Here is a 57,671-nt window from a genome sequence, read left to right as displayed (position 1 = left end):
ATATCACAAAGACTTTTCCTCCGGCCACAACAGGGGAGGAACTGCTGATTGCATCAATGTCCTCACTTACCCACTCAGTCCGGTTGGTCTTTGGCCCGCTTTCGGAGTAGCCAAGGTGGTCAACCTTTCCGTGGAACTGGTACCAGGAATCCTCAGGAATGGACTCGTTTTCCTGCTCTTCAACGTAGTATGAATACGGCATCACAAGCGGGTACTGGTCGGTCCCTCCGTCAGCAGTGTAAGATACATCCCCGATTCCATCCCCGTCAGAGTTATTTCCGGTGTAGTCATCGTAATAATTACCCATGTACCCTGTCAGTTTTTCTCCTTCCCACAGGTATTCTACGGGCTCCGGGCTCTGGAAGAACGAACCTGACCCGCCTGAAATATGGTCGCTTGAACCGCCCATTTTCCTGCCATTGTTGTTGATGAAGGTGTTCTGATAGATCCGGTTGTCTCCCGTGCTGTCAAGCACGGCTGCAAAGTCCCAGCAGTTGGAAATATTATTCTGCCGGAGAATGTTTCCGGTCCCTGTGAACATCACGCCTTCAGCGCAGTTATCTATAAGGTTGTCCTCTATCAGTGCGTTCTTTGCATTGACGGTAATCGCAAAGCACATCTCTTCGGTTCCTGTAATTTCAAAGCCGTTGATCTCGACATCGTCAGCACTTATGGTTATTCCTGAAGAGCCTGTGAAACCCGAAGCATTCAGGACAGGGTCCCTGATGCCTTTTAGGGTCAGATTCTTATCGATGGTCAGGACTTCGTGGTACTCCCCTGGATAGACCTTGATGATGTCTCCTGAATCGGCCGAATTAATAGCTGCCTGGATAGACCCTCCGCTTTTAACCGGCCAGATGGTTGGGACTTTGACTGCGTAAATGTAATCTTCTACAACTTTGGTGTCCTCTCCATGGTTGTTTTCAACGGTAAGGGTTACGGTGTAGCTGCCTGCGGCAGTATAGGTGTGGACAGGATTTACCTCAGTTGAAGTATTTCCGTCCCCGAAGTCCCAGAAGAATTTGTTTGCGTTAAAAGACCTGTCTTTGAAAGAAACAGTCAATGGGAAGGAACCTGTCTGTTTGTCCGAACTGAAGTTTGCCTCCGGAGGAAGAGCTTCTCCCTGTCCGATGCAGTATAGGTATCCGTTATCGGTTCCATAGTAAACTTTATCGTCGGAAAGGGCTGCACCCTGCAGGGTGTATGCGGAATCCTCAGGGGGATTGTAGTGCCAGGCAAGGGTTCCGTCAGGGTTCAGGCAGTAAATCGAGCCGTCAACTATGGCTTCTGTGAAATAGATGTACGGGTTGCCATCTTCGACCGAAATAACAGGTGAGGACTTTACTCCCCCGCTGACCGGAGTCTCCCAGATTACAGTTCCATCGGAATCGTTCAGGCAGAACAGGGCTCCTGATTCTCCGTGTTCTCCATGTCCCACATAGACTCTTCCATCATACACAACAGGGGTCGATGTCGAAAATCCAATTGAGGCTGCCCAGCCGCTGTCAAGGAACTGGCCTGTATCAGGATTGAACCCTACTTTGAAGCAGTAACCTGTTTCCTGCCCTCTTTCGGAAGAAGTATACAGGGCACCATCGGCATAGGTTACGGATCCTCGGAACATCCCTGGATCGGTAAGTGCAAAGGAAACATCGGAACTCTTACTGAAGTCAACCTCGTCTACAAAAGTTCCTGTATCTTTGTTCAGGCAGACCATTTTACCTTCAAAGACCGGGTAGACCAGATAGTCTCCAACAACTACTGAACCGCTCCAGAGAAAACCTGACGTGTTAGCGTTTTCGTGCTGCCAGACAAGGTTTCCGCTGTCGTCGTAACAGTAGTAATATTTTGTCCCGGTTCCTCCTTCAAGCCCGTCTCCGATGTAGAGTTTGTGGTCAGAATAAGTGATTGGACACTCCAGGTTGCCGTCGGTTATGTGTGCTTTCCAGAGCTCGTTTCCGTTTTCCGGGTCAAAAGCATAGAGGTCTCCTTCCATGGTAGGGACAAAAAGTGTCCCGTTCCCGAGAGCGGGGGTCGAGGTCTGTGTCAGGTCTCCGCCAAGTTCCTTTGACCAGATAAGGTCTCCGGTCTCTTTGTTAAAGGCCCAGACCGAAGCGTTTCCGGCAGTTACGAAAACCGTATTTCCGGAAATCACTGATGGAACGTTGATGCCTCCGCTCCCGCAGGGTTCCTGTTCAGGAGAAGTCAGTTTCTGCCAGAGGAGTTCCGGGTCCTGGGTTGGGACAGAACTGAATGTGTATCCAGTGTGGGAGCTGTCTTTCTGGAACTGAGACCATCCGGATTCGGTAACCGTTTCGCTTACCGTAATATAGTTGGTTTTTGTTTCGGTGTCGGAACCCTCATCACCTGTGACTGTAAGGCTGACGGTGTAAGTTCCTGTGCTGTTATAGACATGGATCGGGTTCTGCTCGTTAGAGTCCACGGTTCCGTCGGAATCAAAGTCCCAGGCCCAGGAAGTTATTCCATCGCCTGAGGATAGGTCCGTGAACTGGACTGTCAGTGGTGCTGTACCGCTTGTCACATTCGCTGTGAAATTGGCAACTGGAGCTCCGGAAAGTGGTTCGCTTACGACGATGTACTCTGTCTTTACTTCAGAATCGCTTCCATCTGCATTTGCAACCGTAAGGTTGACGGTATAGTTACCGGCTGATGCATATACATGTGAGGGGTTCTGCTCGGTATCAGTCGAATTGTCTCCAAAGTCCCATAGCCAGGATGTAGGTGTATTTGTGGACTGGTCAGTAAAATTAACCGTGAGAGGAGCATTGCCAGAAGTCGGTGTTGCTGAAAAGCCTGCAACTGGAGCTGAAGGCGTTTCGTGCGTTTCTGAACTCCCGTAGTTTTCATTTGTAGATATTAGCGGCGCGTAGTCAGTGCCGAAACTGGAGGGTACAGTATAAGAGATGTCACCGATTCCGTTTCCGTCACCATCAGATCCTGTGTAGGCAGTGCCCCAGAAATTGCCCAGGTATCCGGTGTGGGTTGTACCGTTGTAAGTGTATTCCATTGGTTCAGTTGAATTCCAATAGGTTATAGCTGGAGGTGTACCGGACATACCACCAGAAGTGTTCGCGAAATTGTTCAGGAATATTTTATTGCCATCACCCGCATTTTCGAAACGTATTGGAATTCCACTTGAAACTATATTATTTTGCATTATAATATTATTCTTAGCAGTTGTTTGATAAATTGTTATTACTTTATTAGTGTCGTTCAAAAACGTGTTGTTGACAACTGTACAGTTGGTGGATTCTCTTAACATAAGAGCACTGCCTTTAGTATTGTTTTTGAAAGTATTGTCTGCAACAGTTGTCATTGGTGCACTTCGGATGTATAGAGCCGCATTTGATCCCGCATTTGAACTCTCAAATTCATTGTTAATAACTTTGGCAGAATTTACTCCATTAATGTACATTATAATACTACTAGTTGAATCTTCAAAACTATTATTTTCAACAGTAGAATTAATACCGCTGTCTGTAACTGAAATACGACCTCCTTGCATGTTTTTGAACACACAATCCCTGACGATACAGTTTGGATAGGTTATATAAACTGATGTACTCTCAGATATATTAATTGTAAAACCATCGGCAATACATCCTAGTGCCTTTAACTTCAACGGGTTACCGGCGGATATCTCGAATAGTACAACATCTGCACCTTCTCCCTTCCATGTAACGTTCTCCACATCAATATCCATGGTGCCTAATACACCAGAATAGGTATAGGTTCCAGCGTGGAAGAAAAGTGTGTCACCCGGTTGGGCCTGCGTCTTCATTATGGTATATACAGTTCCTACAGGGTCTGTCGGGTATATATCAAAAGTCTTTGCTGATACCGGCGCAACTGCCAGCATCAGCAATAATATTATGCAAATAATAGGAACAGTCGTCAATTTTTTCATATATTTATTTCTCCTTTCTTGTCATGGGGTTCAACTTGCCTGCACAGAACTGTTCGGTCTCCTGAAGATTCAAAGGAATGTTTAATCAGGCAGAAAATTGTTTTTGGTTCAGGGATTTTCAGACCTTTGAAGCAAGTAGAACGCTACTGGATTTTGTGTATCTGTTTTATTCTCACGGATTCTGGTTTTAAGGATCAACCGATTTTTAAGCACCTGCCTTTGGAAGTTTCCGGTGATCGAACGGAAGAAACAGCATTTCAACACAAAGAAAACGCTGAAAATATGAAAAACGCGGATCTTTTTTTGAAAAAAATCGTGACCTTTCAGGTAAACAGGTTTAACATTTGTCAAGATTTTTGCTGAAAGGCATACCTGGATTTCCAGTTTTTTGGAAAAATTTCATGAAAGAACCGCGTAAAGAAAAATGAACACTATCGTTTTCTAGTCATTTTAAAAGCCTCCTATATTTTCATAGGGTTGTCGGTTAGTCTAATTTTGAGTTTTGGGATCAGCTCGAATTATAAATGAAAAAAAGATTCATTGGTCATCGGTTAAGGGATTTTCTTGCCTGAAAGCTATCTATTTCGTACCAGAAGCCGGCCTTAAATTTTAGCCTCTTTACATGAAATCGATACCACGTTCCAGTCCACAAAACATCTATTTTTTGGTAACAGTTGCGGAAATGGAGACAATTTATCACGATTCTTCACTTAACCGAAGACGCATGAAATAAGATTATGTTATGGTGTTGCCACCAGTTTAACATAATCCGTTTTAATAACTGAACTGTCTATATCCGTTGAACTCTTCTGGACAACCAGCAAAGTTACATTGTTCGAATTATCAATGTAATTATCAATGTTTTCTGTTACTTCCCCAGTCAAAAAAGCATCGCTGCCAACATCATTATCAGCCAATTGTTCATATTCCGAAGCTGTATTGTTCCAGATATACAAATGGGCACCGTTATTGTCTCCCTGGGCAATACCATTCCATGTTACATTGATTGAAGTAATCCATGGCTTCTCATTGTCATCAATTTTGAACACAAACCTCTGTGCAGCATATTCTCCATCATCAGCATAATATTCTGCGTAGTTTGTGTCATCATCGGTCTTGATGGCTGTATAATCAGTATTACTAAATTCTATCGCCGGATCCGTAGCAGTGCTGGGAGGTTTGTCATCTACTTGGTACTTGTAAGCCCACATATCCGCACTTCCGTTAAAGTCGTAGCGAGTATAGTTGGCACAGCCGCAGAGGTATCCACCGTCGTTACCGTAGAAGACCCAGCCGCCTGAAATTATGGCTCCGGCCAGACAGTAGCAATTAGTGCCCGGGGAAGTTTCACTCCAGACTGTAACCCCACTGCTGTTCACGCAGTAGATACCGCCGCTCCCGGAGTTCGTGGTGACGTAGATGTACTCATTGCCAGGGCCATAGAAGGTCGATATTGCGGGAGAGCTCTGTACCGGACCTACGGAATTGTTCCAGATTTCAGTTCCATCGGATGCGTTCAGGCACCAGAGTTTACCCGTAGAGAAGCCGTTGTTGTGACCCACGTAAACCCTGCCGTTGTAGTATGCAGGAGTGGAGGTACTGTATCCGATGGATTCGCTCCATTTGTTAGCCGTATCGAACTGGCCCGTGTTTGCATTAAAGCCCAGTGAATAGCAGTATCCTGCCAGGGAGGTGAAATAGATCCTGCCGGTCTCTTCACTGTAACAGATTGAGGAGCGGATCTCGTTTACGTTAAAGCCAAAGACCGTTGAGGCGTCGATTTCCTGAACAGTCTCTACTTCGTAGTTTGTGAAGTTCGTATAGTTTACCGAAACAAGGTGGCCGGCATCGTCACCATAGACTGCATAGTCCCCGATGATTGCCGCACCTGCCCAGTAGTATCCTTTTGCGGATGAACAGTCCCTTTCCCATTCCTTTACCATGTTGGTGGGGTCAGTTACGTTGTAACAGTAGTACTTTCCTCCGTCGCTCAGGTTCACAGGATCCACAGAACTCATGTTTACCGAACCGAAGAGAATGTGCTTGTTTCCGTTACTATCTTCTGCATAGGTAATCGGCGTAGAAAACTGGATGGAGGTTGAGGCAATTACAGACCCGCTATCAGAAATAGATCCAGTAGATGCATCGACAGCAATAAGGTCAGGGTCAGGATCACTACCATATCCGGTATTCACCACAAAGATATGCCCATTACCTGCAGCCGGTGCAGCATTCTGAAAACCTGGATTTCCGATGTCAACCGACCAGCCTCCGACCGAAGTCCCGTCTTTATAGTATTTGGCAAGATTACCGTCTGACGCAACCGCATATACATAGTCTCCGTACACAATTGGACTCGCATCAATTCCTACCCATCCGCTGCAGATATCATGTTGCCAGGACATAGTCGAGTTCGGGGTGGCTATTGGAGCACTGTCTCCTGTAATTCCACTATTTACTTTGTCTTTCTGGAACTGTGCCCAGTCGGAACCCAGTGCCGGCTGAGCGGCCGCTACCAGGAGCAAGATTAAACAAATTACAGATATTCCTAATGTAAATTTCTTCATATTTTCATTTCTCCTATCTGTTTCATATGGGTCTTGTCGTCCTGCGCGGAAATGTCCGGACTCCCGAATATTTGAAAAGCGGTTTGACCGGACAGGAAGTTGTTTTTGGTTTAAGGGTTTTCGGACCTTTGAAGAGCAGGAAGCGACTGGATTTTGTTTTTCTGTTTTTTATTCTCACGGATTTTTGAGCTTCCGGGATCAGCCGGTTTTGAAGTATTTGGCTTTAATATTCCGGGGATCAAACAGAAGATAACAGCATTCAAAATCCGGAAAAAATACTTATTTGAAAACACAGCCCGAATTAAAAATCTAGCACACTCTTTAGGTAAAATTTTGATGAATAACATAAAAATTTTGCTGAAGGACATGCCTGACTTTTCGGAATCCAGAAAAAAATCCAGACTAAAGCTGTGTAAAGAAAAATAAGTGCTTTCAATTTCTGATCCTTTTGAAGGCCTCCGATGTTTTTATGGGGGTTTTGTCGGTTGGTCTGAGCGGAAGAATCTGTCTGCATTTCGAATTCCGTATTGCAGAAAGATCAGGTTTCGGACCTTTTTGAAGTGTCAGAGCAACTGGAGTTTTTAAAGTTTATCCGGAACATATGCTGCGGAAATTTTGATATTTCCTGAAATAATTGATTGAACTAATTGTATCTGATTGAACTGATTGATTCTTTTTGACTTCTACAAATAAAAATCTTTGGCTAATTATTCTTAGCTTATTGACTAACGATTCCCTTGTTACCTATTTTAATATAAATCCTTGACTTTTTTGTCCTGAAGTTTATTTCAAAAAAAGAAAGGAGGAAAACAGCTCTATTCGGCTTTCTTTTTTTCTTTTTCTTATATCATTGCAAACATCCGCACTACATCATCAAAGTCTATCCTTTCATTCCCGTTGAAGTCGAAGTACTCCACCGGCATGTTTTCCTCTATCCAGTCCATGTTGTGGAAGTAAGCCACTATATCCACAAAACTGAACTCCCCGTTTCCGGTGAGGTCTTCATAGAGCCCGTCTCCGTCAAGGTCCTTAGGAGCATATTCCTGATCAGGCAGGAGAGACAGAAGGGCCACTTCAATTTTTCCGGTTAAAAACTCTGGCTCTATAGAGTCTCCGGAATCGTCCTCCAGACGTTCAACCCCTATAGAAAGATTCGCTGAACCAGATTCCTTTCCAGAAACAGTGAGAGTGGCAAGCACAACATCTGCTGCCCCTTCCTTAATGGAATCTTCCAGGTCAACAGTCTTCAGGTAGATAGAAGTCCCGGGCAAGGAAGAGTTCTGAGTAATCAGAGCCCAGGAAGGGTACTCTATGTCGACTATCTCGGCAACAGCCGGATCGTCGAGAGCAACGGTCAGGTTATAGCCTGAGAACCCTGCAGGGAAATTACTGGCAACGATATTTACTTCAGTAGATTCGTTTTCTGAAACTGAGGAACTTTCCGGATCGAAATAGAGAGTAATGGTTGCCACGGAATCCTCGGAAACTTCTATGTAATCCGTTTTTAACTCGAAGTCCGTGCCAGCGGAATTTTCCACAGTCAGATTTACGGTGTAATTTCCGGCTGATGTGTACGTATGTGAAGGGTTCTGCTCAGTTGAGTTTTCTCCATCTCCTAAGTCCCAGAGCCACGAAGTAGGGGAACCTGCGGACTGATCGGTGAAGTTGACTGTCAATGGTGCATTGCCTGATGTTATGTCTGCAGAGAAGTTGGCAACAGGTGAAGAGAGTGAGTCCTTGAAGGCATAGACTTTCTTATTGCTCCCTATACTGAAAAGCATACCGTCCGAAAGTGCGGGAGTACCGCCGCCATAAGGAGAATTCCAGACGACATCCCCCGTAAAGGCGTCCAGAGCATAACCTCCCACATAAGCGAGCCCATCGGCGACAGCTACCGACCAGGTCCAGTCTCCGATTGAGGGGATTGACCAGACAGGTTCGCCTGTAGTCGCATTAAAACAGTAGGTTTCCTTGTCACTAAAGCCACTGCATCCTCCGCTAACATAAACATTTCCATATGCAAGAGCCGGGGTCGAGTCCGTCCTCTGGACGGTCTGCTGCCAGATTATGCTCCCGTCCGTAGCGTTCAGGGCAAAGAGGTCACCGTCTCCAGAGAAGTTGTAGGTTGTCAGGTAGAGGACTCCGTCTTTATAGGCAGGGGACCCGCAGAAGCTGCGTTCGACATTAATGTTCCAGAGCTGTTCCCCGGTTGTCGCGTCCACGCAGTAAGCATACCCCTGCGTGTAAGTCCAGCCTGTCAGGTAGAACTTCCCGTCTGCATAGGCAGGTACGGACTGAGCGTCTCCTACCACTACAAAACTCCAGAGCAGGTATCCGGTGTCCTCGTCAAGGCAGTAATAATGGTGCCCGTCCCAGTCACTGAAGATAACCATCCCGTCCGCGATAGCAGGCCCGCCATTAACCGCACCCAGTGTTCCCACAGTATCATTGAAGCACCAGATTTTTTCTCCTGTTTCGGCGTTGTAACAGCCAAGTTCAGGGCCGGTTGCTGTAAAGACCATGCCGTCATCATAAGCAGGGGAAGCCCATGAACCGTATACGGTTTCCGGGATACTGGCATTCCAGGTTATGTCTCCGGTAGACTCGTTCAGGGCTACTAACTGAACGATGCCTGTCGTTTCTTCTTCCATTCCTGCTCCGCCGCAGATCACAAAGACCTTCCCTTCGGCAACTACAGGCGAGGAACTGCCGATAGCATCAGTAACATCCTCACTTATCCACTCTGTACGGTTGGCCTTGGGCCCGTTTTCGGAGTAACCGAGATGGCCAACCTTTCCGTGGAACTGGTACCAGGAGTCCTCAGGAGAGGCGGGTCTTTCCGGAGCAACCGTGATCATGTCCGGAATTTCCAGGACATCACTGCCGTTTCCATTGCTTGCGGTCAATTTGACGGTGTAGTTTCCTTCCGTGTAGTAGGTATAAAGCGGGTTCTGCTCGGTTGAGTCCACGTTTCCGTCGTTGTCAAAGTCCCAGGCCCAGTCAATGGTGTTTTCTGAACTGTCAGTGAATTTGACCGTGAAAGGTACTGCTCCGTCTCTGGAGCTGGCCGAAAAGCCTGCGGTCGGGAACGCGGGTTCGGCTTCTTCGCTTACGATGTAATCCGTCTTTACTTTGCTGTCGCTTCCGCCTGTTCCGGTAACGGTCAGGGTTACGGTGTAGTTGCCGATTTCACTGTAAGTAAAGGTGGGGTTCTGCTCTGTGGAATCCACAGTCCCGTCGGAATCAAAGTCCCAGCTCCAGCTGTCTATCCCTTCGCCTGTGGAAAGGTCAGTGAACCGGACTTCCAGGGGTACAGGTCCGGAAAGGGGTTCTGCGCTGAAGTCAGCGATGGGAGGCTCTGCCGGTTCTCTTACGGTGATATAGTCAGCCTTTGTTTTGCTGTCCGAACCCAGTTGGCCAGTGACCGACAGGCTGACGGTGTAAGCCCCTGTGCTGTTGTAAGTGTGGCTCGGGTTCTGCTCGGTTGAGTCCACGTTTCCGTCCCCGTCAAAGTCCCAGGCCCAGCTTGAAATCCCACTGCCTGTGGACTGGTCCGTGAACCGGACTTCCAGGGGTACATTTCCGGAAAGTGGGGCTGCATTGAAGTTGGCGACAGGGGTTTCCAGGATCTCGTAGTTCTCTTTTGGAGATATTAGTGGGGAATAGTCAGTGCCTAAACCGCCGGGTACTTCGTAAGGCGTATCCCCTATCCCGTTGCCGTCAGCGTCGGTGCCTGTGTAAGCAGCACCCCAGTAGTTGCCTGGGTAACCGGTGTAGGTCGCACCGTTGTAGGTGTACTCTATTGGCTCGGTGGAGTTCCAGTAGCTTACGGATGGTAATGGCCCGGCCCATTCGTTTGACACAATACTTTCACTGAAATTATTGAGCTGCCATACTATAGCTTCCCCGGGGTCATATATGAGAATATTTCCAGTTGACACCATGTCATTTCCAGAGACTAATGAGTTATCTGCGTAAACCAGATAAAAGGCATATGGATTATTCATGAAAAGGTTGTTTGAAACCGTTACGTTTTGAGCTTGAACACAAAGGGGGCCATAAGCATACTGATTATTTTTTATAACATTATTCTCGATGATCGAATTGGTGGCTAGAATACTGATCGCAAAATTTTCGGTCCCGGAGTTGTCAAATGTGCAGTTGCTTATAATAAGGCCACTACAATCTTCGGAGTTAGAGGATATAACTGCACAATCGCGAATATCGCGTAAAATTAAGTTTCTTAATGTACAGTCAGGAGAACGCACACTGATACCAAACACACCACTAGTAGATGTTATATCGCCTAGTAAGGTCATATTCTCAACTATGCATCCGGGTGCTGGTCCACCATTGCTACCTATAGTAATGAAATCATTGTCTCTAAGGAGGACTACTCCTTCTTTGCTCTCTCCTGTGAATGTGATATTTGACTTGTAAAGATAAAGGGTGCTTGTAAGCGTATAGTTTCCATTATGCACAAAAATTGTGTCACCTTCACCCGCATTTGCCGCTGCATTCTGCAATTCAGAAACCGTGCTTACATTCCAGGTCGTCGCCGATGCCGGTGCAACCGCCAGCATCATTGTGCTCAACAGTGCAACCATACAAACATAATGTATTTTTTTCATACCTTACTTCCTCACTTTTATTTCTTCTAACATCATATAATTTGGTACGAGTCCCAGCATATTGGTTGCTGGTATAGCCAAAATTTCAAGTATATGTAAACGTTATCAACTGATTTCAGTTAGAGATTATTAATTCAAAAACAGAATCAAGAAAAATGTTTAAATTATTATGTCGACATGCCGAATAAGGGTTGGATTTTGTTTTTTCTGTTTTTTATGCTCACGGATTTTTGAGCTTCCAGGATCAGCCGGTTTTGAAGTATTTGGCTTTAAAATTCCGTGGATCAAACAGAAGATAACAGCATTCAAAATCCGGAAAAAGTACTGATTTGAAAACACAGCCCCAATTAAAAATCTAGCATACTCTTTAGGTAAAATTTTTATGTTACTCATCAAAATTTTTGCTGAAGGGCATACCTAACTTTCCGGAATTCTGGAAAAATTCAGGCTAGAGCTGTGTAAAGAAAAATAAGTGCTTTCAATTTCTTATCTTTTTGAAGACCTCCTGTATTTTCATAGGGTTGCCGGTTGGTCTGAGCGGAAGAATCTGTCTGCATTTCGAATTCGATACTACAGTCAGATCAGGTTTCGGACCTTTTTGAAGTGTCAGGACAACTGGAGTTTTAAAGTTTATCTAGAACATATGCCTGCGGAAATTTTGATATTTCCTGACCTAATTGATTGAACTAATTGTATCTGATTGAACTAATTGATTATTTTAACTTCTACAGATAAAAATCTTTGGCTAATTATTCTTAGTTTATTGACTAACAATTCCCTTGTTACCTATTTTAATATATATCTTTGACTTTTTTGTCCTGAAGTTTATTTCAAAAAAAGAAAGGAGGAAAACAGCTCTATTCGGCTTTCTTTTTTCTTCCTTTTCTTATATCATTGCAAACATCCGCACTACATCATCAAAATCGATCCTTCCGTTTCCATTGAAGTCGAAGTACTCCACTGGCATGTTTTCCTCTATCCAGTCCATGTTGTGGAAGTAAGCTACTATATCTACGAAACTGAACTCCCCGTTTCCGGTGAGGTCTTCATAGAAGCCTTCTCCGTCGAGATCTCTAGGGGTATATTCCTGATCAGGCTGGGGCGACAGAAGGGTCACTTCAATTTTTCCGGTTAAAAACTCCAGTATAAAATTATATAAAAAAGAACGGGAAAGAAAAATCGTTTAAGAGTTTCTGTCTTTTTTTCCTTAGAAAAAGTTTGCCGATATGCCTGGAATCTTAATACGCATACCGGCATTAATTCTTCTTTTTGGCTCTCAAGCTCTTTTAAACCTCATCTGGCTCTGGACATATCAGTTTTCAACGTCTGTTTTATTTTTCTGGTTTTCTTCAGATTCTGGAACGTACCAGTCTGTGTCTTCATTAGTTTCATCAGTGTTCCTTCTGCCCCTCTCTGGAGGATGTATTGGTTACCTGCTGAGGAGTTTCGGTTACGTTTATGCTGGTATTGTTAGAATAGTTTCCTTCTTCTTCGTACCATCTTACAGGCAGAGAGTAGTTAAGGTCACTTCTGTATGTTTCGGGGATAAAGATGCGGGTTCCCCTGTTCTGAAGAGCTGTAACAAAGCCAGGGTCGATAGAATCAAGTTTTGTTTTACATGCCGAAGCATCTTCGTATTCCTTTATGCGGTAGTGTGCAAAACGCTTGTTATAAAGGACAGACGGTTCATTGGGGTTGATTGCAAGAGCGCTGTTATAAGAATTGATTGACTCATTAACCTCTCCCATTACATTGTATAGATACCCCCTATTGTACCACGCCGTTATACAGTCTGGTTTTAGCGTCACCACTTTATCAAAGCTTTCAACGGCAGCAATGTTGCTGCTTATCGCGAAGTTAGCGCATCCTTTGAAGTACCAGGCGGTGGCATTATTTGGGGCATACTCAATGGCTTTGTCATAGCTGGCAATTGCTTCCTGATATTTCTCCATTTTAGCGTAAGCAAAACCCTTGTTATTTATCGCATCGATATTTTTCGGGTCAAGCGCAAGAATCTGATCATAACAGGCGATTGCGGCTTCGAAATCTCCCATCGCTTCAAGTGCCTTACCCTGGCGGTACATTATCTCTCTGTTCTCAGGTGTAATCCGGAGAATCTCTCCATAGGTTGAAGCAGCTTCTTCATACCTGCCGAGTTCTTCAAACAAAGAAGCTTTCTCAGTCATTGCCTTTGAATTGGAAGGTTCAAGCTGCAAGATTCTGTCGTAGTCTTCCAGGGCTTCTTCTTGCCTTCCGGATTTTGTCAGGGAAAAAGCCCGGCCATCCAGGGCCTCTATGTTTTCCGATTCAAGTTCGAGCAGAGGGTTGAAACATTCAACTGCTTCTTCGTACCTGCCAAGATTTACAAGGGCCTGCGATTTTCCCTGCAGGGCTTCAGGGTCACTGGCATTGGCAGCAAGTAACTGGTCATAGTAAGCAATAGCTTCTTCCGATCTTCCAAGGGTGTTCGAGATAGAAGCCATCCCGTACAAGGCATCGCTCGACTGCGGGTTAATCTCAAGAGCTTTTTTGTAACACTCCAGAGCTTCCTCACTTCTTCCGAGTTTGTCAAGGGCAGAGCCCTTCTCATACCAGGCTTCGGTGCGTAAGGGGTTAATCGAAAGAGCCGTATCGTAAGCATCCAGGGCATCCTCATGCATGTTAAGTTTGCTGTATGCTGAAGCTTTGCCGTACCAGGCTGCATCGTAACTGAATTCCGGGCTCAGGTCATCAAAGTTCTCTGAAATGTCCGAGCTCTCCTCAGTAAGTGTATATTTGTAGTTCAGAAGGTAAGACCAGAAGCCTCCTGAAATTGCACTTTTAGGACTGACCTCCGTTTTTTTCCCTTCCGATGAATTGGGAGTCAACCCCCCATACAGCTCTTCCGTATTCTTGTTTAATCTGAATCGAGCAACAGAATACCCTGGATTTATCTGGAGAGCCTTACTGTAACAGTCTGAAGCTTCCTGGTGCCTTTCGAGCTGGTCAAGGAGAAGACCCTTGTTGTACCAGATTTCAGCACTATCAGGGGCAGCGGCAAGAACTTTTTCGTAGCATACAAGAGCCTCTTCATAGTCTCCTGTTTTTGCCAGGGCAAAAGCTTTGCCATACCATGCAAGGGTGTAATTATCATCAAGGTTTACAGCTTTATCAAAACTTTTTGCGGCATCTTTGTACTGCCCAAATTTTGAAGAATCGTATCCTTTCCTGTACCAGACTTTTGCATATTCTGAGTTCAGTTTCAGGGCTTTATCATAACAGCCAGCAGCTTCTTCATACCTGTCAAGTCTGTCCAAGTCCAGGGCTTTCATGTACCAGACCACTGCGTGTCCTGATTCTGTCTCCAGTACACTATCATAACATTCAAGAGCAGACTCGTAGTTTTCGAGTTTATCAAAAGCCAGTCCTTTGTCGTACCAGATTTTAACTGCAGAAGATTTAAACTCGGGCACTTCAGAATACCCGGGAAGTGCAGAATCATAGGCATTAAACTTTTCGAGAAGAGCTTCTCCAATCTCTTCCACTTCAATTCCTGCATCTGGATTAAGGGCTCTGTCATAGCAGGCTATTGCAGCGTCGTAATCTCCCATAGCATTAAGCACGGAACCTTTACTATACCATGCATCAGCGTCATCAGGACTGTAAGTAAGAATCTCTTCATAGCACTGCAGAGCCTCTTCATTTCTACCAAGCTGCTCGAGACAGAAACCTTTTTTCTGCAGGGTATTGAGGTTTTCAGGCTCTGAAAGGAGGACAAATTCGTAGCAGGTCAGAGCTTCCTGATACAGCCCCATTCCCTCAAGGTCTACGCCTTTATTATACCAGGCCTCAGTAAGGTCAGGATTGAGGGAAATTGCCTCGTCGTAGCACTGTATTGCAGCTTCATAATCTCCGGACATATCATACATTATACCTTTCTGAGTCCAGAGTTCAAAGTCATCAGGAGTAATATTAAGTGCTCCGTTAAAACACCTCATTGCTTCATCGTAATTTTCAAGCCCGGTGTAAGCTTTCCCTTTCATTTGCAGAGTTTTGGACACGTTAGAGCCCAGGCCAATTGAACTATCATAGGAAGCTAATGCCTCCTGCTCCATGCCCAGTTTCTCAGAAGCAAGGGCTTTCTGGAACCAGACTCTGGAAAGATAGCTATCCATAGAGAAACTTTTCTCGTAGCAGTTGATAGCCTCTACATAATTTTGTGTCTGAATATATTCATCGCCTTTTTGATACCAGCTCCAGGAAGAAGTTGGAAAGCTTTCAAGAGCTTTATCATAGCAATCAATAGCTTCTTCATATCTTTTCAGTGATGTCAGAGCACAGCCCTTTCCATAGCATGCCATTGAAGAATTCGAATCCATCTCAAGTGCGTCATCAAAGCATTCTATGGAAAGCTCATACTTTTTAAGAGAATAGAGATCGTTGCCTTTCTTTATCAGGCCTTCTACAGAAACAGGGCTCTGCGCAAGTACCTCTTCAAGCGAGGGAGGAGCAACAGGCTCGCCGTCTCCTACAGTATCCTTCTGGTCCTCCACTGCTCCTGCTACATGTAAAAAACCTGTACTGGCATATAAACTACAGGTCAGAAGAATGAAAGAACAAACAATCAAGTAAATTTTTTTAATTGGGCTCATTAAATTCCCCGATTTATTCTAATGAGTTCCTGTGGTATATTTTCATAAGCAGTCCCATCAGTATCCTTTTAAGTCGCTCTGGTATTTTTGAATGTTATAAACAAGAACATCGAGATTAATATAACTATTTAAATCCTCTAACTGCCTAAATTCTCTTTGCTCCACACCAAGATATTTTATCCAGTTTAAACCGGATTTCTTTCCTATAATTCTACAGTAGATTCTTAGTTAATTTGAAGAGGATACGTTTTTTTCATGCTCTCCGATTGGCCTCTCAGCTAACCGATAACCGGTTATCTTCCCACTGTCTCGGTTTCTCTAATAAAGACTCTGATTGTGTTTTTTGTGATATTAGTCTGCTGGCTTTTTTCGGCCTATCAGCACAATATCGTTTTAGGGTCCTTAAAAATTGGTCAGATTTTTAAGGATTAATGAGCTTTATTTCTGAGATTAATTATTGTTTTATTGTTTCCCAGAGAAAAATACATGTGCAAAATAATTTTTTTTGTATTTGAGGTTTTGCCATTTTTCACATAATCCCTTTATTTCCGCTAATATTTAACAGCATAGCTTATTTTGTGAAAAATTTATCTAATAACGACTTAAAATCTATTTAATTCGTTATTCTTATCTATAATTAAAATTGGAGCAATAAATAATTCATTAATCAGGAAATAAACTTCATTTGAACTTTCTAAACATAATAATTATTTATGTTTTTATGTAATTTATGGAAATAAGTTGCAATAAATTTTAATTTTTAAATTGAATGTAATATTATATCAATTTTTGAGCTTAATTCGTATTCAAAGACATTTTGAAGTATTATTTCGGAGGCTTTAAAGATAATTTTTTGTCAAAATATGTAATTTTAACCGATTTTTTTTATTTTAAAACATTTTTATCAATTTTGGCAGAACCTCATTTAAATAAATCTTTTATCTCAATTTATGTTTTAAATGCTGCTTAGTCCTTTTCTAATGTGAAATTTTGTATGAAAGAAAAATGGGCTCAAATGCCATAATTACAAGAAAAAAGTTGTGGGAAATTTGAGAAAAGTTTTTCTCAATTCCCCTTTTTGTTTTTTCATTCTCTTTTGTTCTCCTTAATCATATCATTGCAAACATATCCACTACATCATCAAAGTCTATCCTTCCGTTTCCGTTGAAGTCGAAGTACTCCACCGGCATGTTTTCCTCTATCCAGTCCATGTTGTGGAAGTATGCCACTATATCCACGAAACTGAACTCTCCATTTCCGGTGAGGTCTTCATAGAGTCCGTCTCCGTCAAGGTCCTTAGGAGCATATTCCTGATCAGGTAGGGGAGACAGAAGGGTCACCTCAATTTTTCCTGTCAAAAGAGCTGGTTCGATAGAGTCTCCCGAATCTTCCTCCAGACGTTTAACCCCTATCGAAAGGTTTGCAGATCCTTTCTCCTTTCCAGAAACAGTGAGAGTAGCAAGCACAACATCTGCTGCCCCTTCCTTAACGGAATCTTCCAGGTCAACAGTCTTCATGTAGATAGAAGTCCCTGGCAGGGTAGAGTTCTCAGTAATCAGAGCCCAGGAAGGGTATTCTATATTGACTATCTCGGCAACAGCCGGGTCGTCAATAGCAACGGTCAGGTTGTATCCCGAGAAACCTGCAGGGAAATTACTGGCAACGATATTTATTTCAGTAGATTCGTTTTCTGAAACTGAGGAACTTTCAGGGTCGAAATAGAGAGTAACGGTTGACCCGGAAGTTTCGGAAACTTCTATGTAATTCGTTTTTAACTCAAAGTCCATCCCAGCAGCATTTTCCACAGTCAGGTTTACGGTGTAATTTCCGGCTGAAACGTATGTGTGAGAGGGGTTCTGCTCAGTTGAGTTTGCCCCATCCCCGAAGTCCCATGCCCAGGCAGTAGGTGAACCTGTGGACTGGTCTGTGAAATTCACAATGAGAGGAGCAGTCCCGCCAGTTACATCAGCAATGAAAGCAGCAACTGGTTCAGGTTCTACAGGTGTAGAAGATACAGTGATGTAATCGGTCTTTAGATCGGAATCACTTCCTTCTGCATTTGTAACCGTAAGGTTGACAGTGTAGTTACCTGCCGATGCATACGTATTCGAGGGGTTCTGCTCAGTTGAGTCCACAGTTCCGTCATTATCAAAGTCCCATGAATAGGACGAAACAGTGCCTGTTGACTCGTCCGTGAAGTTGACTGTCAATGGTGCATTGCCTGATGTTATGTCTGCAGAGAAGTTGGCAACAGGTGAAGTGAGGGAGTCCTTGAAGGCATAGACTTTCTGGTCTCCTCCTATACTGAAAAGCATACCATCCGAAATTGCCGGGGTCGATCCCGCATGAGGGGTGTGCCAGGCTACTTCTCCCGTAAAGGCGTCCAGTGCATAAATATTGGCATAGCCGAAGTACCCGTCTCCTGCGGTTCCCACATAAACGAGCCCGTCTGCAACAGCTACTGAACAGGTCCAGTCTCCGATCCCTCCGTTATCACCTGTTTTTGAAGGGGTTGACCAGACAGGTGTGCCTGTAGTTGCATTGAAACAGTATGTCTGCACATTGGAAAAACCAGCGCATCCTCCGCAAACATAGACATTTCCGTAGGCAAAAGCAGGAGTTGAATCCGTCCTCTGGATGGTCTGCTGCCAGATTATGCTCCCGTCAGCGGCGTCCAGGGCAAGAAGGTCTCCGTCTCCGTAGAAGTTGTAGGTTGTCAGGTAGAGAACCCCGTCTTTATAAGCAGGGGACCCGCAGAAGTTCTGTTCGATATTATTAATGTGCCAGACCTGCTCCCCTGTTACTGCGTCCACGCAGTAAGCATGGCCTGCATAAGATGACCCATAGCCCCAGCTTGTCAGGTAGAACTTTCCGTCCGCGTAGGCGGGTACGGACTGGCCGTCTCCTACAACTTCAAAACTCCAGAGCAGGTACCCTGTGTCCTCGTCAAGACAGTAGTAATGGCTTCCGTCCCAATCGCTAAATATTACCATACCATCCGCAATAGCAGGTCCGCTGTTAACCGCACCCTGACTTCCCACAGTATCATTGAAACACCAGATTTTTTCTCCTGTTTCGGCGTCGTAACATCCAAGTTCGGGGCCTGTGGCCGTAAAGACCATGCCGTTATCATAAGCAGGGGAAGCCCAGGAACCGTATACGGCTTTCGGAATGCTGACGTTCCAGATTATGTCTCCGTTAAATTCGTCCAGGGCTACTAGCTGGGGAATATCATCCGTGCTCTCTTCCATTCCTCCGGCCCCGCATATCACAAAGACTTTTCCTCCGGCCACAACAGGGGAGGAACTGCTGATTGCATCAATGTCCTCACTTACCCACTCAGTCCGGTTGGTCTTTGGCCCGCTTTCGGAGTAGCCAAGGTGGTCAACCTTTCCGTGGAACTGGTACCAGGAATCCTCAGGAACGGACTCGTTTTCCTGCTCTTCAACGTAGTATGAATACGGCATCACAAGCGGGTACTGGTCGGTCCCTCCGTCAGCAGTGTAAGATACATCCCCGATTCCATCCCCGTCAGAGTTATTTCCGGTGTAGTCATCGTAATAATTACCCATGTACCCTGTCAGTTTTTCTCCTTCCCACAGGTATTCTACGGGCTCCGGGCTCTGGAAGAACGAACCTGACCCGCCTGAAATATGGTCGCTTGAACCGCCCATTTTCCTGCCATTGTTGTTGATGAAGGTGTTCTGATAGATCCGGTTGTCTCCCGTGCTGTCAAGCACGGCTGCAAAGTCCCAGCAGTTGGAAATATTATTCTGCCGGAGAGTGTTTCCGGTCCCTGTGAACATCACGCCTTCAGCGCAGTTATCTATAAGGTTGTCCTCTATCAGTGCGTTCTTTGCATTGACGGTAATCGCAAAGCACATCTCTTCGGTTCCTGTAATTTCAAAGCCGTTGATCTCGACATCGTCAGCACTTATGGTTATTCCTGAAGAGCCTGTGAAACCCGAAGCATTCAGGACAGGGTCCCTGATGCCTTTTAGGGTCAGAGCCTTGTCGATGGTCAGGACTTCGTGGTATTCCCCGGGATAGACCTTGATAATGTCTCCGGAATCCGCTGAATTAATAGCTGCCTGGATGGACTCCCCGCTTTTGACAGGCCAGGTAGTAGGGGTTTTGACCGCGTAAATGTAGTTTTCGACAACTTTGGTATCCTCTCCGTGGTTATTTGCAACGGTAAGGGTTACGGTGTAGCTGCCCGCGGAAGTATACGTGTGGACAGGGTTTACCTCAGTTGAAGTGTTTCCGTCCCCGAAGTCCCAGAGGAATTTGTTTGCATTAAAGGACCTGTCTTTGAAGGAAACAGTCAATGGGAAGGAACCTGTCTGTTTGTCCGAACTGAAGTCTACCTCTGGAGGAAGAGCTTCTCCCTGTCCGATGCAGTATAGGTATCCGTTATCGGTTCCGTAGTAGACTTTGCCGCCGGAAAGAGCTGCACCCTGCAGGGTATATGCATCGTCATCAGCAGGGTTGTAGTGCCAGGCAAGAGACCCGTCAGGGTTCAGACAGTAGATAGAGCCGTCCACGATGGCTTCGGTGAAGTAGATGTAAGGTTTGTTGTTTTCAACCGAAACGACAGGAGAGGATTTTACTCCGCCGCTGACCGGGGTCTCCCAGATGACCGATCCGTCGGAATCGTTCAGGCAGAACATTGACCCGGTCTCGCCGTGTTCTCCATGTCCCACATAGACCCTTCCGTTATACACTACGGGAGTCGAGGTTGAAAACCCTATTGAAGCTGTCCAGCCGGTATCCAGGAACTGGCCTGTATCAGGGTTGAACCCTACTTTGAAGCAGTATCCTGTTTCCTGGCCTCTTTCCGAGGATGTATACAATGCACCATCAGCATAGGTTACCGAACTTCTGAACATCCCGGGGTCGGAAAGTGCAAAAGAGACATCCGAACTCTTACTGAAATCAACCTCATCTACAAAGGTTCCGGTATCTTTTTCGAGACAAACCATCTTGCCTTCGAAGACAGGGTAGACCAGGTAATTTCCGACAACTACCGAGCCGCTCCATATAAAGCCGGAACTGTTTGTGTTTTCGTGTTTCCAGACAAGGTTCCCGCTGTCGTCATAACAGTAATAATATTTTGTCCCGGTTCCTCCTTCAAGCCCGTCTCCGATGTAGAGCTTATGGTCAGAATAGGTGATGGGACACTCCAGGTTGCCGTCGGTTACGTGTATGTTCCAGAGCTCGTTTCCGGTTTCCGGGTCAAAAGCATAGAGGTCTCCTTCCATGGTAGGGACAAAAAGTGTTCCGTTCCCGAGGGTAGGAGTGGAAGTCTGTGTCAGGTCCCCGCCAAGTTCCTTTGACCAGAGAAGGTTTCCTGTATCTTTATCAAAGGCCCAGACAGAGGCGTTTCCGGCAGTTACGAAAACCGTGTTTCCGGAAATCACTGGCGGGACATTGATGCCTCCGCTCCCGCAGGGTTCCTGTTCAGGAGAAGTCAGGTTCTGCCAGAGGAGTTTCGGGTTCCTTGTTGGGGCATAGCTGAAGCCGTAGCCGGTATTGGAGCTGTCTTTCTGGAACTCCGGCCATTCGGATTCGAGATTTTCTGTGTCTATTACCTTGATATAGTCTGTCTGTGTTTTTGTATCACTCCCGGCTGAATTGGCAACCGTAAGGTTGACAGAGTAGGTACCTGCAGTTTCGTAGGTATGTGAGGGGTTCTGCTCAGTTGAGTCCACAGTTCCGTCGTTGTCAAAATCCCATGAATAGGAAGAGACATCATCAGTAGAAGTATCTGTAAAGTTGACCTTAAGAGGCGCATTTCCATAAGTCGGTGCTGCTGTGAAATCAGCGATTGGAACGGAAGAACCCGATGCTGCTGTAATTGTTATATTCTCCCCGCTGACTGTGACTTTACCCATAAGGGGTGCAGTGTCACTCCCCAAGCCAATTGTATAAGGAATGTCACCAATGCCATCTATATCAGCATCTGCGCCTGTGTAGTTGTCGTAGTAATTTCCAAGGGCTGACGTGTAAGACTTGCCCTTGTAGTTGTAATTTACAGTATCGCTGACATACTGGACTGAGCCGGCCGGTGAACCGTCGTCGATGTTAATGGTGTTGTTAATGAAGTTGTTGTGGTAGATCTTATTACCGGTGCCGGTTTCTCCATTTACCACTTCAACAGTAATTCCCACAGAATTGGAGTCAAAGGTGTTCCCGGTAATAATATTGCGATCGTTTTTATAATCTATCAAGAAACCTCCTCCATTTTCGGTGCAGTTTGAAATAATATTATCACTGAATGTTAGGTCATCGCCTCCCTCAATTTCAATTGCATAGTGTGCAGTAACGTTTGTAAAGGTGTTGCCTGTGATCTTACCGCTATCAATCCAAAGTATATTCCAATAAACCTTATCCATCCGATTTCCGGAAAAGTCCAGCTGCTTAACGGTTATAATAGTGTTTCTTTGGTTAGAGGCAGATGCAAAAACGTTATTCGAAACTTCAAGGTTCTTCAGGTAATCTAGATCTGTATATTGATTCATGACACAGTTTCTGATTACAAGATTGCTGTCATAAGAATCCGTCCCATAGATAATAATATCCGTTGAAAAAGTGATATTCTCAACCCGGATATCGGAAGCACCTGCATAATCATAGTAGTTAAGGCGTACTCTTTTACCCCCAAGAATAGTTACCTCATCTGCACCTGCACCTATTAATGATACAGGTTTGTCGTATATATTCCAACTGCCACCCATATTATAAGTTCCAGGGTTGAAGTATATGACATCTCCAGCCTGTGCTTCATCCTCAATGATGGAGATGACATCATCCCCTGGGTTGACTTCAATAGTTTGTGCCGACGCGGACCCGGCAAAGACTAACAACAGGATCAGAAATATACTTAACAAGAAGCCGTGTTTGGCAATATTTTGTATCCTGTTTTGTATCTCATTTTTTGTCATATTTTTTGTCATATTTTCGACTCCACTATTTTTTAATGTTGTTTAATCAGGGAGCAGGGGCCTATTTACTGCCTCCATACCTCCCGGTTCAGTCCACCGAGCCGGTAACCTCCAGACATTTACGCAGCAATGATATTAGCTATAGAAACAGGTCTATCCGTACCCGGTGTTGCTGATGAGTACCTCCAGCAATTATAGGCAAGCATGACTTCATTCATGGAAATATACCTGCCACTTATGGAGTTGACATCATTACAGTGATTCCAGTACTTCCACACGGCTAGAATTAAGAACTAAAAATACACCCTCAAGTAAAGATACTTCAATACTCATCAAAATTTTTTGCTGAAAAGCAAAACTGATTTTCAGGTCGTTTAAAACAAATTTAGGGCAAGAGCCGTGTATAGAAAATAAGTCTTTTAGTTTCTTTTTTTGAGACCCTCCTATGTTTTTTTGGGGTTGGTGGTTGTTCTGGGCGGAAGAATCGGGCCGCATTTTGTGTCTGGTGGGGCGGCGAGATCAGGTTTCGGACCCTTTTGAAGCGTCAGACCAACCGGATTACTAAGGAACTATCTGAAACAATATTTGCAGTTTACCGAAATTTCAGTATAGTGTTGTATCTATAAATATATATTATGATTAATAAACAATTTTTAACATACTTGGATGCCTTCTGTATATATTCCTGATTTCTCTGGTGATTTTTTAACTTTTTTAGACTTAAATATAAATGTTGTCATAAAAATCATGTTGTATGAGATATTTGTATCTTAGCTGGATACAAATTTGCAATCTATGGTATACTTTTTTTCTGAAAGTTAGAAGTTTATCAGGAATATCTGATTAAACTATTTATATATGATTAAACAGATTAATTATTTGTTACTTCTACAAATAAAAATGTTTGGCTAATTGTTCTTAGCCGGTTGGCTAACAACTTCCATCTTTGCCTCAAAAAATGAATGTGAAACTTTTCCAAATAAACATTTTCAGAGTCGATTCCATACTTTTCTTTTTTATAAGTCTCTTAGAACCTTTAGTCTGAGGTTACTTTTTCAAATGAGTAATCATATCAAAAAAGAACTTTTAATCATAAAAATACTTTAAATAAGCAATTAGTTATCAAGTCTTACCATCAAAATAATATTGTGGCTCTATTATGTGCAAAACTTTCTGAAGAATATATCTCAACCTTTAATTGTTAATTGAAACAAAACTAATAGTAAGCTCACATACTTTCATTGGTAGTAGAAGAATAATATGATTGTCAGAAATTCATCATCAGACCCTGAAAATATGGCAATACATACACAAATTACGATAGAGCACAGTATTTGCAGAAACTTTTCAGATTAGTTGAGGTTTTGCCATTTTTCACATAATCCCTTTATTTCCGCTAATACTTGACAGCGTAGCTTATTTCGTGAAAAATTTACCTCATAACAACTTAAAATCTATTTAATTCGTTATTTTTATCTATAATTAATATTGGAGTAAGAAATAATTCATTAATTTGGAAATAAACTTCTTTTGAACTTTCAAAACATAATAAATATTTATGTTTTTATGTGATTTATTGAAATAAGTTGCAATAAATTCTAATTTTTAAAGTAAATGTAATACTATATCAGTTTTTGAGCTTAATTCGTATTCAAAGGCATTTTGAAGTATTATTTTAGAGGCTTTAAAGGTAATTTTTTGTCAAAATACGTGATTTTGACCTATTTTTTTTATTTTAAAGCATTTTTATCAATTTTGGCAGAACCTCAGTTTACAAAAAAGTTAAAGAGGGGGCATGCCCCTCTGAATTACTGTATCAGTTCAATTATGTGGTCTGCTTCATCAATAATGTACTCCGCTTCTTCGTGAGAAAGATTGCCCCGATATTCCTGCCTCTGGACAATATTCTTAAAGCACTGGAGCTTAAAAATGGCTATCTGATCCCGGCCATTTTCCAGTGAGTAAATTACACTGTCAAGGCTTGCTATGAGAATACATTTTGTTAGAGGAGGAGCGGCAAGACTATCAATGTGTTCTTGGAGGTCTTCAATAGATGTTAATGCATCTTCGACTTCCACTCCGATATCAACAATGTATGATGCATTTGCTGTGTCTACAACGATTTCCCAGTTCTCTGTGATTTCATAAGGAGAATACAGGAATGTCACCTGATCTTCATCCTCAATTACGTTCTGGCTGAGGCCCAGTGGGGCAAGCTCATCATTTATGTAGATGAACCATGATGTGCTTGCTACAGGATCGTCTTCGACTCCGTTAATATCGGTAAGGTAAAAAGAGCCGTAGTCCTCATAGTACTCATCAGATGCATTATATGTGAATCCACTGGTTTCATCATTTGAAGCCGCTTCGAGTGCACCATGGTCTGTCTGAACCTCTACCTGATAACTGCCGGAAAGATTGTTTGACGGAATGAAGGTAAACGTACCGTCTTCCAACGTGACAGTTCCATTAAAGATTTCAGCAGGTTGTGCTGCTACTGTACCAATCATTATTGCACTGAGGAATGCAATTATGACTACACCTGTTATTTTATTCTTCATGTATAATCACCTCTTCCAAAATATATGTGTGGAATAAGTTAAGATGTTTTGAATGTTTTATCCCCATACTCCAGCCCACACATATTTACATATTTGAACTTTAATACTAATAGCTCTTTTAATTTAGATAATAAGTGTAAACTCTAAGGGTAAGATCAAAAACGGAATTGGAAACACAGTATTACTCTTTTGAATAACATATATCACCCGAAAAAAATGGACTATATACTTTAGAAGAGTATAAAAAATATGGCCTTCTAATATTGGTCTTTCCGCAAATGTCCTCAAGTGAATAACAATTTACTTACTATCTTTTTTGGATAATTGCTCAATAAGCCGCAATTTTTATCTTAACCGGATAGTCGAAAAATGGGAGCTGAAAGCTTTCAATAAAGGCGCGAAGTCGAAAAATGTGGGACGTTTCAAAAACATAGGGTATGAATCAGTAAGACTTCCCCGGGGAGGAGAAGGTCATAGTTGGAATAGCTATTCTACAGATCCTGGATCCTATAAAGAAAAAAAGAGAGGAATAAACGAATGAAAAGTAAACATTTTCCACTGTTAATAAGTGTAATGATAATGCTTGTGACATTTGCATCGTTAGCAGCCGCAAGTAACTGGGCACAGTTCCAGAAAGATGAAAAGCATACAGGTGTAACAACCGATTACGGACCTGATGACGCTACTATTTCTATAAACTGGAGCATCCCTGTCGGTAATGGAATGATTGATACAGTTCCTGTTATGCTGGGTGACTACATATATGTGGAAGGAATGACTGATCTCTCCAAATATAACAAATATAGTGGTGTTCTTGAAGACACTCTTACAGTGGCAGAAAGCGGGGGGTTCCCGTTCCAGAATGCATGCCCTGCTTCAGATGGTGATAACATTATCTATGTTGTTGACACCGCTTACGGTGGTAGTAAACAACCAAAGATTACAGCTGTTTACGGCAACAATATGACTGCAAAGTGGACTACAAGCTTTGCTCCGGCAACACATCAATGTTCTTGCCCTGTCACATATTACAATGATGGCGGTGTGGGTAAGCTTTTTGTAGGAACTGTCAACATGAGCACGACCGATCCGGTCAACCTGAGCGATGATGGTACATACTATGCCCTCTACGCAGAAAATGGTACTGAGATATGGAATCGACCAACCACTACCAATAAAGGCTACTACTGGGCAGGCGCCGCAGTTGTGGGAAACTTTATAGTGTATCCTGACGATGCGGGGACATTGACATCTGTCTATATCTGCAACGGAACAAGAGCTAATGAGACAGACCTGTCTTCACAGGAGATACGGTCATCTGCTACCTACAATACGGATGATCACCTTATATACGTAGCTGGCAAGGACAAATATGTGCGTTCTGTTGAGATAAATCCGGCCACCGGTGTATTCGGAGCATCCCAAAGCTATCATATGGATGAGGGTAGCACTTCAACTCCCGCCTACAATGCGGTTGATCACAGGATTTATGTGGCATCGGGTGCTTACAACGCTGGCCATGTGTACTGTCTGAACGCCACCTCGTTTGAGGATGATGAGGACGAAATCTGGGTTGTAAGTCTCGGACACAAGATCCAGTCTTCTCCCGCGGTAGCCTATAACAGTACTAACAACCCGCTGATATTTGTAACAGGTAATGATGCCGATGGGAATGTATACCGCATAGAAGACTGCGGCAGCAGCTGTGATGTTGAGTCTGTATCTCCCCCAAATAATACGTATAGTCTTCCGGGAGTTGCAGTATCCGGCGACTATGCATACTTCGGAAATGACAATGGCTACCTTTACCAGGTTAAGTAAAGAGGTTTATGCAAAGGTGCAAACTTTTGCATACTATTTTTTTATTGAACTCATTTCACACAGAACTGCGTTTTGTCCTGAAATAATTTCGCTTTGAAACTTTTTGCTTTTTGTCCATCTTTTCACAACCCAAACAATCTCACCCCCTATTCTGAATTTTGCCTCGAATGGTAGTCTATTCCAGAATGTATCTTGTGGCGATTCTAACTGTTCAAGTTTCAAAGCTCCATGAGGTCTATACCATCGTATGAATTATTCGAACGATTCAAACTCTCCTCTTAAACCTTTGATACGTATCGAACCATTTCTCTATTTTTCCGTTTGTCTGAGGAGGAATTACCCCCTGCAAGTATTGGTTTAATTCCAAGTTCTTCGATACGGTTTTTAACCTGACTTTGACAGTTAAACAAAAAACACACATGAAATTCTTGGAATAACATGCCCAAAAAAGAAAATAAGTTGGATAATAAACCTATGTGGGTACAAATTGTCGATGCTTAATGACACTGGCTTTCAGTTCAACTGCATAAGTCCCCAGGTACACAATAGTTCTGATATACACAATAATTGAACTGTTCTCGGTAAGTTCCCTCCTTTCCTCGGTAAAAAATCCTGAATTTTAATTCAAAAAAGAAAGGAGGAAAACAGCCTTATTTGGCTGCCTCCGCCCAGAAGGTTATTGTCCCTTTTTTGTTTCCTGAACCGGCATAATCAGCCGGAACCTGCAGAGCTACTGAAGTGTTTTCCTGACTGTTCCCTCCTACTACTTTCCAGTAATTATTCCATAGCTGAGAGTCCAGCAGCAATCCCTGGCTGAAAAGCTCATCTCCGGCAGAGGAGTCACAGACTACGGCTGTAACATTTACGTCGCAGCTTCCTCTGTTTTTGAGAGTTAGGTACTGGAGCTCACTGGTTTTTCCAGGGTACAGTTCCCCAAATTCAAGGGCTGAAGGGGAGACCTCAAGGGAAATCACCGGGACAATGGTGACATTCAGGGACACACTTGATGACCCGTTCTGGCTCCCTGAAGAAGCTTCCTCAACCGTGATATACTCAGTCTTCACCTCGGAATCGCTTCCCTCCGCGTTTGTAACTGTGAGGTTCACGGTGTAATTACCTGCAGCAGTGTAAGTATGGACCGGGTTTTGCTCGGTGGAATCCACGTTTCCGTCGCTGTCAAAATCCCAGGCCCAGCTTTCAGCACCATTGGACTGGTCGGTGAAATTAACAGTCAGGGGAGCTTCACCAGAAATTGGATTGGCTGTGAAATCAGCGACGGACTGACTTGAAGAGTATGCATAGACCTTGCCGTCTTTACCGACTGAGTATACAACTCCATCGACGATTGCAGGTGTACTGCCACCCCCTTCGTCCTGCCAGATTAGCTCTCCGGTGGAGGCATCAAGGCAGACGATCCCGGAACCTCCAGTCCCTACGTAAACCTTGCCGTCGGCAACCGCAGGCGAGCAGGTCCAAAACCCGATATTGTCTTCGGGATCTGTCTCCCAGACCGGCTCTCCAGTTGTGGCATTGAAGCAATATGTGATATAACGAGAATAGCCACTGCTTACATATATATTCCCATAAGCATAGGCCGGGGTCGAATCTGTACCTGTGATAGAGGTGTTGGACCACAATACTGAACCGTCAGTGATACTCAGTGCATAAAGCTGTGCACTTTCTCCTTCCGGGTTATAGGTCGTAAAGTAGACAGCATCATCGGATATCATCGGAGATCCGCAGGGGTTGCTGCTTATATTGGCATGTTTCCAGATCGCCTCTCCGGTACTCGCATTGAGGCAGTAGACCAAATTTTCACCGTCACCACTGAAGCCATGCCAATAGAGAACATAAATTTTGCCGTCTTTATACGCGGGACATGACTGTGCATAAGATGAAACAGGTGCACTGAAATTCCATAATTCTTCTCCGGTGGACTCCTCGAAGCAGAAATACTGGTTACCGTTCCAGTTAGATGAGAATACCTTCCCGTCTGCAACCATCGTGCCCCCGTTTACCGAGTTGTAGGTGGTACCTTCGGGGTAGTTGTTCAGGCCACACCACACTTTCCCGTCGTCATAAACAGGTGAAGACCAGGAACCATAAAAACCACCGCCATCCGCTTTCCCGTGGTCGGCAAGGATGGCACCTGTCTGCTGGCTGAGACTGCGGATAACAGATATTCCGGTATCGTTGTCATTGCAGTTTACAAAGATCCTGCCCCCTGCTACTGCAACCGAAGAACTTCTGACAGCACCGATGTCGTCACTTACCCAGAGTCTGGTGGCTGTTGACGGGGCAGATCCTTCGGAAAAGCCACTGTGCTGTGCATCTTTCTGGAACTGCGGCCAGGAATCGTTTGTAGCCCATTCGGGAACATTCCAGGGCTCGACTACTATAATACCGGATTTTTTAACAGTATTATTTTCGTACTGGCTCGAAACGGTGAAGGTTACGCTGTACGTGCCCTCTTCGGCATACTGATGGGTAGGATTCTGAAGGTTTGAGGTCGTATTGTCCCCAAAGTCCCAGGACCAGGTGGTCGCAGAGTTGATGTTATCAGAGGTATCGGTGAATTCAACTGAAACGGGACTTTGAGTGCCGGAAACACTATATGAAAAGTCCGCTACCGGAGTTATCTGATCCGTGACATTGACAAGTCCTGTTCTTGTGGAGGTGTTGGACTCGCCAGAACCCGTAACAGTGAGGCTTACCGTATATAAGCCGTTCTTTTCGTAGATATGATAGGGGTTCGTCTCATTCGAAGTGGTATTGTCCCCGAAGTCCCAGAGCCACTCGTTTATACCATAGCCTGTGGATTCATCAGTGAACGATACGTTGAGCGGGGCCTTTCCGAAGGTGTTTTCAGCGGAAAAGTCTGCAACAACAGGACCGAAATCGCTTCTTTTGAGGGCGAAAGTACAACCCGCTACTCCTTTCCACTCATTGTTTCCAAAAAATAGATATCCCTGCTTAATTACAGCCCCACCAAGAACATATTGCTGCATACTCTCAGGAGGAGTCCAGTGCCAGACCTCCATGGCATCGGTGTTACTTGCATTGTCCCTCAGACAGTACACCGTTCCGTTTTTGACATTTGTTGTAAAGTAGATGTAAATGTCCCCTGTTGAATTCTCATAGTAGGTGGACACTGTGGGCGAAGACTGGATGATGCCGTTTGCAGTGTACTTCCATATTTCCGACAGGTCTGATGCATTCAGGCAGAAAAGACAGGGCTCCCCACCAGATTTGAACATCTTGCCGACTCCAACATAGAGCCGTCCATTATATATGGCTGGAGTCGAAGTGCTTGGCCCTATACTATGTGAAGCCTTATCGGTCCTGACAAATTTCCCTGTGCTTTTATCAAACCCTATCACACAGCAAGATCCGGAAGTCGTCGTGAAGTAACAGCGACTGCTGTTTTCATCATATGACACCGACGACTGGATCTGGCTTCCGCTATTCGGTATCGAGAAGACAGCGGAGACGTTAATCTCATCCACAAGCTCACCCGTATTCTTGTTGAGGGATGTCAGGTTCATATCCTCCCCTCCGAATACAAGGTAATCGCCGATTACTGCAGCTCCTGCCCAGTAATACCCGCCTCCTTCATAACTCCAGCACTGGGTTCCGTTGTCATAGTAACAATAATAAGCGGATGGGTTCCCATAACATGTTCCAAAATAGATCCGGTGGTCTTCGTATACCACGGGGGTGTTTAACTGTGAATAAGAACCCCCAAGTCCTGTTATATTCCATAAAAGCTCCCCGTTTCTAATATCATATGCAGAGAGTTTTCCCCTGGAACTTTCAGGGTAGAATATCTTCCCGTTACCGTAGCACGCAGGCCCAAGATTCTCTCCGGATGTAACGGTGTTCCAGATATATTCTCCCGTCGTGCGGTTATGGACACTTATATTGTGGCTACACACGGATACTAAAAGATCATCTAAGACAAGGGGGTCCGTATTCATGTACCCCGTGTGCGCAGACCATACCAGGTCAGGGTCATCAATAGGACCCGCCTGCGATGTAACCCCGGTGTGATAGAGGTTGTTCTTGAACATCGCCGTATCAGATGAATCAGGCACAGGTGCGACTGCAACAGGTGTTTCACCACTTTCTCCACCGGAAGATCCGTCGGCCATCACAGTGATATAACCGGTTTTAATCTCCGAATCGCTGCTGTTGAAGCTGGTCACCGTCAGGTTTACCGAATATTCCCCGGCGGTTGTATAGGTGTGGACAGGGTTCTGTTCCGTGGAGTCTAAGATTCCGTCGCCATCTAAGTCCCAGGCCCAGCTTTCAGCCCCTGTGGACTCGTCGGTGAAATTTACAGTCAGTGGGACGGTACCGGAAATAACTTCTGCACTGAAATTAGCAACCGGGGTGACTTCCCCTCCTGATGAGCCTCCGTCTAATAGCCAGTCGGAAGTCGTTGCAGATGCCGGGGTTATTGCCATCATCAGAAGAAGTATTGTGCAAAGAACGGGTATTTTACTTTTCATTTTTTTCATTATTTATTTCTCCTGCGCTTTACATAGGGTTCGGGCCGTCCTGCTGGGTAATTTTCGATCACCTGGGAGGTTGAAAGAAGTGTTTTGGATCGGAGAACAGGGTTTGTTTTTGGTGCAAGAATTTTCGGACCTTTGAAGAGAGCAGAACGGGGCTAAAATTTGTTTTTTCTGTTTTTTTATTTTCGCGGATTTCGGGATCAGCCGGTTTTGAAGGATGTGAATTTAAAATTCCGGGGATCAAACAGACGATGACAGCATTTAAAAATCCGGAAAAATGCTGAATGAAAAACACGGTTCGAATTGAAAATTGAAAATGAGCTTTAAGTAAAAGGTAATTCTATACCTCGTCTAGATTTTTGCTGAAGGGATACCTGACTTTTAGTTCATATAACAAAAATTTCAGGAATCAAGCCGTGTAAAAAAATAAGTGCTTTTTCTATCTAATTTTTTGAAGACCTCCTATGTTTTTATGGGGTTGCCGGTTGGTCTGAGCGGAAGAGTCTGTCTGCATTTCAAGTTTAGTAAAAAAGGCAGATCAGGCTTCGGACCTTTTGAAACGTCAGACCAACCGGATTTTTTGAAGGTTTATTGGAAGTATGTTTAAAAATATTTAAATGGGAGAAAACAGCCTTATTCGGCTGCTTCCGCCCAGAAGGTTATACTCCCTTTTTTGTTTCCGGAACCGGCATAATCAGCCGGAACCTGCAGAGCTACTGAAGTGTTTTCCTGACTGTTCTTTCCTACTACTTTCCAGTAATTATTCCATAGCTGAGAGTCCAGTAGCAGTCCCTGGCTGAAAAGCTCATCTTCAGCAGAGCAGTCGCAGACTACGGCTGTAACATTTATGTCACAGCTCCCTCTGTTTTTGAGAGTTAGATACTGGAGCTCACTGGTTTTTCCAGGGTACAGTTCCCCGAAATCCAGGGCTGAAGGAGAGACCTCAAGGGAAATCACTGGAACAATGGTTACATTCAGGGACACACTTGATGACCCGTTCTGGCTCCCTGAAGAAGCTTCCTCAACCGTGATATACTCAGTCTTCACTTCGGAATTGCTTCCCTCTGCGTTTGTAACTGTGAGGTTCACGGTGTAGCTGCCTGCATCGTTATAAGTGTAGCTCGGGTTCTGCTCTGTGGAATCCACATTTCCGTCGTTGTCAAAGTCCCATGCCCAGGCAGTAGGTGAACCTGTGGATTGGTCCGTGAAATTAACGGTTAGAGGAGCAGTACCACTCGTTACATCCGCAGTGAAAGCAGCAACTGGTTCAGGTTCTACAGGTGTTGAGGCCTCAGAAACAGTGATATAATCAGCTTTTACTTCAGAGTCGCTTCCCTCTGCGTTTGTAACCGTGAGGCTAACGGTGTAATTACCTGCGGCAGTGTAAGTATGGACCGGGTTCTGCTCTGTGGAATCCACATTTCCGTCGTTGTCAAAGTCCCATTCCCATGAAGTAGGTGAACCTGTGGACTGGTCCGTGAAATTAACGGTTAGAGGAGCAGTGCCACTAGTCACATTTGCAATGAAAGCAGCAACTGGTTCAGGCTCTCCAGGTGTTGAGGACTCAGAAACATTGATATAGTCCATCTTTACTTCAGAGTCGCTTCCCTCTGCACTGGTCACGGTGAGGTTGACAGTGTAACTGCCTGCATTGTCATAAGTATGGACCGGGTTCTGCTCTGTGGAATCCACGTTTCCGTCGTTGTCAAAGTCCCATTCCCAGGCTGTGATGCCTTCTCCAGTTGATTCGTCGGTGAAGCCGACAGTCAGGGGTGCTTCTCCTGAACTTACATTGGAGCTGAATTTTGCTTCAGGGAGAAGTACTTCTGCTTCCTTGAAAGCGTAAAGTTTTCCGCTTCCTGTACTGAATACCATATCGTCTGCAACTGCCGGTGAGCCTCCACAGCCTTTATAACTCCAGATCACTGCTCCTGTTTCTGCATCAAAAGCATAGAGTGTTGAAGAGCCAGTAAAGAGTCCTTCAGCTGCCCCTCCTGTAAAGACTTTTCCATCCGCAACAGCAGGTGAACATACCCAGTCTCCTATATTCTCAGAAGAATCAGTTACCCATATTGTTTTCCCGTCAGAGGCATTCAGGCAATAGGTATTGAGGTCACTGTATCCTGCCGTACCCGCCGACAAATAGACTTTTCCATTTACCACAGCTGGTGTTGAATCCGTAGGGGGTATATCGGGTCTTCCCCATATTTCATGTCCGTCGGTCAGGTCAAGCTTGTAGAACCCATCCTCTGTCCCGAAACTGTAAATAGAAAGGTAGAGCCCTTCCTCGGTAACTGTTATGGACCCGCACGGGTTGCTTGATAACTCTTCATTTTCCCATATCAGTTCTCCAGTGGTTGCATTTACGCAGTAGACTGCATTTACGGTAGTCCATCCTGAAAGATATACCCTGTCATCTTTGTAAGCAGGAGTAGACTGTGCATAGAGCCCATCTATCTTGAAAGTCCACAGAAGTTCTCCCGTGTTTTCATCAAGACAGTAATAATTTCCTCCGTCCCAGTCGCTGGCAAATACCTTTCCATCTCCTATTGAAGGGCCGCCGTTACATGATGCAAGTTCACTCGGGTTCTGGAATGTCCAGATGATATCTCCGGTGGAAGCATTTACACAGTAAGTGTTTTTCCCTGCAGATGCGAAAACCTTTCCATCATCGTAAGCAGGACATGACCATGAACCCCATTCTGGCGCCATTACGGTTACATTCCAGATTTCTTCTCCTGTTTCCTCGTCAAAGGCAACAAGCTGGCCTTCTGAAGTCAGAGGGTTACCATATTCGTCGACAGGGCCGTTGCAGAGTCCGAAGACCATTCCTTCGGCAATAACCACGCTTGAACTCGGAACAAGGGAATACGTATTATTAAGAGGCTCGGCAATCCAGGCAAGGTTAGCGCTGTCAGGAGCATCAGAGCTACTATATCCGCTGTGCTGTGCGTCTTTGTGGAACTGGTACCAGGCATCCTCGGAAACTACAGTTTCTTTAACTGTGATCATTTCCAGAATTTCCAGGACATCACTACCGTTTTCGTTGCTGACAGTCAGTTTAACGGTATAGATGCCTGCATCGGAATAAGTGTAACTCGGGTTCTGCTCTGTAGAGTCCACATTTCCGTCATTGTCAAAGTCCCATGCCCAGGCAGTAGGCGAGCCGGTAGACTCATCAGTGAACTGGACAGTCAGGGGGGAATCTCCGGAAGTAGGAGTTGCAGTGAATTTGGCGACAGGCAGAGTTGAAGAACCCTGAACCTTAATACTTGATGCTTCAGTGGCGGCGTTTATGTTACTGCCTGAATCGTCATCCAGGCGGTTGAAAGTAAGAGATATTTCACTTTCCCCCGGAGTTTCAGCCACAAAAGTGACATTTGCCAGGAGAACGTTTTCATCACCAGCCTTAACAACGTCGTTAGTATCCACCGCTTTTACTTTTATCGAAGTATTGGGCATACTGGAGTTTTCCGAAAGACCAACCCAGGAGGGATACTCCACACTCGTGAACTTTCCAACAGCCGGATTCTCGAGGGTGAGGTTAAAGTCATAGCCAGAAATACCTTCTGTGAATTTATCCGCCCTGATCTCAAAGACCTGGGATGCGCCCGAAGAAAGGGTAGATTCTGCCGGAAGAATAGAAACAACCGGGTTCTCGGAAGTCGTTCCAGAAGTCAGTTTTGCTTCCCGGACGGTGACAGAGATCGTATTTTCGGAGTCATCATCCAACCGGTCAACGGATACGGTGAGATTTGCTTCCCCGGAAGCGAGGGATTCTACAGTTACCGTACCTAAAAAGACATCTAAATCTCCTGCATTTATTTTTTCTTCCAGATCAACAGCTTTGATCTGGACCAAATCCGCCGGAAGACTTGAACTATTATTTATGCCTGACCAGGAGGGGAACTCCACTCCCGTTATCTGGGCAACTGAAGGATCGCTTATACTGAGATTAAGTTTGTATCCTGCAAGCCCGGAAGGCGCTTGATCAAGATAAAGGCTCAGACTTGCTACGGAGCCGGTATCTGAAAAAACAGCCTCTTGGGGCTCAAAATAGAGTTCTTCACCGGCAGCCGTACACACAACAAGGCTGAACAGCAGAAGGACTGCAAGGCTCCTCAGTAAGTTTCCTGTAAACTTTTTTCTTGTTAGTTTCATGTTAAATCTTTCCATAAAATTCCTTTATATTTTTCTCATTTTTTTGATCTTGAGTAAATTACCACAAAAAAAACGAAAACTGATATCGAATAGATGAATCCGAACCCGGGAAGGGTACTGTTTCCTGTACTGTTACCTGTATCATTTTTACTTTCATCAGCCTCCTCATCAGAGTTTATGAGATTATCCTGTCTATCGGAAGTTTCGGAACTTGAGATTTCTACCTCCTTTTTTAAGGAGGAGTTTTCATCAGCGGAGTTTTTCATTTCCTCCGCGGTTTCATTAGGATCTTCCTGTATTACTGACATGGTGCTACTGTCCGATTGACTCAGAGGATCTGAAGTTTTGACACTATCTGAAGTTTCGACATCGCCCTCGACAGATGTATTTTCTTCCGAATCTCCGTCATCTTCTTCCGAATCTCCTCCATCTTCTTCCGAATCTCCTCCATCTTCTTTCGGATATTCCGCTCCTTCGAGGATGATCGTATTCTCAGAGTCGTCATCCATTTTGGATACTGTGACGGTGATTCCGGTAGATCCGCCTTCGAGCCCTTTTAAGGTAAGGACTGCAAGTTCTACATCTTCCGCCTCTCCGTCTATGGCTTCCTGAAGGTCGACTGCTTTTAACTTCACGGAGGAAGCAGGAAGCTCGGACACATCAGTCAGACTCGCCCACTCGGGAAAGTTAACGGCTTGTATTTCAGCGACATCCGGATCATTCAGTTCCACGGTCAGCTTATAACCAGAAAGTCCTTCAGGCAGGCTATCCGCACTCAGAGACAGCTCACAGATTTCCCCGGTCCCCAGGGAAATTTCCTCCGATGGCTCTATTATAAGAGAAGGAGAAGCTTCTGCAAGTCCAGTACAGATCAGGGCAGAAAGAAGGGTAGCAAAAGCTAAAAGTATTGAAATTAAAACTCCGGACCTTTTTTGCAAAGAATCACCTCACTATAAATATATTTTAAATAAAAGAAAGGAAAAAGTTGTGGGAAATTTGAGAAAAATTTTCTCTATTCCCCTTGTTTTTTCATTCCCTTTTTCTCCTCAATCAGATCATTGCAAACATGTCCACTACATCATCAAAGTCTATCCTTCCGTTTCCGTTGAAGTCAAAGTACTCCACCGGCATGTTTTCCTCTATCCAGTCCATGTTGTGGAAGTATGCCACTACATCTACGAAGCTGAACTCCCCGTTTCCGGTAAGATCTTCGTAGAGTCCGTCTCCGTCAAGGTCCCTGGGGGCATATTCCTGGCCCGGCAGTGGGGACAGAAGGGTCACCTCAATTTTTCCTGTTAAAAATGTCGGCTCGATGACGTTTCCTGAATCGTCATCCAGACGGTCAACTCCTATGGATAGGTTCGCAGATCCTTTCTCCTTCCCAGAAACCGTGAGAGTGGCAAGCACAACATCTGCTGCTCCTTCCTTAACGGCATCTTCTCCGTCAACAGCCTTCAGGTAGATAGAAGTCGCTGGCAGGGAAGAGTTTTCAGTAATAAGAGCCCAGGAAGGGTACTCGATGTCGACTATCTCAGCAACAGCCGGGTCGTCGAGAGTAACGGTCATGTTGTAGCCTGAGAAACCTGCAGGGAAATTGCTGGCAATGATACTTATTTCAGTAGATTCGTTTTCTGCAACTGAGGAATTTTCAGGGTCGAAATAGAGAGTAACGGTTGGCCCGGAAGCTTCGGAAACTTCTATGTAATCCGATTTTAACTCAAAGTCAGAACCAGCTTCACTTTCCACAGTCAGATTTACAGTGTAATTTCCGGCTGATGTGTACGTATGAGAGGGGTTCTGCTCAGTTGAGTTTGCTCCGTCCCCGAAGTCCCAGAACCAGGAAGTTGGGGAACCTGCGGACTGGTCCGTGAAATTCACAGTAAGAGGAACAGTCCCGCCGGTTACGTCAGCAGTAAACATAGCAATAGGTTCTGCAGGAGTAGAAGATTCAGATACCATGATATAATCGGTCTTCACCTCGGAATCGCTTCCAGCTGCATTGGCAACCGTAAGGTTGACCGTGTAATTTCCGGCTGAAGTATAGGTATACGAGGGATTCTGCTCAGTACTGTCAATCGAACCGTCATTATCAAAGTCCCAGGCCCACGATGAAGGTATACCTGTAGATTCATCTGTGAAGTTGACTGTCAGCGGAGAATCACCTGAAGTAGGAGTTGCTGTGAAAGCTGTAATGGGTGGTGCTGGGAGAGGTTCACTGACGATGATATACTCTTCTTTCACCTCGGAGTCACTGCCGCCTGCATTCGTGACCGTAAGATTGACTGAATAATTTCCTGAAGTTGCGTAGGTATACGAGGGATTCTGTTCAGTACTATCTACATTACCGTCATTATCAAAGTCCCATGCCCAGGAAGTAGGGCTGTACGTTGATTGGTCGGTGAACTGGACAGTTAATGGGGCATATCCGGAAGTCACATTGACAGAAAATTCGGCGGCAGACACCGGCAAATATGCTGTATTAATTACGCCAACGGCCTCCAGATCCAGACCCCCGGATCCCCAGGTAACCCACGCATCGTAGATGGGATTTCCAAGAGAATCCTTGAAGAAACCGTTGCCAGGTATGTCGACTACTCTCACGTAGTTGATATCGTTCAGATCCACACTACCGTTCAGGACCTCTGTTGTGTTCTCCAGGCAACTGAGATCGAACGGTGTACCCCACGAATTACCATAAGCATTGACATGCTTTCCCACCAGATTGGTCACATTGGTAGGATCAATTGTCCCATAACCTCCCACCAAACCAGGCGTCAGCGAGACAGCCGGGAAACGCACAAAGGTGATGTTATCTGTGGATACCTCCACGAAGGCTAACTCGGCAAATATCCCTGAACCACTCATGAAACCATTCTCAAAGAGAGCCAGGTCGGGACCATCACCGTTAGCAATAGGCACATCAAATCCGAAAGTTACCGAACCCGGCTGCTCGCCGGCCAGGAGCTGACTCTCTTCAAGGTCTCCCAGGGAAACGATATCCATGTTGCTTCCAGTCACAGGGCCGAGAGCCTTGGCGGGGTCAGCAAAATTTGGGTTGATGCTCTGATTGGCAAGCGAATAATCGACGACAACGGAAGCCCATTCCAAGAATGCCGGATTAACCACGTTATTAGGCCCGCTACCCAAGCACTTACCATCACCATCAGGCCCAACGAAACCAGGTATAGCGGGGTCAGGAGCACCGGGGTTAGTGTTATTCATGGAAGTAGAATAACTATTCACCAGGGACTTTGAGACCTCGACAAGGTCCACTTTCACCTCAGAATCACTACCTGCAGCCCCGGTTACTGTAAGGTTGACAGTATAAGTACCGACTGCAGCATAGGTATGTGAGGGGCTCTGTTCAGTGCTATCAACAGTTCCGTCGTTGTCAAAGTCCCATGCATAGGAAGAGACAGTACCGGTTGATGCATCGGTAAAGTTCACTGTCAGTGGGGCATTTCCAGATGTAGGCGTTGCTGTAAAGTTGGCAACCGGAGATTCAGGCAGAGATTCGCTAACAACAATATATGCATCCTTCACCTCGGAATCGCTTCCCTCTGCACTGGTCACGGTGAGGTTGACAGTGTAACTGCCTGCATTGTCATAAGTATGGATCGGGTTCTGCTCAATGGAATCCACGTTTCCGTCGTTGTCAAAGTCCCATTCCCAGGCTGTGATGCCTTCTCCAGTTGATTCGTCGGTGAAGCCGACAGTCAGGGGAGCTTCTCCTGAACTCACATTGGAGCTGAATTTTGCTTCAGGGAGAAGTACTTCTGCTTCTTTGAAAGCGTAAAGTTTTCCGCTTCCTGTACTGAATACCATATCGTCTGCAACTGCCGGTGAGCCTCCACAGCCTTTATAACTCCAGATCACTGCTCCTGTTTCTGCATCAAAAGCATAGAGTGTTGAAGAGCCAGTAAAAAGTCCTTCAGCTGCCCCTCCTGTAAAGACTTTTCCATCCGCAACAGCAGGTGAACATACCCAGTCTCCTATATTCTCAGAAGAATCAGTTACCCATATTGTTTTCCCGTCAGAGGCATTCAGGCAATAGGTATTGAGGTCACTGTATCCTGCCGTACCCGCCGACAAATAGACTTTTCCATTTACCACAGCTGGTGTTGAATCCGTAGGGGGTATATCGGGTCTTCCCCATATTTCATGTCCGTCGGTCAGGTCAAGCTTGTAGAACCCATCCTCTGTCCCGAAACTGTAAATAGAAAGGTAGAGCCCTTCCTCGGTAACTGTTATGGACCCGCACGGGTTGCTTGATAACTCTTCATTTTCCCATATCAGTTCTCCAGTGGTTGCATTTACGCAGTAGACTGCATTTACGGTAGTCCATCCTGAAAGATATACCCTGTCATCTTTGTAAGCAGGAGTAGACTGTGCATAGAGCCCATCTATCTTGAAAGTCCACAGAAGTTCTCCCGTGTTTTCATCAAGACAGTAATAATTTCCTCCGTCCCAGTCGCTGGCAAATACCTTTCCATCTCCTATTGAAGGGCCGCCGTTACATGATGCAAGTTCACTCGGGTTCTGGAATGTCCAGATGATATCTCCGGTGGAAGCATTTACACAGTAAGTGTTTTTCCCTGCAGATGCGAAAACCTTTCCATCATCGTAAGCAGGACATGACCATGAACCCCATTCCGGAGCCATAACGGTTACATTCCAGATTTCTTCTCCCGTGTTCTCGTCAAAGGCAACAAGCTGGCCCTCGGAAGTCAGAGGGTTACCATAGTCATCGACAGGGCCGTTGCAGAGCCCGAAGACCATTCCTTCGGCAATAACCACGCTTGAACTCGGAACAAGGGAATACGTATTATTAAGAGGCTCGGCAATCCATGCAAGGTCAGCGCTGTCAGGAGCATCAGAGCTACTATACCCGCTGTGCTGTGCGTCTTTGTGGAACTGGTACCATGTATCGTCGGAAACTACAGTTTCTTTAACTGTGATCATTTCCGGAATTTCCAGGACATCACTACCGTTTTCGTTGCTGACAGTCAGTTTAACGGTATAGCTACCTGCATCGTTATAGGTATAGCTTGGGTTCTGTTCGCTTGAGTCCACGTTTCCGTCGGAATCAAAGTCCCATGCCCAGGTGGTAATTCCATCGCCCATGGAAAGATCGGTGAAGCTGACAGTTAGAGGTGCTTCTCCAGAAACGGGTGTCGCGCTGAAGTCAGCGGTAGGTGCTTCAGGAACCTGCAAATCAGGAGTTGTGAGTCCGAAGATGTATTTGTTGTCGGTTCCGTAATAGACCCAGCCATCAGAGATTGCGACTCCCGGAAGAGAAAAGTCTGTTTTGCCACTTTCGACGTAACTCCAGACAAGTTCAGGGCTCGTTGAACCTGGTAAGTCCTTGAGACAGTACACGCCCCCTATGGGTTTTGCGTTTACCGTGAAGTATATGTAGACTTCTCCGTCCCCATTGTCGTAGTATGTGGAGATTGCCGGGGAAGACTGAACTAGACCTGTGCCGCCAACAGGGTAATTCCAGATCACGCCGGTCAGATCGGCATCAAGGCAATAAACCCCATTTCCATTGGCTTTCATTATTTCTCCCGAACCTATGTAGATTCTTCCGTTGTAATAGGCAGGAGTTGTGGTAGAGGTATAGGCAATGTTTACACTGTGTTTGTCGGATGTCTTAAAGGTCCCGTCGGCAGGGTTAAAACCAAGAGCAAAGCAGTATCCTCCCGTAGACGTGAAGTAGACTCTTCCCAGGTCTTCAACATAAAGGATTGAGGATCGGATTTCTTTACAGTCTACCCCGAACTCTTCAGAGACATTTATTTCAGCAATGTCAGTTCCAGTATCCTTATTCACGGAAACAATGTGTCCATCATTGTCTCCATAAACGAGGTAGTCCCCGATTACTGTAGCTCCTGCCCAATAGTAGGGCCCCTGACTGCTTACTTTAGTCGTTGCAGGGCGGCTCCAGACTTGGTTGCCGTTTTCGTCCAGGCAGAAATAATTGCGGGATTGTCCCATTGCTTCCCCGAAGTAGATTTTGCCGTCAGAATAAGTAATAGGAGTATCAATCTGATTATATGTGTAGCTGCTTACGGTTTTATTCCACTTTGGGCTACCTGTTTGCGCGTCAAAAGCAAAAATCTTCCCATTGGACGTTGGCACAAAGACTGTTCCGTTTCCAACTGCTGCGTTCCCGATAAGGAAGCCGAGACTCCCACTTGTGGATTCTTCCCAGACAAGTTCGCCTGTGGTCCTGTTAAAAGCATAGATGTGATTGTTACCCGCCAGAGCATACATCATGTCTCCGGCCACTATAGGAGCCGAATCAACGTTTGCTCCCAGTTTATACTCCCAGGAAAGTGTGGAGTTCATAGGGTCCGTTATAGGGGCCCTGTCTGCAGTTACACCTGTGTTATAGACATCTCTCTGGAACTGAGCCCAGTCGGAGCCCAGTACCGGCTGAGCAGCCGTCACCAGGAGCAATGTTAGACAAATCAGAAATATTTTCAATGTATGTTTGTTCATATTTTAGTTTCTCCTATTTTCTCATAGGGTTCAGCCGGTCTGCGCGGAAATCCAAGATTGCCTGAAAATTAAGGAATTTTTTGATCGGGCAAAGTTTTCTACTTCAAGAGCTTTTCGGACCTTTGAAGGGAGCAGAGGCGGCCTGTTAATCTTTTTCTTTTTTCTACTTTGCTTTTTTTGACTTCTTTTGAATTTTATATTTTCCTACTTGAATATGGAATTAAAAATCCAAAAAAATATAATGTATTCCCGTTTCGGTAAAGACGTTTAATGTTCGTCAAATTTTTCCCGGAGGCATGCCAAACATCCTTTTTATTAGAGGAAAAATTTGGACATGGAGCGCCAAACATCCTTTTTATTAGAGGAAACTTTTGGACATGGAGCCGTGTAAAGTAAAAAAATATGTTCAGTAGTTTCTTATCTTTTTGAGACCTCCTCTGTTTTCATGGGGTTGGCGGTTGTCCTATACGAAAGAATGCCTTCTGCACTTCAGGCATCAGGCTGCGAAAGGATGAGGTTTCGGACCTTTTCGAAGCGTTTGGAACAACCGGTTTTTTGAAGGATTTGGAAAGACTGTTCCGGAAATTTTTCTGTTTCCGAAATTTTTTACCTGTACCTTCAAGAGTTGGAATGAAAATTCATTTTTTAAGTTTAGGAATTTGTCGAATATATCTTTCTCAAACAGTTAACTGTTAAGCTTTCTTACAGATAAAAATATTTGGCTAATGACCCTTAGCTTTATTACTAACAACGATATCCCCAATTGCGAAAAAAATTAGAGAGTTCTTCGGGATTTTTTCTTTCCCTATTTTATTCAGTCCCCTAACTTTACAGTATTTTTAGTACTGAAAAAACCGGATTTTGAATCATATATACGGCATTATTTTCAATGGTGGTTTAATTTTTCCACACTTTGGCCAGTTTAAGAGTCGAATCAGTACATGAATTAAGGGAATGAATTAGTCAACATATAGATCAGATTGATGAATATCCAGTCATTCTTATATGGAAAATATAAACTGGAAGAAAGGGACGAAATGCCTGGAAGAATCATAGTCTAAAAGAAAGAAGAATTAATCAAGAATCGATGAACTGGTACTGTGATACCAAAGCACGTTCATAAGCCTTTGTTTTGCATAGATCTATTGATCAATGAATTTTCTATTAACCAATGGATCTATTTTGGAATCGATGCACTAGAAATATTTCAAGTATGACATTGTACAAAGCTGTGTAGCACATCACGCTTGAAGAAGCTGAATCCATGAAATGAGCATGTTAGTGAGGACTGTCAAAGTCAGGTTAACAATCTATGTCATGTTAACAATTTATTATTCTAAATCAAAATTCATAACTCGTATGGAGGGTAAGATGTAACTTTAACTATAGTTGCATTTTCATAATAAAAGCACAGGATGGGAGAATAGTTTTCGTAACTTATGGAATTGTTCGACTTGAATAGACTCCTCCTTCATCCCTACTGCTCTCCGACAATTTAACATGTTATAGTTTTGATGAAATGTCCCCAAAAGTTGGAGGATATTTCTGAAATGCGAAGTTTTGCGCTGAAATTTTTATGATGGCTGGCCATTATCTACTTTTATGACTCTATCAAGGACAGTCGGAATTACTGTTAGTTACGAAAATTTTATATTTCCTGATTTCATAATCTTATTTCTCCTATGTTTTCATAGGGGTTTGGTTAGCCTGTGCGGAATCTCGGTCACGTCCAGATTAGGGTGTGTCCGGGAAAGGAATTCGGACCTCCTTGAAGCGGCAGGCTAACCGTTATCCCGAAAATGTGAGAATGATAAGGAAGATTGGGGACTTCAACAAAGGAGCCATTGCTTGTTTCGATCCCATTTCCAAATTTTGCCCAATATTTTGAAAAAAAATTCATGGAACTATTTTTGTTTTGTCCTGAAATCATTTTACCTTGAAACTTTTTTCCTTTTGTCTATCTTTTCACCACCCAAACAATCCCCTCCGATTCTGAATTTTGCTTCTATTGGCAATCTATTTTAAACTCACGATCCCATGAATCATTCTTATTGGTTCTGTGAGCTCCGAACTCCCTTCCATGATCCATGATTCATGATCCATGATGAGCTCTCTTAAAGGGCATACGCCTCAGTATTCTCTGACAGGTTCATTAACTGCTTTAATGGTGTTCTTCGTGTTACAATGAACATATTCTCCACCTGCAATTCTCATTTCCTGATAAATCGTCAGGAATGGTACAGACTTGCAGCCCTAACTCGGAGTTTTTCATGCCAATCGATGTTTGCAGCAAACATGCTGCGTTCATGTTCGTATCTGCACCATTTTCTCAGTTTGGTTCTCTTTTTTGAGGATTTTTGAAAAACGCTATCGGGAGAATATTGTTTCTCAAAAAATACTGCGGAATATAGGCCCATAACAGAATTCAATCCATAACTATCTACTCAGTATGAACCTTGCCAACCTTGCCCATGAAAACTGAAAAAAAGAAACAGAGAAGATTTTGATAAAAATTGAATACTACGTTTTTTGGTCTCTGAATACACCATATAGCTATTTTTGACTCCTGCACAGAAATCCAATAAATTCATGTTAGGACGAAAATCGATGGCAAGAAAAATAATGATTATACGAAAAATACTGCGAAAAGTGGGTTTACAAGAAAGAGAATTTAATGCTTAACCGATGACCAACGAAGGGGATTAGAGTTCATGCGGAAAATACCGATCCTCAGCCTCTTCCGCATAAACTCCTGATGCATTAGTTATTCCCTGCCTTTTTCATACAGGGTTTAACTGGCACTTATGTAGGAAGCGTCTGGGAAGTATAAGCTCAACTTTTGTTCCCTCTAAGTTCGCTATGTGGTTACAATAAGTTTAACTGTCTTACACTTCTACTTCCGACAATTACGTATCTAAGTCACAGGATATAAATCTAATAAAAATGATAATAAGTTTGAACCTTAAAGGTAATATGATCAAAATCTCTTTGAAGCTGCTTTCATCACTTCACACCGATGAGCTAATGCAATAAATCTGATTTTTTTTACATCTTTTTGGGAATACTCAATAAGTATGTACTACGATTTTAAGCTGGTAAACATATGATCCAGCTCTCTTACATAAGAAAATATTTTTGCAACAAGGTGAATACTGGATTAATGTTCTGATAGCTGTAAACCCAAAAATCCCATGTGATTATAAATAATTACTTCGAAAATATTATCAATAACCCAGTTATCTAACAACGGTTGGTTTGAGAATTTTTCATCCTCGTAGCAAACTAACGGGGTATTCGACGGAAGGAAATTGACTGTGTAACTTAAAAAACTAATGTTTATGATCCAAAAACTGCTTTTTTTATATTTTCTTTTCTTATGGTTCAACACAAGTCAATAGTTTTAGAGGAACCGGTTGACGATACTGCTTTATGGTATTCCGGCTTTTAGCTTAAGTTCCGGCTGTAAATTCTCTGAAAATATGTTAAACTCAGGTGGCTGTGCACTTTAAGTTGGGAAGAATCACTTGTCTGTTACTTTTGTTTCTGTCCCCTGTAAGATCTCGAGAAATTTCCAGTTTCATTTTTTGAAACCTGGCTTTGCTGGACTTTTCACGTAACAAGGTTCCATATAATATTCAACATGATCGAAGATGGAAAAAAGGTGTTTGAGACCCCGGTAATATTCTTCCGGATTCCAGGGATTAACATCGCTTGGGGATAACATGAGTAAAATTAAATACAGTTTATTGTTACTAATTGCACTGTTTGTTTTTTTGCTTGTACCGGCTGTTTCAGCTTCGGAAAATCAGATAAATGTAATGTATGTGGGTTACGGAGAAAATTACGCCCTGAAAAAAGCCAGCACTACGAATGAGTATAGTGAGTACATAAATTTCACTAATGTCAATGCATACGGCTCCTCCTATGCGGCCAGCTCTTCCCTGCTGAATGCAGCTGAAAGCGGGCTTATCGAAGAACAGGATGTTATATTATGCGATATGCTTTACAGTCCCATATATGATAGTGTAGAAGACGCATTAAAAAGAGCCCATGACAACGGAACCGTTTTTGTGGATATCCGGTCTGAAAATGAGCCCGAATTTTTTGATTATGTATACAGGGACTCGCGAAAAAACCCTGTTCGCTACTATTATGACAGAATGGGAGGCAGTGGAACAGGCCTTGATTATGCAGAAAAATTGCTTATCTGCCTTGCAAAGGACTATGCAAACCGGTCGGATATCACTGCCGAATGGAACGTAAGCCTCATTAATCAGGCGGACTGGGCAAAAATAAAAATCCTTTATCTGGGGCACAACGGGTGCCCTTCTCTGGAACTGGCAAACCAAACAAATCGTTACAGAGACGATATCGAGTTCCAGGTCCTTGAAGCTTACAACGAGGCAGGAGACGGCCCCGGTGACGAACTGAAAACTGCAGCCGCGAGCGGGATTCTGGAAGAGCAGGATATCCTGATCTGTGATAATCTTTCCAGTTCAATTTACAATTATGACTCAAACCTGTTTTCTGATATCTGCAACGCTGGAGTTTATATTGTAAATATTGAGCCCCAGGATCATGCATTGACCTGGAAAAATTTTTTTAATTATGTGTATGCTTATGAAACCAACGAAACAACTTCCGGGCAGTTTGGGGGACCGGTAGACTATGATACTACTATCGGTTATTACTATGACAACATGGGCATCGATACCGGAGAAGAAAAAAACAACGCGGAAAACCTGTTGATCTACCTCTCCAAAGAATACGGCTTCCGCCCGATATTAACAGAGGACTGGACTTTCGAAGACCTGGACGAAATCAAAATTATGTATCTGGGCCCGGAGTCAAACGATGCCCTTGAGCTGGCGGCCAACAACAGCCGATACAGCAATTTGATTGAGTTTACCAACATCAAGGCATACGACAGTAGCGGAGATCCCAGCGCTGATCTGCTGTCAGCAGCAGAAAGCGGACTGATCGAAGAACAGGACCTGATATTCTGTGACCGGTTTTCATCTTCAATCTACGGGACCCTGAATGATACCTTCTGGCAGGCGCACACAGAGGGAACGGCTTTTGTAAGCTTCAATTCCTCAGGCACTCCTTCTTATTTTGATTATGTTTCCGATGGCCTTGCCGATGACCCTATTTGTAATTTATATCGCTATATGGGCACTGATGGGACGGTCCGGCAGAAGAACGCCGAATACCTCCTGCACTATCTTGCGGAAAACTATGCTAACCGCCCGGAAATAACCAATGACTGGGATCTGGTTCATATAGCGTACCTGGGCTATGGAGCCAACTCTGCCCTTGAACTTGCAGAGCAGACAAACCCTTATAGCTCCGGTATCGAACTTTTGAACCTTAATGCATATAACGGCAGTTCAGGCCCGAGTGATGAGGCATTAATTGCTGGAGAATCCGGGCTTTTGGAAATGCAGGACGTTGTTGTATGTGATATGTTGAGCAGCGATATCTATGAAGCCCTCGGGGAATATTTAGAAAAAGCACATGCAAACGGGACGACAGTCATAGATATCTATTCATTTGATCCACCATCCCTTGCTCCTGACTATGTGGATTATGCTTACGACGGTTCGGAGAACAATACCTTTTGCAGTTACTTCCTCAATATGAGTGCAGAAACAGATGAAGGGCTCGAAAACGCCGAGAACTTGCTGATCTATCTCTCAAAAACATACGGCAAGAACCAGGACCTTACCGGAGACTGGTCATATATCGAAAGTTCCGGAAGCAGTATCCCGATGGTGGGGCTCTATTATCCCGGCTCTGAAAACGAGTCCTTTTATTTTGAGGACACTTCAACATACCTTGCCTGGTACGAGCTTGGTGCTGAAAGCCACAGGAGCTATGACCCTGAAAGGCCCACCATCGGGATCTGGTTCCATAGGACTGACATTCAAAACGGATATACCGGAGTTGTTGATGCCCTGATCCGGGATCTTGAAGACAGGGACTGTAATGTGATTGCAGGTTTTGACACTTTCGACAACATCACGGAGTATTACTGTGATGAAAGCGGGGCCCCCCTGGTTCAGTGCATGATTTCCCTTAAAAGTTTCAGGCTAAATTACAACAACCCCGAACAGGGAATTGAAGAACTTGAAAATCTCAATGTTTCGGTCCTGAGGGGTATTGTGGTTGAAGAAATAGAATATGAGGACATTGCAGACAGCAGCCGCGGGATTCCTACCGATCAGGTCGTCCGCAAAACTATCAGCCCTGACATGGACGGGATCTTCGAATATATTGTTCTTGGCGAGAGTGAAAAAAACAGTACCACCGGTTTTTATGAGTACGTCCCGATGCCTGCCCAGGTAGATTGGATTACGAACCGCTCCATCAAATGGGCCGAGCTCAAGCGCAAGGAGAATTCCGAAAAGAAAGTCGTAGTAATCTATTACAACTATCCTTCAGGCAAAGATAATGTCGCAACTGCAAGCTATCTTGACGGCGTAACAAGTCTATGTAAACTTCTTGAGGTTATGAAGGAAAACGGCTATGACATAGATTATGTCCCTGAAGATTCGGACGAACTTCTGGATCGGTTAATGCTTCAGGGCTACAACGCAGGGTCCTGGGCCGAAGGTATGCTCGATAACCTCGTGGAAAACAGGGAGGACTGGGGTGTTGAACTGGTTCCCATAGAAACCTACCACAAATGGTTTGAAACCCTTCCCGAAGAGCTTCAAACCTCTGTGGTAGAAAAATGGGGAGAGCCCTGGAATAAATCCGATGAGATGGACTCCAGCCCCATGATATGGGAAAACAGTAGTGGAAGATATGTTGTACTCCCGGCCGTCAGGTGCGGAAGTGTCTGGCTTATGCCTCAGCCTGCAAGAGGATTCTTCCAGGATGAGGAGGCTCTGTATCACAGCAGTGAGACCCCACCTACTCATCAGTACATTGCCTTTTACATGTGGTTAAATAACGAGTTCAAGGCGGATGCAATAATCCATATGGGGACCCACGGCACCCATGAATGGCTGCCCGGCCAGGCCTGCGGGATGAACAGGACGAGTGAATGGTCCCCTATTTTGCTCGGGGACCTTCCCAATATCTACCCCTATATCGTGGCTAATGTGGGAGAGGGGCAGACTGCAGAATATCGTGGAAATGCCCTTATTATCGACCACCTTACTCCTACTATGGAAAGGGCAGGGGCATACGCGGAACTGGAAAACCTCACAAGGCTCATGCAGGAATATTACGGGCTCGAGATGAACACTCAGACCAAAGTTGCCTACCAGGCGGAGATTATTGAAGAAATGGACAGCCTGTCCCTTGACGAGGAACTCGGAGTCAACACAACCGAACTGATTGCCTATAACACCACCGAGTTTGATCTCTTCGTAAGGGACGTTCTGCATCAGTACATTGAAGATATCGAGGGAGATTACATCGCCTATGGAATGCACGTCCTATCCGAGGTTCCTTCCTGTAACAGCCTTGACCCTCAGGAGGACGAACTTACTGACGTTATCAGAGCCCTGCTGGGCAGCAGCTTTGAGGCTAATTTGACGAATGCCTTTTATCAGGAGTATCCGGAAGGGATACCTGAGAATGATACGAAGGTCAATAACCTGATCTGGGAAGTGATACGTGACGGAACGGATGTTCAGGAAGCTCAGAACCTGGTCTACGGCCGGAGTGACCCCCTGGTAAGTTCGGACCTTGAACGGGGGCTCGGATATCTGGACTCGGTACTTGAACCCGATGATTCGGAACTGTTCTCTCTCGTCAAGCTAATCGTGGGAGAAGAACTCAGAGCTGATCTCGAAACCGCATTCTATTCAAATACCACCGGATACCCGGAAGGAATCCCGGAAAACGATACGAAACCGGATGATCTTCTCTGGAAAGTGGTTTGTGAGAGTGCAGACTCTGAAGAAGCCCAGAACCAGTTATACGGCTGGAACAATTCCTCGGTAACAGCAGATCTCGAATTCGGGGCTGATTACAAAGACCAGATCCTTTATCCCCACTGGGATGAACTGGCATACATGGTCCGTTCAATGCTCGGGAGCTCTTTTGAATCTCGAGTCGAAGCGGCTTTCTATTCGAATACCACGGAGTATCCGCTGGGAGTTCCCCTTACTGACACAAAGGTCGACAGGATGATCAGGGAAGTGATCGTCATGGATTCCAACCCTGAAGAGGCACAGCTGGCCGTCTATGGGACCACAAACGACACTATAAGCGAGGACCTGCTTACCGGGCTTGAGTACAAACAGAGACTTCTGGATTCGGATGTGGAACTGGAGCGTATTCTTTCTGCCCTCGACGGCTGCTATATCCCTCCTGGGCCCGGAAACGATCCGGTATCCCGGACGGATGCCGTCCCCACCGGCCGAAACTTTTATGGAATAAACCCGGAGCTCTATCCCTCGGAAGCCACCTGGAAGATGGGAAAACTCCTGGCCCAGGGGCTGCTAGTGGACTATTATGAGAAATATGGAGATTATCCTCACAAAGTTGCATTCTCCAGGTTCGGGGTGGACTTTATTCAGGACCACGGGACCCTTGAAGCCGAGATTCTTTACCTGCTGGGGGTAAAGCCTGTCTGGGACGATAACGGTGTAGTCCAGGGAGTGGAACTGATCCCGGAAGAAGAGCTTTTGCCCAGCTACGATTCTTCAATGCCCGGAAGACCGCGGATAGACATTGTTTACGTAACGGCCGGGATGAGGGATGCTTTTCCGGATAAAATCGAGATGGTTGATGATGCGGTAAAGCTTGCAAACCTTGCACCGGCTGGCAACTATCCGAACTATGTGAATGAAAGCACGCAGGCACTCTACGACGAACTATATGAAGAATACTTAAATGAGACCGGAAACGCCACGGAGGCTGCCGCTCTTGCGGAAACCCTTTCTACCATGCGCTGTTATGCCGTGAAAGACGGGACCTACGAGCTCGGGGTATCCAACCTGGTAGAGGCCAGCGGAAACTGGGACGATGAGGAGGCGATTGCGGAACTTTACCTGAACACCATGGGGTATGCTTACGGAAGCGAAATATGGGGTTATGAAAGTTCGGAGCTTTTTGCCCAGAACCTTGCGGATGTGGACGCCAGCGTCCATTCCTCGACATCAAACCTCTACGATGCTTTTGATAACGATGATTTCTTCCAGTATTTCGGAGGCCTGAACCTTGCGGTCTACTACCTTACCGGGGAATATCCCGAGATGTATGTCTCGGATACCAGAGACGCGGATGGCGCTGAAATGGTCACCCTGCAAGAATACCTCAGTAAAAACCTGCGTTCCACTTACTTTAACGACAAGTGGATAGAAGGCATGATGGGATCCGGGTACTCCGGTGCCTCCATGTTTTCCGAGTTTGTAGATAATGTCTGGGGCTGGGAGGTCACCACTGACCTCATCAGCGACGAGGTCTGGGAAAATATCTATGAGACCTATATCGATGACCCTGAGATGCAGGAATGGTTTGATGACAACAGCCCCGGATCATTCCAATCAATCACGGGAAGGATGCTGGAAGCTGCCCGCAAAGGTTACTGGGACTGTGACTCCGGGACTCTTGAGAGTCTTGCAACAGCATATGCCGAGTCTGTTGCAGAAAACGGGGCAACCTGCTGTCATCATACCTGCGGGAACGTCCTTCTCACCGAATTTGTGGAAGGTCTTGTATCCATACCCGGCTTCAGTCAAGCAATGGAAGATGCTACAACATCCAGTGAACTCGATAACAAAGATCCTACAACGCCCAGTGAACCTGAGGAAGAGGAAAATAAGTCCCATTCTGGCAGTAGCACTGGGAAAGCCGAAGTTGTTTCCGGCTCGGGAAACCAGACGCAAGCAGACATTTCGGATGTAGGGTACGGCACGGACACAAGCCAGCCTGTCCCGGACACACAGAAAACGGGGGACTCCAATTATATTGAAGGGTATGAGATGCAAAAAGAAGCCATCCAGAAAGAAAGTCCCTCTTCGGGGATGTCTTTTTCAGGAGCCGATATCGTGGGGGTGCTCTTTGTAATTGCAAGTCTCAGTGCAATCTATATAGGGATAAGAAGAAAGAAACTCTGACCTTCGATTGAAAGGTCAGGTTTCACTTTTTTCTTTTTCATACTCTTGTCATTGAAAAAAGTGTTTTCAAGCTTCTGTATTTTTATTACCTTTGCAGAGCTTAACACCTGAATTTTCTGGATTTTTTTCGTATCAATTTTCATATACTTTTTGACCCGGAAAAAATTCCCCAGTTAAAAATATTTAAGTTAAAAATATTTGATTTGTTTAAGAACCAGTTAAAAAATTCGCAACTAAAAAGAAATTGAATAAATGCTTATTCTGAAAGATAACGCTTGTTATTCAAATCCAATTCTATATCAAGTTTGTTTTAAAATAAACATTGATTTTCGAAATCCTGCTTTTTAAATTACAGCGTATGAAAACTCGATAACAGGGCTGAAAACTAAATTGAGGTTTAAGGATGGAAAAGTGATCTTTCCGGTATTTGTCAGGATCTCTCAGGTATCAGAACATAATGACAGGTTAGCTTTGCAGGCATTTTCTACATTCTGACTCTTTCCGGGAATTTTACCGCATCTGTTCCAAAGTTTTCTCCCTCTGACTATAGAATTTGTACGAACAATTTCGAGTAATTATATGAAAAATTTCAATCATTGGAATCGGGAAGGCTAAAATATGAATCTGAATGTAAAAATAAAATTTATTCCAGTTATTCTGTTTTTTCTGTTCATTTTATTACTTTCCTCAACAACCATGGCTTCTAACAATACCGATACCTGGAGCCAGTTCCATAAAGACGTTGCACACACCGGTTTCTCCTCGGGTGAAGCTCCTGATACTGATAAACTGCTCTGGGTAAGCGATCCTATCTGGGCAATTCCCAGCTCTTCGCCTGTTATAGCTGACGGGAAAGTCTTTGTCAAGTGTGGAGTAGACCACGCTCCCGACTCGATGTCAACAAATCCCGATGAATTAAGGATAGTGACCATTGATGAATTTACGGGCAATGTAATTTCTTCCGACGAAATAGGTCTGGTTACACCCTGTTGGTCTTCTCTTTGCTATGACAACGGAAAGATATGGTATGGACGGGCGGATGCTCTCAACGGTGGGGCAATGGTTGCAGATGGGAAAGTATTCGATAGTGATGGAGAATCTCACCATTATTACTGTAGGGACGCCGAAACCGAAGAGGAACTCTGGAACTTTACAGTTACCGGGGTTGCCATTGGCACACCAGCTTATTGCGAAGGAAAGGTTTACATGACAAGCGGGCCACTCTTTAGTTCTCCGGGTCACGTTTACTGCGTCGATGCGGAGAATGGGGACGAGCTCTGGAACCAGACGCTATCTTACGAGGCAGGCGGGTCTCCTGCAGTTTCTGAGGGGGTTGTCTATGCAACCACTTACGACGGAAATCTTTACGCCCTGGACGCCGAAGACGGTTCAATCCTCTGGAGTGAAACCGTTCCAAGCACCGATGTTTCTACCACCCCGGCTATTGCTTACGGTAATGTCTATATCTCGGGTGGATGCCCCGGATTTAGCACAATCGAAACTTACTGTTTCGACGCAACAACCCATGAACTGGTCTGGAATACTTCTGCCGAAGATAAGATCGGGGGCTGGACCGCATCAGTTGCGGTTGCAGATGGTATGGTTTTTGTAGGAAAATACGCCGAAGATGATTACTTCGGATACGCTGACACATATGCTCTCGATGCTTATACAGGGGATGTAGTCTGGAGTTATCCCTCTGGGGGCGCTTCACCTGCAATTTCCGACGGGATACTCTTCACAATTGGAGCTGACGGACGGGTCTATGCCTTTGCCGACCCTGAAGAAGTTTTGCCATCGGTTTCTATCAAGTGCAATATGTCCGATCTTGATTTTGGGTCTCTGGCTTCTGGCGAGAGAAGCGTCGTACACCTGAATATCACTAATGCCGGAAACTCTAATGTGACCATTTCAGCCGAACCTGAAGAAGGCAACACTCAGCTGTACAATGATTCGCTCTTCTTAGGGTCCAATTTCTGGAACCAATATTCACAGCTGATCTCAAGCCTAAACACGGAAGAAGTGGAACTCGTGCTTGATGTGCCTGCCGGATACGAAGGAGAGCTGGATCAAGCAGGAGAAAGTTTGATTTTCTGGGGGGAGGAGGTATAAAACCTGTTCTTTCTATCCCATATTTCAGGTGTGGAATACGTTATGAAATATCCCAAAGTCCCTCCTGACTTCATTATTTTAATTTTCAAATTATTGTAAAGTTCTGTATGTATTAAGATAAAAAACACTTTGAGGTATATAATATGCTTAAAAAAATTGCAATAATTATGACCATATTTCTCATATCGGTACAGGCTGTATCTGCAGCAGAGGTAGGAGTAGGAGTCAGCCCTGGAAAGATGAGTTTCGAGCTTAATCCCGGGGCTCAGGAAGAACAATTGTTATACGTGATTAATACTGGCAGCGAATCTGCAAGTTATGAAATCAATATCGATAATTCTACATATGAGAGCTGGTTCTCTATATCTCCCTCTTCTTTTACTCTCCAGGCCGGGGAAAACAAAGAAGTAAAAGTAATACTCGCTGTGCCTTCTTCTGCCGAAACTGATGTGGACTGTAAAATTTTGGTTTATCCAACTTCCGGAACTGAAGTGATGACCGGGATACGGGTCCCGGTCCATGTTGATGTGGTTAATTCCAATTCCGGCAGTTCTTCCGGTGGTTCTTCCGGTGGTTCTTCCAGCAGTTCTTCTGGCGGCGGTGGAGGTTCTCCCGAACCCGCCAGTAACGTTAAGGTAAAGGAAATTTCCCAGCAGTTTGTTACAAACGGAAATCATATTAAATTTGAGTTTCCGCAGAACGCCACTCCAGTTACTTATATAGAATTTGATGCCAAAAAGAGTGCAGGAAAAATCACCACTATTGTTGAAGAGTTGAAAGAAAAATCGACGCTAACTCCAACCGAACCCGAAGGAAATATTTATCGGTACCTGAATATCTGGGTAGGAAACGAAGGTTTTGCAACCCCGGAAAACATTGAGAATTCAAGCGTTGGTTTCAAGGTAAGCAAAGCTTGGGTCACAGAAAATGAGATTGATATAGATTCAATCACTCTCCAGCACTTTGATGATGATATATGGAATTCACTTTCGGCTGAAAAAGTGGATGAAGATGATGAATATTTCTATTTCGAGGCTAAAACTTCCGGTTTCTCTCCATTTGCCATAACCGGACAGAAAACTGGATATTCAACTGAAGTCAAAGCAGATGAAGAAGAATCCGGTATTCAAGAAATGGAGACCAGAAATTCTGTTGAAAGTGAAAATGAAGAAGAAAATGATGCGGAAGCCAGTCCCGGATTTTGCTCTATTCTCACAGGAGCGGGAATTATAATTTCTGCTGTAATAATAGTAAAGAGAAAGCGTTTATGATGAAAGTCTCAGTAAAGTATTTCCTGTAAGTGTTTTGAGTAAGAGTTTAATACATTGGTCACAGGTTAAGGATTTCATTCCTTTTCCTCTTACTCTTTTTGGATCAATTCCTCTATTTCTTATTCAAACAATTTCTCTGAACCTTTCTCTTTTTACATGCGGGTCTAACGCTTGACTTTCGTATACATTCATCACAGCTTCAAAATTTTTTTGAGTTATACATCTCTGAAGAATTACTGTAAATATATTTGATGCACTCTCTTCAAATATTGTGCTCCAACGCGACGGTGTGGATTGAGCCATTTTTTTCAGGACGAGCTGTTGAATTTCTAACAAGTATTAAGGGAATAAATTCTTCAGCTAACGATTTGTGTTATGATTGCTGTCCATATTAGAGCCTCAATTACCTGCACATTCTTTGTTTCGTACATTCACACTATGGGTGTAAAATTTACGTCGCAGTTCCCTATGTTTTTGAGATGAGACACCGGAGCCTACTGTTTTTTCCAGGGTACAGTTTTGTGAAATCCGGGGCTGAAAGGGAGACCTCAAGGGAAATCACCGAAACGATGATGATATTCAGGGAAACTTCTAAGAGCTTTTCCGGCTCCATGAGACTCAAAAAGGAAAAAAAGGGAAAAAATAGAAGGGAACATGGGAAAGTTTTCTCCATTTTCCCGTCATCTTTTTTCTTTTTCTTATATCATTGCAAACATATCCACCACATCATCAAAGTCTATCCTTCCATTTCCGTTGAAGTCGAAGTACTCCACCGGCATATTTTCCTCTATCCAGTCCATGTTATGGAAGTACGCCACAATATCCACAAAACTGAACTCGCCGTTCCCAGTAAGGTCTTCATATAGTCCATCTCCATTGAGATCTTTTGGAGCATATTCCTGATCAGGAAGAGGAGAAAGAAGGGTTACTTCAATTTTTCCGGTTAAAAACTCTGGCTCTATAGTTTCTCCTGAATCGTCATCCAGACGGTCAACTCCTATGGATAGATTCGCAGATCCTTTCTCCTTTCCAGAAACCGTAAGAGTTGCAAGCACAACATCTGTTCCTCCTTCCTTTACGGTATCTTCTCCGTCAACAGCCTTCAGGTAGATTGAAGTCCAGGGCAGGGAAGAGTTTTCAGTAATCAAAGCCCAGGTCGGGTACTCGATGTCCACGATCTCGGCAACAGCCGGGTCGTCGATAGCAATGGTCAGGTTGTAGCCCGAAAAGCCTTCAGGGAAATTGCTTGCAACGAGATTTATTTCAGTAGATTCGTTTTCTGCAACTGAGGAACTTTCCGGGTCGAAATAGAGAGTTACAGTTGACCCGGAAGCTTCGGAAACTTCTATGTAATCCGTTTTTAACTCGAAGTCCATGCCAGCGGCATTTTCTACAGTCAGATTTACGGTGTAATTTCCGGCTGCATTATAAGTGTAGCTCGGGTTCTGTTCGCTTGAGTCCACGTTTCCGTCGTTGTCAAAGTCCCATGCCCAGGCAGTAGGTGAACCTGTGGACTGGTCCGTGAAATTCACAGTGAGAGGAGCAGTTCCGGCAATTATATTAGCAGTAAAAGCAGCAATCGGTTCAGGTTCTGCAGGTGTAGAAGATACAATGATGTAATCAGTCTTTAGCTCGGAATCGGTACCGTTTGCATTCGCAACCGTAAGGTTGACAGTGTAAGTACCGGCTGAAGTATATGTATACGAGGGGTTCTGCTCAGTTGAGTCCACAGTTCCGTCGTTATCAAAGTCCCATTCCCAGGTATCCGGAGATCTGGTGGACAGGTCGGTGAAATTCACAATCATAGGGCCGATTCCTGATATCACGTCGGCCTCGAAGTCCGCCACCGGTGCCACTGCCAGCGGGTAACAGGCGACGCCGTTCCACATCGGTGTGGTGAAGCCGGTGGCACCTTCGTAGTAGTACACCACCAGGTCGGGACAT

At 44.5% G+C, this 57,671-nt stretch carries 15 protein-coding genes and 4 pseudogenes (2 of these 19 only partly in view); 4 read left to right on the top strand and 15 right to left on the bottom strand.

What is annotated here, in order from left to right; genetic code table 11:
- From MA_RS22520 to MA_RS22470, 7 genes and pseudogenes are all read right to left on the bottom strand, one after another.
- On the bottom strand, positions 1 to 3,928 hold the 5' portion of the coding sequence (locus MA_RS22520; RefSeq protein WP_011024193.1) for a PKD domain-containing protein. It extends 2,162 nt beyond the left edge of the window; the window shows 3,928 of its 6,090 coding nt (coding positions 1–3,928); its start codon is at positions 3,926 to 3,928; the stop codon falls past the left edge of the window.
- A 740-nt stretch (positions 3,929 to 4,668) separates the two neighbouring features.
- On the bottom strand, positions 4,669 to 6,453 hold the full coding sequence (locus MA_RS22510) for a PQQ-binding-like beta-propeller repeat protein (RefSeq protein ID WP_226990691.1): 1,785 nt from the start codon (positions 6,451 to 6,453) through the stop codon (positions 4,669 to 4,671).
- 884 nt (positions 6,454 to 7,337) lie between these two features.
- On the bottom strand, positions 7,338 to 11,126 hold the full coding sequence (locus MA_RS22500; RefSeq protein ID WP_011024190.1) for a PKD domain-containing protein: 3,789 nt from the start codon (positions 11,124 to 11,126) through the stop codon (positions 7,338 to 7,340).
- Between the two features lie 886 nt (positions 11,127 to 12,012).
- A pseudogene (locus MA_RS22490) lies at positions 12,013 to 12,261 on the bottom strand (hypothetical protein); the annotation flags it as partial.
- Positions 12,262 to 12,517: 256 nt separating this feature from the next.
- Positions 12,518 to 15,757, bottom strand: coding sequence for a tetratricopeptide repeat protein (locus MA_RS22485; RefSeq protein WP_011024187.1), 3,240 nt, complete (start codon positions 15,755 to 15,757; stop codon positions 12,518 to 12,520).
- A 1,109-nt stretch (positions 15,758 to 16,866) separates the two neighbouring features.
- The gene (locus tag MA_RS22480; protein WP_011024186.1) at positions 16,867 to 22,713 is read right to left on the bottom strand and encodes a PKD domain-containing protein; all 5,847 of its coding nucleotides are present in this window, start codon (positions 22,711 to 22,713) and stop codon (positions 16,867 to 16,869) included.
- A 1,796-nt stretch (positions 22,714 to 24,509) separates the two neighbouring features.
- Positions 24,510 to 25,262 (bottom strand): DUF4430 domain-containing protein, encoded by a 753-nt coding sequence (locus MA_RS22470; RefSeq protein WP_011024185.1) that lies wholly within the window; start codon positions 25,260 to 25,262, stop codon positions 24,510 to 24,512.
- A 537-nt stretch (positions 25,263 to 25,799) separates the two neighbouring features.
- On the opposite strand from MA_RS22470, the gene MA_RS22465 reads away from it, so the two are divergent.
- Positions 25,800 to 27,083 (top strand): hypothetical protein, encoded by a 1,284-nt coding sequence (locus tag MA_RS22465; protein WP_011024183.1) that lies wholly within the window; start codon positions 25,800 to 25,802, stop codon positions 27,081 to 27,083.
- A gap of 122 nt (positions 27,084 to 27,205) precedes the next feature.
- Here the strand turns inward: MA_RS22465 and MA_RS27740 are convergent.
- The 6 genes and pseudogenes from MA_RS27740 to MA_RS29070 all read right to left on the bottom strand — a co-directional run.
- A pseudogene (locus MA_RS27740) lies at positions 27,206 to 27,478 on the bottom strand (IS481 family transposase); the annotation flags it as partial.
- Positions 27,479 to 27,733: 255 nt separating this feature from the next.
- Complete coding sequence (locus tag MA_RS22455; RefSeq protein ID WP_226990690.1) at positions 27,734 to 31,603, bottom strand: PKD domain-containing protein; 3,870 nt, start codon at positions 31,601 to 31,603, stop codon at positions 27,734 to 27,736.
- 630 nt (positions 31,604 to 32,233) lie between these two features.
- Positions 32,234 to 35,761, bottom strand: a complete 3,528-nt coding sequence (locus MA_RS22445) for a PKD domain-containing protein (RefSeq protein ID WP_226990689.1) — start codon at positions 35,759 to 35,761, stop codon at positions 32,234 to 32,236.
- A gap of 35 nt (positions 35,762 to 35,796) precedes the next feature.
- Positions 35,797 to 36,699 carry a hypothetical protein gene (locus tag MA_RS22440; protein ID WP_011024179.1) on the bottom strand — a complete coding sequence of 301 codons (903 nt, stop codon included), beginning with the start codon at positions 36,697 to 36,699 and terminating at the stop codon, positions 35,797 to 35,799.
- A 112-nt stretch (positions 36,700 to 36,811) separates the two neighbouring features.
- Positions 36,812 to 42,265: a PKD domain-containing protein gene (locus tag MA_RS26120; protein WP_011024178.1), complete on the bottom strand. Its 5,454-nt coding sequence runs from the start codon at positions 42,263 to 42,265 to the stop codon at positions 36,812 to 36,814.
- 2,020 nt (positions 42,266 to 44,285) lie between these two features.
- Positions 44,286 to 44,622: pseudogene (locus tag MA_RS29070) on the bottom strand (IS481 family transposase); the annotation flags it as partial.
- 1,365 nt (positions 44,623 to 45,987) lie between these two features.
- Here MA_RS29070 and MA_RS22425 point away from each other — a divergent pair.
- The 3 genes from MA_RS22425 to MA_RS22415 all read left to right on the top strand — a co-directional run bounded on the left by MA_RS22425 (position 45,988) and on the right by MA_RS22415 (position 55,727).
- Positions 45,988 to 52,344: a cobaltochelatase subunit CobN gene (locus MA_RS22425; protein ID WP_011024176.1), complete on the top strand. Its 6,357-nt coding sequence runs from the start codon at positions 45,988 to 45,990 to the stop codon at positions 52,342 to 52,344.
- A 618-nt stretch (positions 52,345 to 52,962) separates the two neighbouring features.
- Entirely contained in the window at positions 52,963 to 54,456 is a 1,494-nt protein-coding gene (locus MA_RS22420; protein ID WP_011024175.1) for a PQQ-binding-like beta-propeller repeat protein, read from the top strand.
- A gap of 143 nt (positions 54,457 to 54,599) precedes the next feature.
- A complete protein-coding gene (locus MA_RS22415; RefSeq protein WP_011024174.1) occupies positions 54,600 to 55,727 on the top strand; it encodes a PGF-pre-PGF domain-containing protein in 1,128 nt (375 codons plus the stop codon).
- Between the two features lie 123 nt (positions 55,728 to 55,850).
- On the opposite strand, the pseudogene MA_RS22410 reads toward MA_RS22415, so the two are convergent.
- Positions 55,851 to 56,152: pseudogene (locus MA_RS22410) on the bottom strand (IS4 family transposase); the annotation flags it as partial.
- A 273-nt stretch (positions 56,153 to 56,425) separates the two neighbouring features.
- Positions 56,426 to 57,671, bottom strand: the final stretch of a protein-coding gene (locus tag MA_RS22400) for a leucine-rich repeat protein (RefSeq protein WP_157860391.1). It continues 4,778 nt past the right edge of the window; 1,246 of the gene's 6,024 nt are visible here — the last part of the coding sequence; its start codon lies beyond the right edge, outside the window; its stop codon occupies positions 56,426 to 56,428.

It is taken from the genome of Methanosarcina acetivorans C2A, from assembly GCF_000007345.1.
Lineage (GTDB): Archaea > Halobacteriota > Methanosarcinia > Methanosarcinales > Methanosarcinaceae > Methanosarcina > Methanosarcina acetivorans.
The sequence above is the reverse complement of the archived record's forward strand: the minus strand, read 5'-3'. Positions and strand labels throughout refer to the sequence as shown.

What these genes read in the sequence shown, in the direction of transcription:
- MA_RS22500 (WP_011024190.1), bottom strand. Translation starts at nt 11,126, where the DNA reads ATGAAAAAAATACATTATGTTTGTATGGTTGCACTGTTGAGCACAATG.
- MA_RS22485 (WP_011024187.1), bottom strand. Translation starts at nt 15,757, where the DNA reads ATGAGCCCAATTAAAAAAATTTACTTGATTGTTTGTTCTTTCATTCTT.
- MA_RS22480 (WP_011024186.1), bottom strand. Translation starts at nt 22,713, where the DNA reads ATGACAAAAAATATGACAAAAAATGAGATACAAAACAGGATACAAAAT.
- MA_RS22470 (WP_011024185.1), bottom strand. Translation starts at nt 25,262, where the DNA reads ATGAAGAATAAAATAACAGGTGTAGTCATAATTGCATTCCTCAGTGCA.
- MA_RS22465 (WP_011024183.1), top strand. Translation starts at nt 25,800, where the DNA reads ATGAAAAGTAAACATTTTCCACTGTTAATAAGTGTAATGATAATGCTT.
- MA_RS22455 (WP_226990690.1), bottom strand. Translation starts at nt 31,603, where the DNA reads ATGAAAAAAATGAAAAGTAAAATACCCGTTCTTTGCACAATACTTCTT.
- MA_RS22445 (WP_226990689.1), bottom strand. Translation starts at nt 35,761, where the DNA reads ATGAAACTAACAAGAAAAAAGTTTACAGGAAACTTACTGAGGAGCCTT.
- MA_RS26120 (WP_011024178.1), bottom strand. Translation starts at nt 42,265, where the DNA reads ATGAACAAACATACATTGAAAATATTTCTGATTTGTCTAACATTGCTC.
- MA_RS22425 (WP_011024176.1), top strand. Translation starts at nt 45,988, where the DNA reads ATGAGTAAAATTAAATACAGTTTATTGTTACTAATTGCACTGTTTGTT.
- MA_RS22420 (WP_011024175.1), top strand. Translation starts at nt 52,963, where the DNA reads ATGAATCTGAATGTAAAAATAAAATTTATTCCAGTTATTCTGTTTTTT.
- MA_RS22415 (WP_011024174.1), top strand. Translation starts at nt 54,600, where the DNA reads ATGCTTAAAAAAATTGCAATAATTATGACCATATTTCTCATATCGGTA.